Origin of the sequence: Massilia sp. DD77 (assembly GCF_036961685.1) — a bacterium.
Classification (GTDB): domain Bacteria; phylum Pseudomonadota; class Gammaproteobacteria; order Burkholderiales; family Burkholderiaceae_D; genus Telluria.
Map to the genome: position 1 here is coordinate 1 of NZ_JBAMDH010000018.1, position 57,671 is coordinate 57,671.

The 57,671-nt window shown below is 67.0% G+C and carries 40 protein-coding genes and 2 pseudogenes (1 of these 42 running past the window's edge); 22 read left to right on the plus strand and 20 right to left on the minus strand.

What is annotated here, in order from left to right; genetic code table 11:
* From V7778_RS12405 to V7778_RS12425, 5 genes and pseudogenes are all read right to left on the minus strand, one after another.
* On the minus strand, nt 1-2,829 hold a 2,829-nt coding region (locus V7778_RS12405), incomplete at its 3' end, for a hypothetical protein (protein WP_335555616.1).
* Complete coding sequence (locus tag V7778_RS12410; RefSeq protein WP_335555618.1) at nt 2,826-14,354, minus strand: hypothetical protein; 11,529 nt, start codon at nt 14,352-14,354, stop codon at nt 2,826-2,828. The genes V7778_RS12405 and V7778_RS12410, both read right to left, overlap by 4 nt.
* A gap of 64 nt (nt 14,355-14,418) precedes the next feature.
* A complete protein-coding gene (locus V7778_RS12415; protein WP_335555620.1) occupies nt 14,419-16,338 on the minus strand; it encodes a hypothetical protein in 1,920 nt (639 codons plus the stop codon).
* A gap of 104 nt (nt 16,339-16,442) precedes the next feature.
* On the minus strand, nt 16,443-16,739 hold the full coding sequence (locus V7778_RS12420; RefSeq protein ID WP_335555622.1) for a hypothetical protein: 297 nt from the start codon (nt 16,737-16,739) through the stop codon (nt 16,443-16,445).
* Between the two features lie 569 nt (nt 16,740-17,308).
* Nucleotides 17,309-17,683 (minus strand): annotated as a pseudogene (locus tag V7778_RS12425) (glucose-6-phosphate dehydrogenase); the annotation flags it as partial.
* A 68-nt stretch (nt 17,684-17,751) separates the two neighbouring features.
* Here V7778_RS12425 and V7778_RS12430 point away from each other — a divergent pair.
* The 10 genes and pseudogenes from V7778_RS12430 to V7778_RS12475 form a co-directional block, all read left to right on the plus strand.
* A pseudogene (locus V7778_RS12430) lies at nt 17,752-18,757 on the plus strand (transposase); the annotation flags it as partial.
* Between the two features lie 339 nt (nt 18,758-19,096).
* Nucleotides 19,097-19,678: a hypothetical protein gene (locus V7778_RS12435; RefSeq protein ID WP_335555623.1), complete on the plus strand. Its 582-nt coding sequence runs from the start codon at nt 19,097-19,099 to the stop codon at nt 19,676-19,678.
* Between the two features lie 11 nt (nt 19,679-19,689).
* On the plus strand, nt 19,690-19,854 hold the full coding sequence (locus V7778_RS12440) for a DUF2256 domain-containing protein (protein WP_335555625.1): 165 nt from the start codon (nt 19,690-19,692) through the stop codon (nt 19,852-19,854).
* A gap of 87 nt (nt 19,855-19,941) precedes the next feature.
* Entirely contained in the window at nt 19,942-20,805 is an 864-nt protein-coding gene (locus V7778_RS12445; RefSeq protein ID WP_335555627.1) for an ADP-polyphosphate phosphotransferase, read from the plus strand.
* A gap of 208 nt (nt 20,806-21,013) precedes the next feature.
* Entirely contained in the window at nt 21,014-22,909 is a 1,896-nt protein-coding gene (locus V7778_RS12450; RefSeq protein ID WP_335555629.1) for an MFS transporter, read from the plus strand.
* 39 nt (nt 22,910-22,948) lie between these two features.
* On the plus strand, nt 22,949-25,498 hold the full coding sequence (locus tag V7778_RS12455; protein WP_335555631.1) for a family 20 glycosylhydrolase: 2,550 nt from the start codon (nt 22,949-22,951) through the stop codon (nt 25,496-25,498).
* A 185-nt stretch (nt 25,499-25,683) separates the two neighbouring features.
* On the plus strand, nt 25,684-26,490 hold the full coding sequence (locus V7778_RS12460; protein WP_335555633.1) for a peptidoglycan-binding protein: 807 nt from the start codon (nt 25,684-25,686) through the stop codon (nt 26,488-26,490).
* Between the two features lie 36 nt (nt 26,491-26,526).
* Nucleotides 26,527-29,850: a patatin-like phospholipase family protein gene (locus tag V7778_RS12465; RefSeq protein ID WP_335555634.1), complete on the plus strand. Its 3,324-nt coding sequence runs from the start codon at nt 26,527-26,529 to the stop codon at nt 29,848-29,850.
* Between the two features lie 181 nt (nt 29,851-30,031).
* On the plus strand, nt 30,032-32,242 hold the full coding sequence (locus tag V7778_RS12470) for an OsmC domain/YcaO domain-containing protein (RefSeq protein ID WP_335555637.1): 2,211 nt from the start codon (nt 30,032-30,034) through the stop codon (nt 32,240-32,242).
* Between the two features lie 43 nt (nt 32,243-32,285).
* Nucleotides 32,286-33,653, plus strand: coding sequence for an MBL fold metallo-hydrolase (locus V7778_RS12475; RefSeq protein WP_335555639.1), 1,368 nt, complete (start codon nt 32,286-32,288; stop codon nt 33,651-33,653).
* Here the strand turns inward: V7778_RS12475 and V7778_RS12480 are convergent.
* Complete coding sequence (locus V7778_RS12480) at nt 33,633-34,352, minus strand: hypothetical protein (RefSeq protein ID WP_335555640.1); 720 nt, start codon at nt 34,350-34,352, stop codon at nt 33,633-33,635. The genes V7778_RS12475 and V7778_RS12480 overlap by 21 nt on opposite strands.
* A gap of 95 nt (nt 34,353-34,447) precedes the next feature.
* Nucleotides 34,448-34,660, minus strand: a complete 213-nt coding sequence (locus V7778_RS12485; protein ID WP_335555642.1) for a hypothetical protein — start codon at nt 34,658-34,660, stop codon at nt 34,448-34,450.
* A gap of 330 nt (nt 34,661-34,990) precedes the next feature.
* Between V7778_RS12485 and V7778_RS12490 the strand changes: the two genes are divergently transcribed.
* The 4 genes from V7778_RS12490 to V7778_RS12505 all read left to right on the plus strand — a co-directional run bounded on the left by V7778_RS12490 (nt 34,991) and on the right by V7778_RS12505 (nt 40,582).
* On the plus strand, nt 34,991-35,185 hold the full coding sequence (locus V7778_RS12490; RefSeq protein WP_335555643.1) for a hypothetical protein: 195 nt from the start codon (nt 34,991-34,993) through the stop codon (nt 35,183-35,185).
* A gap of 222 nt (nt 35,186-35,407) precedes the next feature.
* Nucleotides 35,408-36,169, plus strand: coding sequence for a peptidylprolyl isomerase (locus tag V7778_RS12495; protein ID WP_335555645.1), 762 nt, complete (start codon nt 35,408-35,410; stop codon nt 36,167-36,169).
* An 88-nt stretch (nt 36,170-36,257) separates the two neighbouring features.
* Nucleotides 36,258-39,320 carry a peptidase domain-containing ABC transporter gene (locus V7778_RS12500; protein ID WP_335555647.1) on the plus strand — a complete coding sequence of 1,021 codons (3,063 nt, stop codon included), beginning with the start codon at nt 36,258-36,260 and terminating at the stop codon, nt 39,318-39,320.
* The gene (locus V7778_RS12505) at nt 39,317-40,582 is read left to right on the plus strand and encodes a sigma-54 interaction domain-containing protein (protein ID WP_335555649.1); all 1,266 of its coding nucleotides are present in this window, start codon (nt 39,317-39,319) and stop codon (nt 40,580-40,582) included. Before V7778_RS12500 ends, V7778_RS12505 begins: the two co-directional genes overlap by 4 nt.
* 23 nt (nt 40,583-40,605) lie before the next feature.
* On the opposite strand, the gene V7778_RS12510 is transcribed toward V7778_RS12505, so the two are convergent.
* The 6 genes from V7778_RS12510 to V7778_RS12535 all read right to left on the minus strand — a co-directional run bounded on the left by V7778_RS12510 (nt 40,606) and on the right by V7778_RS12535 (nt 43,029).
* Nucleotides 40,606-41,364 (minus strand): PP2C family protein-serine/threonine phosphatase, encoded by a 759-nt coding sequence (locus V7778_RS12510; RefSeq protein WP_335555650.1) that lies wholly within the window; start codon nt 41,362-41,364, stop codon nt 40,606-40,608.
* A 29-nt stretch (nt 41,365-41,393) separates the two neighbouring features.
* Nucleotides 41,394-41,675: a hypothetical protein gene (locus V7778_RS12515; protein ID WP_335555652.1), complete on the minus strand. Its 282-nt coding sequence runs from the start codon at nt 41,673-41,675 to the stop codon at nt 41,394-41,396.
* 103 nt (nt 41,676-41,778) lie between these two features.
* Nucleotides 41,779-42,057, minus strand: a complete 279-nt coding sequence (locus tag V7778_RS12520; RefSeq protein ID WP_335555653.1) for a hypothetical protein — start codon at nt 42,055-42,057, stop codon at nt 41,779-41,781.
* A 39-nt stretch (nt 42,058-42,096) separates the two neighbouring features.
* Entirely contained in the window at nt 42,097-42,360 is a 264-nt protein-coding gene (locus V7778_RS12525; RefSeq protein WP_335555655.1) for a hypothetical protein, read from the minus strand.
* Nucleotides 42,361-42,426: 66 nt separating this feature from the next.
* On the minus strand, nt 42,427-42,702 hold the full coding sequence (locus tag V7778_RS12530; protein WP_335555656.1) for a hypothetical protein: 276 nt from the start codon (nt 42,700-42,702) through the stop codon (nt 42,427-42,429).
* Between the two features lie 48 nt (nt 42,703-42,750).
* The gene (locus tag V7778_RS12535) at nt 42,751-43,029 is read right to left on the minus strand and encodes a hypothetical protein (protein WP_335555658.1); all 279 of its coding nucleotides are present in this window, start codon (nt 43,027-43,029) and stop codon (nt 42,751-42,753) included.
* A 371-nt stretch (nt 43,030-43,400) separates the two neighbouring features.
* Between V7778_RS12535 and V7778_RS12540 the strand changes: the two genes are divergently transcribed.
* On the plus strand, nt 43,401-44,354 hold the full coding sequence (locus tag V7778_RS12540) for an IS1595 family transposase (protein WP_335555660.1): 954 nt from the start codon (nt 43,401-43,403) through the stop codon (nt 44,352-44,354).
* Nucleotides 44,355-44,419: 65 nt separating this feature from the next.
* On the opposite strand, the gene V7778_RS12545 is transcribed toward V7778_RS12540, so the two are convergent.
* From V7778_RS12545 to V7778_RS12565, 5 genes are all read right to left on the minus strand, one after another.
* Complete coding sequence (locus tag V7778_RS12545; RefSeq protein WP_335555661.1) at nt 44,420-44,611, minus strand: hypothetical protein; 192 nt, start codon at nt 44,609-44,611, stop codon at nt 44,420-44,422.
* Nucleotides 44,612-44,701: 90 nt separating this feature from the next.
* Nucleotides 44,702-44,962: a hypothetical protein gene (locus tag V7778_RS12550; protein WP_335555663.1), complete on the minus strand. Its 261-nt coding sequence runs from the start codon at nt 44,960-44,962 to the stop codon at nt 44,702-44,704.
* Between the two features lie 66 nt (nt 44,963-45,028).
* Complete coding sequence (locus tag V7778_RS12555; protein ID WP_335555665.1) at nt 45,029-45,307, minus strand: hypothetical protein; 279 nt, start codon at nt 45,305-45,307, stop codon at nt 45,029-45,031.
* A gap of 45 nt (nt 45,308-45,352) precedes the next feature.
* Complete coding sequence (locus tag V7778_RS12560; RefSeq protein ID WP_335555666.1) at nt 45,353-45,628, minus strand: hypothetical protein; 276 nt, start codon at nt 45,626-45,628, stop codon at nt 45,353-45,355.
* 48 nt (nt 45,629-45,676) lie between these two features.
* Complete coding sequence (locus V7778_RS12565; protein ID WP_335555668.1) at nt 45,677-45,955, minus strand: hypothetical protein; 279 nt, start codon at nt 45,953-45,955, stop codon at nt 45,677-45,679.
* A gap of 342 nt (nt 45,956-46,297) precedes the next feature.
* Here V7778_RS12565 and V7778_RS12570 point away from each other — a divergent pair, with 342 nt between their 5' ends.
* Nucleotides 46,298-48,373 carry a serine/threonine-protein kinase gene (locus V7778_RS12570; RefSeq protein ID WP_335555670.1) on the plus strand — a complete coding sequence of 692 codons (2,076 nt, stop codon included), beginning with the start codon at nt 46,298-46,300 and terminating at the stop codon, nt 48,371-48,373.
* A gap of 15 nt (nt 48,374-48,388) precedes the next feature.
* Here the strand turns inward: V7778_RS12570 and V7778_RS12575 are convergent, their stop codons facing one another.
* A complete protein-coding gene (locus V7778_RS12575; protein ID WP_335555672.1) occupies nt 48,389-49,528 on the minus strand; it encodes a formylglycine-generating enzyme family protein in 1,140 nt (379 codons plus the stop codon).
* Between the two features lie 281 nt (nt 49,529-49,809).
* On the opposite strand from V7778_RS12575, the gene V7778_RS12580 reads away from it, so the two are divergent.
* From V7778_RS12580 to V7778_RS12605, 6 genes are all read left to right on the plus strand, one after another.
* Nucleotides 49,810-50,301 (plus strand): DUF4399 domain-containing protein, encoded by a 492-nt coding sequence (locus V7778_RS12580; protein ID WP_335555674.1) that lies wholly within the window; start codon nt 49,810-49,812, stop codon nt 50,299-50,301.
* 48 nt (nt 50,302-50,349) lie between these two features.
* Nucleotides 50,350-50,787 (plus strand): DUF4399 domain-containing protein, encoded by a 438-nt coding sequence (locus V7778_RS12585; RefSeq protein WP_335555676.1) that lies wholly within the window; start codon nt 50,350-50,352, stop codon nt 50,785-50,787.
* A gap of 30 nt (nt 50,788-50,817) precedes the next feature.
* The gene (locus tag V7778_RS12590) at nt 50,818-52,761 is read left to right on the plus strand and encodes an HD domain-containing phosphohydrolase (protein ID WP_335555678.1); all 1,944 of its coding nucleotides are present in this window, start codon (nt 50,818-50,820) and stop codon (nt 52,759-52,761) included.
* Between the two features lie 16 nt (nt 52,762-52,777).
* Nucleotides 52,778-54,199: an efflux transporter outer membrane subunit gene (locus tag V7778_RS12595; RefSeq protein ID WP_335555680.1), complete on the plus strand. Its 1,422-nt coding sequence runs from the start codon at nt 52,778-52,780 to the stop codon at nt 54,197-54,199.
* 75 nt (nt 54,200-54,274) lie between these two features.
* A complete protein-coding gene (locus tag V7778_RS12600) occupies nt 54,275-55,831 on the plus strand; it encodes an FHA domain-containing protein (protein WP_335555682.1) in 1,557 nt (518 codons plus the stop codon).
* Nucleotides 55,828-57,198, plus strand: a complete 1,371-nt coding sequence (locus tag V7778_RS12605; RefSeq protein WP_335555684.1) for an HlyD family efflux transporter periplasmic adaptor subunit — start codon at nt 55,828-55,830, stop codon at nt 57,196-57,198. The genes V7778_RS12600 and V7778_RS12605 overlap by 4 nt, the downstream gene beginning before the upstream one ends.
* Before the next feature lie 78 nt (nt 57,199-57,276).
* Here the strand turns inward: V7778_RS12605 and V7778_RS12610 are convergent, their stop codons facing one another.
* Nucleotides 57,277-57,671: the final stretch of a hypothetical protein gene (locus V7778_RS12610; RefSeq protein WP_335555685.1), read on the minus strand. 1,147 nt of this gene lie beyond the right edge of the window; only the last 395 of its 1,542 coding nucleotides appear in the window; its start codon lies beyond the right edge, outside the window — the gene reads right to left on this strand; it ends in the stop codon at nt 57,277-57,279.

Here is a 57,671-nt window from a genome sequence, read left to right on the forward strand (position 1 = left end):
CGCGCCCGCGCCCGCTGCCGGAAGCAGCGCCGCATCCGTGGGCTCCAACGTAGCGCCATTGACCGTGAAGCTGGCGCTCAGGCCGGCCAGGGCCTGGTCGCCGGCAAGGCGGCTGCGCGCTTGCGGGTCGTCCGGCCCCAGTTCGTAGCTTCCTAGGCCGAGCGCGCCGGCGCCGGCATGCTCGCCGGTGTTCAGCGCGAAATGGGCGCGCCAGGAGGCCCCGGCGAACAGCTCGCGCAGCTCCAGCGTCGCCGCCGCCTGCCGCAGCCAGGCGGCGCCGGCGACCGCGTCCTGGGTCCGGCTCAGGAGAAGCACGTCGCGTGCGCGGCGCCAGGCCAGGCGCAGCGCGTCCAGGTCGAGCGAGGTGGCGACCGGCTCCGGCGGCGGCACCAGCGCTCCTTTGGCGTCGGGCCGCGATTCCGGCAGACGCGACGAGGCGAACAGCTCGTCCAGTGCCGGCAAGTCGTAGCGCAGGCGCGTGTCCAGTTCATGGAACGGCCGCAGAGCCGGATTCATCTCGATGCCGGGCAAGGTGACCGCCACCAGCGGCATGCCGGGCCAGCTTGCCGAACCGGCGCCGGGGCCGCTCCAGAGCGCCGCCTCGAGCAGCGGCAGCGGCAGCGCCGATCCGTCGCCGCTTTCGTGGGCGCCGTCGGCGCGACGCACGCCCAGCGCGGGGCACCAGGACGCGGCGCCGAACGAGAGCGAGACCGTCGTGGCATCGCCGATCACGCCGGGCAGCAGGTGGCGGGTCGAAGACGGCATCCCGACGCCTGGCGCAGTACGCGTCATGGGCATGGCGGTCACCGTGGGGATGCCGCGGATGCCCTGCCAGGCGATGGCGGGCACGGCGCCGCCGCCGGTGGGCTGCCCGAGCTCCAGCCGGAAGGGCGTGTCGGCGCCGGCGGGCCGGTAGTCGCCGCTGTCAAGGGTGCGCATGGCGGCGCGTGCGGCGGTGGCGCGTCCGAATTCGAACCAGGGCGTCGCCAGCGCCACCGGACCGGCCGCGAGGGAGGGCAGGATCTGCTCCGGCGTCGGGCTCGCGGTGGCATGCCATAGGATGCCGTTGGCCTTGCCGTCGGCGCCGTAGAAGTCGAGCGAGGCGGCGCGCAGGACCGGCGTCCCCGCCTGCTTGTCGACGCGCGCGCGGGCCACGATGAAGTCGGCCCCGAGCAGCATCAGCTGGCGGCGCGCCGGACGCTCGTCGAGCGGCTGTGCGCTTTGCCGGCCGCGCGGCGTGGTGAATTCGAGCTCACCGCCCAGCCTGGCCGAGGGGGCTTCAGCACCGGGGGGCGGCGTCCTGGGCGTGGACAGCTCGCGGGGCAGCGGCAGCGGCCATTGCAGCCAGCCGCCGCGCACCGGCAGGAAAGTCCAGGTGTAGGGCAAGCCGGCCGGGAGCACCTGCGCCTTGGCGTAGCGCCGCGCGCATTCCAGCGCCAGCGCGTGCTCGTCGAAGAACCAGCGCAGCGGCGCGTCCTTGGCCGGCGCGCCCGCTAGCGTCAGCGCCGGCAAGGCGGGATGCGCCGGGATGTCGATGTGCAGCCGCGGTCCGGGGATCGCATCGGGAGCGCCGATGCCGGCCGCGGCCGTGCGGCGGTCGGTGTGGATGTCGATCTGTATACCGCTGCCGTCGCCGCGCAGCGAGACCAGGTCGGGTCCGAACCTGACCGTGCTGTCCAGGCTTACTCCGCGCGCCTTGTCGCCGGCGATGCTCACGCTGCCGGCGCCGGCGTCGAGCAGGAGGTGCCAGGCCAGCGGATCGCCCTGGGCGCCGGGCGGGAGCGCCAGGCGGCCGTCGGCCTTGACCACCTGCAGCGGCCAGCGTACCGGCGGCACGGCCCGGGTATCGTCCAGGTCGACCGCCAGCGTGCGCTGCGACAGCGCGAGCACGCTGCGCATGCGCCGGATCATGCGGTTGACCTCGGCATAGGCCAGCGCGTAGGCCTGGGCATCGGCCGGCGCGGCATCTGTGGGGGCGACCAGTTTCAGGCTCCATTGGCCTGCCGAAGGCGACGCCGAAGCCGGGTCGAAGCCGTGTTCGAGGCACAGCCGTACCCGGATGCGGCTGGCGGCCCCGGCCAGGCTCGCATGCGGGTTCGCGATGCTGGCCTCGAAGGCGATTCCTTCCGGGACCAGCTCGAGGCGCACCAGGCGCTGCTTCTTGTTCTTCGAGGGCTGGACCTCCAGGCGCAGGTGCGGCAGCAGCTCGGATGCTTGACCACCGCCCTTGGCGGCGAAGGCGCGCACGACGCGGGCGTCGGCGTCTGGGCCCAGCCCGAGGAAGCCGAAGGGCGTGGAACCGGACTGCGCCGCCGCATCCACCAGCACCGGCAGGCTGCCCTGCACCAGCTGGAGCCAGGGCACTTCGATCTGCACACTGTCCTGCGGCATCGGCCATGCGACGGCGGGCCGCACGATGAGCGGCGCGATGCCGTTGTGCGGGGGCTGTTCCGAGGTGTCGGGCCGGAGCTCGTAGCTGCTGCGCACCGCCGGGACTCCGGGCGCCAGCGCGAAGTGCAATTCACGGTCGAAGTCGGCATGCGGTCCGGCGAGCAGACCGAGCAGCTGGGGCGACAGGTAGGGAACATTGTGCCGGCCGGCACCGTCCTGCCCGGCGCCGGGGCCGCGGTCGGGAACCGGCGACTGCAGCAGCACCCGGATGCCCTGGGTCGAATCGGCCACCGTCCCGTCCTTGTCGCCCCCACGGTAGGCCAGGGCCAGTTCGGCGGCCCAGGCATGCGCCGATTGCGGCGGCGTGCCGGAGGTAGTGCCGGCCAGGCGCGGGCCGACCAGCATCACTTTGCGCAATGGTGTGATCAAGATCGTCATGGCATGCTCCGTACTTCGTATTCGAGTGGTTTTTCCTGCCCCTGCAAGGCCTGGATGAGCAGCTTGCGCTTGGCCCCGAACAGCATGCGGCGCGAGATGTCGCCGGCCAGGGCCGGCAAGTCCGCATGCACGGCGCCGAGGGCGGCGATTTCGGCGGCCTCGAACGGAGCGCGCACGCGCATCGCCAGGCCCTGCACGGCGGGTTGCATCCCGCCACCCACTTGCGCCAGGATGTCCAGGACCGGCGCCACCGCGGCGCGCGCCGACCACCACATCGGCAGCTCGATGGCAGCGCTTGGGTCGCGGCGCATGCGGGCCAGGGCGGCCAGCGTCGGTGCGGCGCCCACCACCGTTTCGAGCGCATCGAAGGCGGAGTCGACGTCGGCCGCCGCGCGTGGGCCTGCGGGCATGGACAGCACTGCCAAGGCGTCGTGCGCGTCGGACGCCGGCCACTGCGCCAGGTCGCTGGCCGGCGGCAGCGGCTCGGACACGGCCTCGATGCCGGCGAAGGGCAGTTCGTCGCGGTGCCGGCGCTCATCGATGACGAATTGGCGCATGGCCTCGAGCACGGCATCCGCTGTGTCGCCCAGCGCGATCGTGGCCGGGGGACCGCCGGCATTGTTGGCGAAGGCCGCGAACAGCTGCGCGGCGGCGCCCCTGGCGGCGGCGTCCATGATGCCCATGTCGCCTGCGGGCCAGCGCCATTGCTGCGCTGGCTCCAGCGCCACGCCGGGTCCGTCCAGGGGCAGACCCAGCACCCAAGGGACGATCAAGCGCGCCGGCTGAGCCAGGCCGCCCGCGGCTGGTTCCGGCCAGTCCGCAACCTGGTGGACGGCGAAGGGCGCCAGTGCATCGGCTACCGTCGTGGCGATCGCCTGCAGGGTCGCGGGAAGACCGGCGTCCGCGTAAGTGCGCAGGCGTGCGATAAAGTCCCGCAGGCCCGCCTCGAAATCCAGCCATGCCTGCGGCGTCGGAAGCTGGGGCAGCGGAGGCGGAAGCTGCGGCGGGTCGGCCACGGCCGGAGGGCTCAGGATCAAGCCGATCGTCGCGCTCGCCAGCGTGCCGGCCGCGCCCGGCCACGGGACGATGCCGATCCATGCCTGCCACAGCGCCGCGTCCGTCGATGCCAGCCGGTAGCGCGCCGGGTCGGGCGGGCCTGCCAGGCGCGGGCTAAAGACGGGCGGCGGCGGCGCGCTTGACTGTCCCGCAACGCTCAGCCGCGCAGTCAGCTCGAAATGGGTGTCGCCCGCCTGCACGATCTCGAGCGTGGGGTCGACCGTGTAGCGGGTGCCGAGCGTCTCGACGAGATAGAGCGAGACGGCGGCGAGCCCCGTCGCGTCCGGGTCGGGCTCCGGCACCGGGGACAGCATCACTTCGGGTACGCTGAGCATGCCGTCGGCCGTGGCCACGCACAGCCGGTAGGCGACGGCGGGATCGGGAATGCGGAAGATATCGGGCGCGGCCGCGCCTTCGAACCATAGCCGGCGCGTGTCGGGCTGCATGCCGTCGATCAGGCGGACCAAGGGCCAGCGCACCAGCAGCTGCGCCTCCCCGGCCTGGCGCCGCACCGTATAGGAGGGGAAGCCCGCGATCGCGCGCTCCTGCCAGTGCGGGGCCGGCGCTGGAGCCGGCGCATCCGCCTGCGGCCACGGCAGGCTCAGCCGGCACGCCGGGCCCTCGACGCTGACCGCGTTCGGCGCAGACACCGCGACCCCGGCCGCCAGGTGCGCCGTCGCCAGCAGGCGGAAGCCGTAGGGCATGTTCAGCATGCGCAACACGTAGGCGCCAGTCCAGAGGTCGGGTAGCGTCTCCTGCAGCTCGCCCAGGTGCAGCGGCACATTGGTGCTGTCGTCGACCAGCAGGCCGGCCGGCTTGCCCAGGCGCGGGAATCCGTTCACCCGCGCGGGACCGAAGGGCGCCAGTTCGTTGATCAGCGCATTGGTGCTGCGCTCGAGGCGGCGTACCCAGGTCGGCGCCAGGAATTCGCGCCAGAAGCCGACCCCGACGTGGCGCATGGCGATGGCGGCGTCCGTCCCGATGTTGGCCTCGGCCAGGATTTCTTCCGGGTGGCGCGCCACCACGAATTCGAGGTAGCGGTCCTGCGCACCAATGCCTTCGCGGCGCGAGCGCGCGGCCAGGAAGACGGGCGGCGCCAGCGGTTCGCTGCGCTCCATCACCACGTCGGCGAAATGGGTGGCGAGCACGCCCGCCGCCGCCGTGCCGAACACGCCGGGGGACAACAGGTTGGGGCGTGCAGCGTCGGCCCATGCGGCGTGGCGCGCCCGCGCGAGGGCCTCAGACAGGCCAGGTTCGGCGGCCGCGGCGGCCAGCGTGGCGATCGCCAAGTTCTCGTAGCGTGCGAACGGCCGCACCGCATACTTGCGCGTCTTGCCGTAGCGGTCTTTCTCGAACACGAGCACGGACAGCCGGCCCTCGCTGTCGGGCGCCGCGCGCCAGGGCGTCGGCCGGGTCAGCATTGCAAAGGCGACCCCGGTCGCCGTGGGATCGGCCGGACCGGCCACGCGCCGGGCGGGTCCGTGGTCCATGAAACGCTGGGACCAGCGCGCCAGCTTCCCGGCCAGCACGCGATGCTCGGCGCGCGCCCGCTTTTGTTGCGCGGGGTCGTTCGGGTTGGCCGGGAGCGGTTTCTTGTCCAGGAGTTCGGCGCCGGGCCGGCCCGCATAGGGTTTCAGCGCCTCCATCACGGCTTCCAGCGTGTCGCCGCGGTCGGCCGCGGCGGTGCCCCGGGTGGGGAGGTCCTCGGGGAACTGCAGCACCGCTTGCCAGCGTTCGGGCAAGGGCATGAAGCGGCCCCAGGGAGACTGGACTTCGGCGCCGCGGTCGGGCGCGCCCGCGGAGTCGGCGCCGGGCGCGGAGGACAGCTGCAGTTGCAAGCGTCCGGGCAAGGGCGACGCGAACAGCGCCGGGTCTTCGAGCGGGACATTGCCGAAGAAGTTCACGAGGCGTACCCAGCCCAGGATCGCATCGCCGTTTTCGCGCACGATGCTGGACTGGCGCAGCACGATGCCGGCGTCGAGGATGTCTTCGCCGTCGACGGGGAAGACATCTCCCGTCCAGCCTTCCAGCAGCAGGCTGCGTCGTTTGGACGAGCCGTCCGTGACGGCCGCCAACTCGACCTCGGCCAGTACGCCGGGCGCGAAATGGGTCTTCTCGAGTGCGATGCCGTCAGCCGGGAAGGGCCGCGGTGGGCCAAACGGGTCCTGGGCGGTCCAGACCAGGGTGGCGTAGCGGACGGCCGGCGACGCCGGGGGAGCGCAGGCGAGCAGCTGGGCCACCGGGCGCAGTTCGAACTGGGCGAAGGCGAGCGAATCGGCCTTCACGCGCGTCCCGGAAAGCTGCTCGTTTGGTGCGGCGCCGCTGAACGAGACCAGCCGGGCCAGCCCCTCGCTGGTGGTCATGATGTCGGCAAACGGAGCCCCGATGCTTGCCTCGTCTGCGGCGTAGCGCGGCAGCACCACTTTCAGCACCGTGGCCAGGGCGTCGTGCAGCGCATCCGGCGCCAGGTAGGTCCCGGCGTCGAGGTCGTAGAGCCGGAAGGCCGCGGCCAGGCCGAGCGAGCGCAGGACGCCCCATCCGGTCGGATCGCGTTCGGCGTTGCTGTCGTCGAAGAACCCGGCCAGCGTGGTGGCCGTCACCGGCGGCGCCGCCTCGACCACGACTTCGCGGCCGCGGTAGAGCTTGGCTGCGTGATTGCCCAGCTGGGAATAGCGCAGCAGGTCGAGCACGTCCGCGACCACCGGATGCATGTCCGGCCGCTTGGCCGTCGCGATGCTGGTCTCGCCGGTGAACCAGGCACCGCTCTGGCTGGTGGCGCGCAGGCGCAGGTCGGGCGGCGGGGCCGGCGGGGTTCTTGACGGCGAGGCATCGACCAGGTCGAGCAGCAGCCTGCGCACCAGGTCGGGCGTGAACGCTGCGACCCCCGGCAGTGTGGCGGCCAAGCCGCCGGCGTGCGCCTGCGAGATGGCGCCGCTGCCTGTTGCCCCGTCGATCCCGATCGTCAAGACCGGGTCGCTGGTGATTTCCAGCTTGGTCGGCATGCCGTTGGCGAACAGGGCGGCGATCGCGACGTCGTCGATGGCCGTCACCAGCGAGCGGCGCCGCAGCGCGCGCGGCCAGCGCAGGAAGGATTCGGCGCCGGAATACCACGGCGTTTTCGCCATCGATCCTTCCGCGCCATGCTCGAGGCGGCGGGTCAGGCTCGGGTACAGGGCCTCGACGGTGGCCAGGTCGCCGGTCTCCAGCGGTTCCTGTCCGCGCTCGGCGGACGGCAGGCGCTGCACGCGGCCGATATGGGCGACGTGATCGAGCGCATCGCCGCCGGCCGGGACGGCCGCGGTGTCGAGCATGAAGAGGTCGAAGCCGCCCACCAGGGTCTGCAGGTCCTGGGCCACGATCTGGGGCGCCCCGATCGCGGCCAGCGAGTCCGGTTGCGCTTCCCAGGCGATGCGCACGGCGGTGCGGCGCGCCGCATCGGGCAGGGCCAGCGAAGCGCAGTTTGTATAGGTGGCGTCGGAATGCGGGTGCAGCACGAACAGCCGGCCGCTGCTTGGGTAGATCTCGCCGCGCAGCGCCTCGAAGCGCAGGTCGACCGGATGCTCGAAGCGCTCCACGGTGAGATCGACCGGGGCCGCCGGCAGCTCGTTGAAGGAATCGCCTTGTTTTCGGGCGGGCGGGGCGCCGATGCGCAACTGCATCTGCACCGGGACCCATTCCGGGGGGAGCTTGCCGGATTGCTGACCCGGTTGGGGGCGCAGGTAGAGCCGCGCGGCCCGGGTCCGGCGCACGTGGGTGTCGTCGGGCGGCAGGTCGAGCGCGGCGCGCATGCGTTGCCAGCCGGCGCCATCGAGCGCATAGTGCTCCAGTCTGCCGTCGCGCTCGGGCTCGGGCGCCCTGTAGCCCGCGATCCCCTGCGGGACGCGCTGGACCTGCACCAGCATGCCGCCGCTCGGCGGCGGCTGCTTATTGGCCAGCGGGCGCAGCACCAGGTCGGTCTCGTTCGGCGCTTCGGCTCGGTCGGCGCCAGGCAGGGGTGGCGTGGCGCGCGCCTGGGTCAGCGCGTCGGCGCCGAACACGCCGATGGCGATGGTGCGCTCGGTGCGCAGGCGCAGCATGATCGGCCCGGGTTCCGGGTTCGCGAACACCGGGGCCGCCGCCGGGTCTCCGCCATCCGGCGCCTGGCTGGCTTCCTCGAGGTACAAGGACAGGAACGCCTGCGGCACCTGGCCTGCCGGCGGCGCCGGCCAGCGGCCCAGCGCCGGCAGCGCGGCGTACTGGAAACGGGCCACCGGCCTGCTGAAGCTGGCCTGCTGCGGCTGCGGCACCGGCGGGGAGATCGGCCACGGCACCGGCTGGCCCGCAGTGCCGGCGCCGTCCACCGGCTGGATCAGGTATAGCAATTCGACCTTGTCGCTTGGCGCGGCGTCCTGGCGCTCGCGCGCCGTGGCGTCCGCGCCCAGGGCCGGAGGCAGGATCTGCGCCCGCATGGCGTCGGGCAGGTCGGCCAGGTCGTCGACCAGCACCAGGCTGGACCCCCATTCGCGCGCGTGCACCCCGCTCGGGTCGGACAGGAATTCCAGCGTGGCCGAGCGCTTCACGGTGAACGTCTTGCGTCCAAAGCCGGAGCCCATGATGCGCCGTTCGATACGGTAGTGCTTGAGGTGGCATTCCGGGTCGTCTTCCGGCGCGGCGCCGGGCGCCCACATTGGCTCGAGGTCCCAGTGCAGGTGGACGCCGCCGGCTTGCCGCCGGGCGCGCGGGTCCGCCAGGCGCGGCGCGCTGTCGCGGAACATCCGGTGCGGCGGGTTGAAGGTTACGACCGGGGTCGGCGCGCCCAGCACCGGCGCCGTTTGCGGGAGGCGGGTGCGGATCGAGACGCGGGGCAGCGGCGCGGGGCCCGCACCGGCATCGGGCAGGAGCAGCTCGGCGACACGCTCGCCCGACAGGATGAAGCTCAAGCCCAGCGCGCGCGGGTCGAGCTCGAGGCCGAGCTGGGCCAGTTCCGCCAGCGTGGGCGCTACCACCACACTGCCGCGCACGGCCAGGGCCTGGGCCAGGCGCCCCGCGGCCTGGCCCACGGTGGCGATGAAGACCGAGCGGGCCTCGCGTACCTGCTGGTGGCGCAGTTCCATGTCGCCGAGGTCGGTGCGCGAGCGCGCCGCGCGCGCCAGGATCTTGTTGCGTTCGGCCGCGTCCTCGGGCAGCTGGCAGCGAACCTGGCGCAGCGCCTTGCAGTTGCTCAGGTGGCGGGCCTGGTCGCCGGCCATGAAGCAGGCGCTCGTGAAGTACAGGCGCAAGCTGGGCGGGACATCGCGGCCGGCGCCGCCGCTTCCCGGTCTCCCGACCGTGACCTGCCAGTCGGTCGTGCAGGCCACGGCATTGCCGTTGATGACTTGCTGGCCGGCGGCGGCGGGCAGCAGTTCGCCGGGCGCGAACGCGCCTTGCGAAAGGCTGAGCTCGTATTCCGGAGGCAGCCCGGCGGCGGACGGCACCGGCGCGGCATAGAAGTTGTCGCCGCCCAGCGGATCCGGTGCGCCGGCCGGGATGAACTGGACCAGGAAGTAGGGCGCGCCGTCATCGCTGTCGACCGGATACAGCATGGCGGTGAATCCGGTGTCGCCGACATCGATGCCGGTGCAAGCGCGCACGGCCGCAGGCTCGCGCGGGGCGTCGGTGCGCCCCTGCTGCTCGCGGTGCTGCGCTGCCTCCTGCACGTCATTGTCGGCCGTCTCGGCATTGCGCGCCGGGGCCGGCTGGGGGAGCGGGGGACGGTTCAGCGGCACGCCTTGCTCGGGGTCGGGATAGTCGCTGCCCAGGCCCAGGCTCATGAAGCGTTCCGAGCGGCGCCGGGCGTCTTCGAGTTCGACCCGGCTGCCGATGTCGAAGCCGATGCCCAGGCTGAGCGAGCGCCCGAAGGCCCCGACCGAGACCGAGGCCTCGATGCGGCCCGACACACCGTCGCTGGTGATGGCCAGTTCGGCGGCGACGTGGATCGTGAAGCTGGCGGTGAAGTCGAGCGAGTCGCTGAAGAAATCGGTGTCGATCCAGACCGATACTGAAAAATCGATGGTGATGTCGAGGCTGACCGCGCCGTACAGCAAGGCCTTGCTGGTGTCGGCCGCAAGGTAGGCGATGAACTTGGCGGCGAGCGCGATGCTGGCGACGGCGGACACCGAGGCCCCGAAGTCGCCGCCGGTACTGGCTTCGAACTTGATATGGCCGCGCGCGCGGAAGGCCAGGCCGTACAGCAGCGCGGCGTCTTCGACGCGCAGCACGGTGCCGCCTTCCACCGACAGGAAGAACTTGTCTTCCGGTTTGTTGATGGCGAAACCGAGTTCGTAGGGCCAACCCAGCTCCTGGTGGAACAGTCCGGGCCGCACGTACAGCGTGGAACTCCAGCGCACCGCCTTCATGGCCTTGACCAGGGGCTCGTACAGTTTCGGGTGTTCGCCCACTTCGCAGTCCGGGTGCGAGACCATGCGCGCCAGGAATTCCTGCTTGCGCACCGACAGGTACATGTAGCCGGTCAGGGTCGGCTTGTTTTGCCACGGCGCCCCGCCGGCCAGGCGCGCCTTGCGCCAGTCGCTGTAGTTGAAGGCGATCCAGGCACGCAGGTTCATCAGGAAGGTGAGGTCGGTGCGCAGCGCGGCGACGATGTCGAACAGGACCGGGTTCGGCAGGGTTTCTTCTTCCTTGTTGTAGCTGCGCTCGGGCGACAGGCTGGTCATCGACACCAGGGCGCGCATGGCCAGGGTCAGCGCGCTGTTGTCGTAGGTGGGCGCCCAGGCGTGGAACTTCTGCAGGTCGCCCTGGTAGCGCGAGATCCCGTCCAGCAGCGCAACCAGCTCGCGCGGGGTCTCGGCCTGGTCGGCGGCGGCCAGGCCGGCCAGCGTATAGCGGTAGCCCAGGCCGTAACCAAGCTCGCGAATATAGAGTTCGCCCACCGGGGTGCGGATCGGGATCGCGATGTCGTTTTGCTGGATGTACAGGAAGAAGGCGTGGCGCTTTTCGGCTTCTCCCGGCTTTTCCAGCTCCAGGAAACCCATTGCGGCCGACATCGAAGCCCAACCCTTCAAGGTCAATGATCCGGATGCCAGGAAGCCCTTGGCCGTGACGCCTTGTTCCGGCGGCGCCGCGCCTTCCATGGTCGGCAGCTTGCCGTCGACCGCGATCGCCGTGGCCGACACTTCCGCCGCCGAGCCGATGCTCAGGCTGACCCCGAGGCCGTCGAAGCGGATCCGCGGCAGGCCCCTGCCGCCCTTGGGCGGGGCGATCCAGAGCTGGTGGAAGTCGAAGCGTGGATTGAAATTGTCGCCGAAATCAGTGAACTCGACCTGGCCCGACAGCGAGATCGCCGGCGCGCCGTCGAAGGCCGGCGAGGCCGGATGAAAGCCGATGCCCTTGAGCTTGAACACGAAGATGTCGAAGAAGCTGGTGCGGTCGGGCGGTTCGACCGGCACCTGGAACTCGATATGCTGCAGCAGGACGCTGGGGTCGCTCGCGAGCGGCACCTCCCGCAGCAGGATCTTCAGCTTCGACAGGTGCTTGAGCAGGCCATCGGCGAATTCGGCGCCGTTCGGGCGGAACTGGGCGTACCCCGTCAGGGTGAAATAGAACTGGTAGCCGGACTGCTCGACGACCTTGAGGCCGAGTTTCTCGATATTGAGCGTAAAGCGGGTGTTCTCGCAGCGCAGCGGATCGCCGCTCTTGTCGAGCACGGCGTCGCAGGTTTCCAGGGCGAGCCGGGCGCCGCGCTGGGCGAAATTCAGGACGATAGTGGCCTTGGCTTCTCCGACCAGCGCCGGCGGCAGGTTGCCGTGGCCGGTGAGCCCGAAGGCCTGGATGCGGCCGCCCTTGACCGAGAGCTTGCCCTGGTCGAAGCGGAACGGCATGTCGACGCCGGCCAGGGTCACCGGACTGTCCCTGGTGGCGGCTTCGAGGTCGATGCCGTCGCGCGCCACGGCGAAGGACGTGACCGTGAATTCGAGGCCGGCGCCGCCGCCGGAAAGCTGGTTCCAGGCCAGGTCCAGTGCGGCGCTCTGGTCATTCATCGCGATGCGCGGGTTGCCGCCGTTCAGGTCGAGCCGGAAGGGCGCGAAATCGGCCGGTACGGGCGGGGTACGGATATCGCGCACCCGGCCGTTCAGCCCCAGCAGGGAGAAGGTGGTGCCGTCGGCCATGGCGATGTCGACGCCGGCCCCGGACAGCTCGGCCGAGAGGGTGGCCAGGTCGAGCGCGATGATGAACTCGGCCGGAAGCGGCTGCGCCGACGGTCCCAGGCCGAGGCCGGACACCTTGATCTCGGCCTCGACCAGGATCTTGACGACGCCGCCGGCCGGCGGGCCGTCCACCTGCACCGACTTGATCTGGATGTACTGGGACCAGGAGCCGGCGTCATTCGGATTGCCCGGCTCGGCAGCCGGCAGCTTGAACAGGCTGAGGATGCGGTCGGTGTCGCAGGTTACCGCGATGTCGAATTGCGGATCGATGCGTTCACCGAGGGCGATCACCGCGCCCACCAGCCGGGTGCCGGCCGCCACGACCACCTTCCCGTTGCCGGCGACGATGTCCGCCCCGGTGACGCCGCTGGCGACTTCCTGGAAGAAGCGCGCCTTGCCGTCCTGCAGGACCACGAGCGCAACGGCCCGCGGAGCCTGCGCGGGCGTCGCGGTGATCGAGATCAGGGGCTCGTGCTGGCCGGCGTTCGAGGTGCCGCCGGCCGGGGTGGTGGGACCGTCCGCGTCGAGCCACAGGTCGGTGGATAGCCGGATGGCCGGCGCCGGCGCCGGGGGCGGCGCCGCATCGGTCGTGACCAGCAGGGCGATCCAGCCCTGCTCGAGGTCGCACACCACCGAAGGCGCAAACTTGTACGGCAGCTCGAGTTGCAGGCCGAATGCGGTAATGGGGTCCGGTGCGGCGACGCTGGAGGGCCGTACGGGAGAAATCACGACCTGCACCAGGCGCAGCGTCGACAGGTCGACCCTGAACTCGATGGCAAGCCCGTCGAACGCCGACGTGTCAGGCGCGCTGAGCGCGTCCATGAGGCGGCCCAGCATGGCCAGGGCCCCTTCAGCCAGGTCGGCGAGCACGCGCGCGGCCGCCAGCCCTTTTTGCGCCATCCAGCGCGCCGCTGCGACCAGCATGTCGCCGAGGCGCCGCAGCAGCTGGCGCATGCCCGCCAGCGAGGGCACGGCGGGCGAGGGAGGGGCGCCCGGCATCGGGATGGTCTGGACCCAGGCCCACAATGAACGGGCGCCATCGGCGATGATGTGGCTCGCCGCCGCGACCAGTTCGAGTGGATACGGTTCGATCAGCGCGAGCTTGTCGATCGCCGGCGTCAGCACGCCATTCTCGACCGTCCATGTGAGCGTTGCGGACAGGGCCAGCACCAGGGTGGGGTCGCTCCTTGCGCGGATGACGATGCTGCCGATCGCCAGTTCGATGCGCACGCCGATTGCCGGCGGCGCGGCTCGCACGATGCCCTGGCCGGTCGCGGTGATTCGTGAGAGGCGGATATCGAAAGGACCGGACAAGGCTTCGGGAATGGCAATGTCCGGCAAGTCCGCCGGTTGCCGGGCCGGCGTGTGGAAGTTCGCGCTCAGGGACTGGCCGGCCGGGGTGACGCTCAGTTCCAGCGTATCGAATTCGAGCAGCGGGGTGTTGCCATTGAGTAGGACGGTTCCGGCGCCGGGGGTGGTCGTGACAATCGTCAGTTCGCCACCGGCCACATTGAAAGCCAGAACCGGCGCGGGATGCAGTTCGACCGACAGCGCGGAGCTGGGCAGCGGGAATGCGAACAGGCCGTCGAGATCCATCTGCCCGAGCGCCGGAAACGCGCCAAAGCCGATGTCGCCGTTAAATGCGGGCAGCACGATGCGGGGCCACCTGATCGACAGCCCGGAAAACCGTGGCGCGGTGATGGCCGGCAGCAGGTGCAGGATGCTGTCCTTGCTCAGCACCAGACGGAAGGACAAGCGGGCAAGGAGCGCCGCGGCGCCGGCCGGGGCGCAGGCGAAGGCCGCGAGTTGCGCGCTCAGCTCGGCAGTAAAGACGGGGGACTGGTCGTCGCCCCCGAGCAAGGCGCCGATATCCACCGTGAGGACGCAAGTGGTAGCCGCCGCCCCGCCGACCGTCGAGGCGCCAAGGAAGCCCGCCGTCATTCCGCCGACCGCCGCGCCGCTCAGCCGCACCTGCCTTTCGCGCATGGCGGCGACGAAGTGCTGGACGGCGCGTTCGTTTTCGCGCGCTGCCTCCTGCACCCGCCCGAGCGCCTGTTCCCAGGTGGCGAGCTTGAAGCCGCCGCCATCCTCCGTGGCGAGCACCGGGGGGAAGGGCACGGGAACATCGAGGAGAAGATGGCCCCTGGCGGTATTACCGCTTGAGGCGAGACTGAAACCCAGGGCTTCGACCGCGGCGGTGCCGGACTTCGGATCGCTGCTGAGCTGCAGCCAGGCGCGCGATGCGGCACCCCCGGTGGTCCGGTCCCAGACGATGACCTCATTGGGCACGATGTTCTCCGGCAGTTAGCGGGTCAATGAACGGGTCAATGCGTCTGGCGGGGCTGTGCGCTCGTCATTTCGGCGGGGTGGCAGGATTGGCCGGGGTCGCCGGGGCGCCGGGCGGTGCGGCCGGCAAGACCGGCGGCACCGGTTTATCGACGCTCTTGGTGATCAGGTAGGCGGAATGGCTGATCGCCAGCAGGATCACGAAGGTCGCGCCCACCGGCGGCAGCGAGTTGAACAGGCTCGCTTCATTGCTGAAGGCCCGCGCGATCTTGGATACGTGGATGCTGTCGGCCTCGGTGAGAATCAGGCTCATGTAGGTGAACACCAGTCCGACGGTGATGACGAACATCTGCAGGCGCGAGATGTCGACCTCGCCCCGGTTGCCGCGCTCTTCGCCGAGCAGCAGGTCGCTGATCCTGGCGTCGGCCGGCGAAGGGTTTTTCGTCAGCCTGGTGGGGGCGTCGGCGTAGGTCGACACATTGGCGTTCTGGGCGCGGCCCGCACCGGCAATGACCTGCAGGGCGCCGACGCCTTCCTTGACACCGGTTTCTTTCGCGGTGAGGATGAGTGGCGACAGCATGGTGGAGACGACGGTGATGCCGAGGGCGGCAAGTATCTCCATCGGCATCACCGGGAACACGACCAGGTTCTTCGACGCCTTGTCGCTAAGGATGCCGAACTCGCCGGGCGTGGTGCTCAGCTGCAGGATGTCGCCGATCATGCCCGCATTGAAACAGGCATACGCGATGACGGTCGGCAGGATCAGCACGCTCCATGCGACGATCTGGAAGCGGGCCAGCGACATCCGGTAGACGTTGTTGATCAGGATGCCCGAAACGCGCCCCATGAGGGCAAGGCCGGCGGCCATTGCCAGGCCGATGACTGACAACATCATGAAGATCATCGGCACCTGGATCGACATCCAGCTCGCGGGCAGGACGTGCAGCCTGGTCTTTTCCGGCTGGTTGCCGGCCTGGGCCGACAGGGAATTCTTCGACACGATCGTCATGGCGGCGGTCCACAGCCTCAGGCATTCGTACCTGTTTTTCACCTCGGCCTCGGTTGCCGGGCCGGCGGCTTGCGTGCCCGGGCCCGCGAATTGGCTCATGCATGCGGCGCCATCGGGCATTTGCCTGTGTGCCGCGGGCGGGGCTGAGGTTTTGCCGGACCGGCCCTGCTGGTTCGCCCCCGGTGCTGCCTGGCCCGCCTGCGCGGAGCCGGCGCCGGCCCTGGCCGCATTGGCGGCGCCGGCTTTGTCCGGCGCCACTGCCTTGGATCCATTGGAATAAGGCGGCGATGCCGGCACCTCGTTGTAGGCCAGCTGGAGCAGATGCGTGTAGCCAGCGACCTTCCCGGTCATGAGGTCGATGCAGTCACCCGCGCGCTTGCCGGCCTCGTGGATATTCGCGGCGCAGACGCAGAAAACGGCAAGCGACAGCAGGCCGGCGGCCCAGGCCACGACGGTCTTGCGCCGGGATACCTGGATCGGGTGAAGCGTGCCGTCGATGAAGCCGGTGCGGGACAGGCTCGACACAAAGCCGGGCGGGCCGGAGAAACCATTGTCCGCAGGCGCGAACAGCATGAAACGGCGCGATGCGGCGGGACTTCCCGCCACGCCCTTGTAGACACCGAGCGCCTGGGCGCTGGAGTCCTTGATCCAGGCAGCTTCCGGCGGCACCGCTGTGGTGGATTCAAGTGGCCGCTTGTCCGCATCGATTTCCCACAGGACGGCGCGGCGCGGCAGCGTGCGTCCGCCGATGGCGCCGGATGCGGCTTCGCCGACGGCGCGCCGCACGAGATCGCTACGGGTGCGCTCGTCGCCTTCGGCGACCGGCAAGGGCGCCGCCTTGAATCCTGCCCCATTCGTGGCTGTGACGATGCCGGCGATGGTGCCGGCCAGAAGCGATAAATCGGAAAGATCTTCTTGTTTCAATTCGCGCAGCTCGTTCCAGGTGAGGGCGTGAATCTCCTGTTCCGACATCGGCATGGTGACCTCCATGTATGGTGGCGTCACATCAAGGAATGCGGGTTCGACTTTTAAGCGGTGAAGCGAATATGTTCGGGATGAGCCGGTGGACGGCTGCCAAGCATCTACAGTTTGCTTAGTTTTTCCCAGTCCATTTCACCATTCGGGAACGTGCCACCGCTGTCGTGGACCTCGCCTTTCCCGCTTGTCGGTTCATCCTCGTCGATGTCGAGGCCCTTGAGAATCCATGTGAGAGGGGTGGTCGGCACGACATTGTTGAACTGGTTGGTAAACGTGCCCTTGGCCGGGGTGAAAGCCTCTAAGTCGACGAAACGGAAATCGTTGAGGGGCCCGGCCGTGTCGATCAATTCGAGCTCGGTGGTGGTGTTCCCGTTGGTGAGGCGAATTCTCCAATTAGACATGGTATCTCCCAGGTTCGAGCTAGGCGAATCGGCGCCGGATGACGGCAACGCGCGGCAATGCGCGGTAATGCGCCGGCAATTCGACAGGCGAATAGCCGGAGCGTTGGCACAACCCTGATTCAGGCATATGCCGCGATTAACGATATAGACGATCGGATAGGATCGATTCAACCCGGCGGAAACCGGCGGATCGCGTGTCGCGTGAATATGAGCGGAAGGGCAATTGATCTTACGAGATAAGGCAGGGCATCCGCCTCCATCTTCTGGAAGACTCTAACTTAAAGAGGATAATGGTAGAAAGCTGCGGCTATCTATTTGCGCACGCTCTGCGAACGCAGTGGAACTAAAGGGGGCTCGATTACTCATGATTGAAGAAAGTGAATGCGTATATCTGCAATTCAATTTTGATTTCAATGGCGGAAGCACGTTTAAACGTATCCGACGCATCATGGTTTTGGAATGCGCGCGGCTTGCAGGTTCAGCCCGACCGGGGCGGGCAGGCATATCCGGGAGCACCGCCGGCGCGCGATGCGAGGCCCGCCGCAGCCGGCCGGGCTGCTCCTGGCGTCTTATTCGACCCAGGCAAACCCGTCGCGCGTCAGCAGCGTGAACGACTCCGCCGGCCCCCACGAGCCCGCCGCATACGGGTGCAGTTTCTCGCCCAGCGTGCCCCAGCCCTCGATGATCGGGTCGGCCCAGGCCCAAGCCGCTTCCAGTTCGTCGCGGCGCATGAAGTGGGTCAGGCGGCCGCGCACCATGTCGACCAGCAGGCGCTCGTAGGCTTCGGCGCGGCGCTGCTGGAATGCCGACTGCAGGTTGAGGTTGAGCGTGACCTGCTGCATCTGCATGCCGCTGCCCGGCTGCTTGGCCATGATCTGCAGCTTGATCGCTTCCTCGGGCTGCAGTTCGATGACCAGGCGGTTGGCCACGCCGCCCGGCGCGTCCCCCCCGGTGTCAGAATAGTTGTCGCCCGTTTGAATCTGAGAAAATGGGGCGATAACAGGAGTGAAGAGTGGCCCGGTACGGACAGGAATTCAAAGACAAGGCAGTGGCGAGGCTGCTGCCGCCCGAGAGTGCATCGATCAAGGACGTGGCCTTGTCGGTGGGTGTGAGCGAGTCGACACTTGAGCGCTGGCGTAGCGAAGCGCTGGCAAACCCGGTACAGCGGCGCGAGTGGACGCCGGCGGCCAAGTTCGAGGCAGTGTTGGCCACTGCGGCAATGGACGAGGCCAGCAAGAGCGCCTGGTGCCGCAGCAATGGCGTGTATCCGCACGAGCTGGCAGTGTGGCGCGAGAATGCGATCAATGGCCTGGCCCAGCCGGGCGAGAAGTGGCTGACGGCGGCCGAGGCCAAGTAGGAGAAGCGGCGCGTCAAGGAGCTCGAGCGCGAGATACGGCGCAAGGACAAGGCGCTGGCGGAAGCGGCTGCATTGCTGGTGCTGTCAAAAAAAGCCGAGGCGATCTTTAGCAAGTACCGGGCCGAGGACGAATGATCGGACTCGAAGATCGCCGCAAACTGGCCCAGGACATCGAGCAGGCGTGCAAGCAGGGCGCGCGCCTGAGCGAGGCATGCGCCGTCGTCGGGCTGAGCGAGCGCAGCCTGCAGCGCTGGCAAGCGCATGGCGGCCTGGACAAAGGGGATGGGCGTCCGACTGCCGCGCGGCCTGCCCCCGCCCATGCGCTCACGGTGCAGGAGGGCGAAGCGGTGCTGGCTGCCGCCAATGACCCGCGCTTTGCCGACATGCCGCCTGCGCGCATCGTGCCGATGCTGGCTGACGAAGGCGTCTACCTGGGAGCGAATCGACCTTCAGCCGGATCCTGCGCGCCAGCGGCCAGAGTCGCCATCGCGGCCGGGCCAGGGCGCCGCACAAGCAGCGCCCGCCGACAACCCATAATGCCACGGCGCCCGGCTAGGTCTGGTGCTGGGACATGACCTATCTGCCTGCGAATGTGGCCGGTCGCTGGTTCTACCTGTACCTGATCATGGACCTGTACAGCCGCAAGATCGGCTGTTATGAAGGTCGGTTGTTAGGTCCCGCCAGCAGCAGATCGTTCGCGATACCATGAACCTTGGGTTCGACGGCAGGGATGGCGGTTGCGGTAAGTGATGAAATCGAGGTAATGCCCGTTGTTGCCGGGTTAAAGATCGATGACTTTGGCATGGTATCGTGAATGGTACTAGGCCAAAAGTGCGATTAAAATACTTAGCCAATTCATAGGCTTACCTCAGCCATTGATCATCGAATGGGAGTGAACTGAGTAGAGCAGGGCACTTATTTTCACGAGCTCGAGCGAGCCGTCGATCGTCCGACCGGGATGATCGACGGCTCGCCTGTTTCTGGTGCACACTTCGTTCCTATGACTTCATTCACTTTCAACGACATCGAGGTAGGCGCGCGCCTGGTCGAGGCCCTGGTACGGCAGGCGAGCTCCCTGCGCGGCATGCCGATCACCTATGGCGACCTGCTCACGCTGGCGCGCTCCCTGCATCCCAAGGACGAGGTGCTCGGCCGTGCGGTAGCGGTGGGCATCGGTCCCAAGCTGCTGTTCGTGGAAGGCTTTTGCGCCTTGCACGGCTATCCCAATCTGGCCTGCCTCGCGGTAAACAAGGACAGCTTGCGTCCGCGCGCCGGGTACGAGGGCGACTGGGAAGCCGACAAGCGCGCGGTGGCCGGTTTCGACTGGCGTGCGGCCGATGCGCATCTGGCGGCCTATGTGGAGGCGATGCGCGCCAAGGTGCCGGCACGCTTCAAGCCGCGCAAGGAGCGGCCGGTGGACGTGGCCTGGTACGCCTATTTCTGCTCGCACCGTGCGGCTTGCGAAAAGCTCACGCCCGAGGACAAGCAGGAGATCATCAACCAGATGATGGCCGGACTGGATCCGGAGACGGCGCTCGGGCGCGTGCTGGCAGCGAAGATCGAGCTTGGCGGTGCTTCCTGAAGCTGGACCGCATGAAAACGCGCAAGAAATCGGATCTGCCGACGAAGGAGTGCCTGCACTGCGCGCGCCCATTCGCATGGCGCAAGAAGTGGGAGAGGGACTGGGACCAGGTCAAATATTGTTCCGAGCGCTGCCGCCGCGCCGCCCGCCCGTCCACCACCAGCCCGGCAGCCTGATGCCGGGCTCGGTGAATAGCCTAACAGACCGCAGCGCCTTCCATCGATACAGTCGATTGCACGCCACCTCTATCGGGCAGGATGCAGATGAAGATCGACGCACAGCGTTTTTGCGTAAGCGGAGAGCATAGGGTCAGCCTGGACAGCTGGCCGACCCAGATCGGCAAGGTCTACCGTTCGAAGCAGCACTACCGCGAACTCCTCGACAGGCATGTTGCCCGCCTCAGTGCGCGGCAGCAGGTCTTGTTTGCTTCGAACAGCCATGCCGTCCTGCTCATTTTCCAGGCGATGGACGCGGCTGGAAAAGACGGCGCGATCAAGCATGTGATGTCGGGCGTCAACCCCCAGGGCTGCCAGGTGCATAGCTACCAGCATCCGGCCCCCGTGGAATTGCGGCACGATTTCCTCTGGCGTACCACGCTCGACCTTCCGGAACGCGGGCAAATCGGCATTTTCAATCGCTCCTATTACGAAGAGGTCCTGATCGCGCGCGTGCATCCGGAGATCCTGCGCAGCGAAGGGCTGCCCCGGGCTGCCCGCGACGAGACGGTCTGGCGTGAGCGCTATCGCTCGATCAGGAACCTGGAACGGCACCTCTCCCTCAACGGAACCCGGATCATCAAGATCTTCCTGCATATCTCGCAGGAAGAACAGAGGAAGCGGCTCCTCAAGCGGATCGACGATCCGAGAAAGAACTGGAAATTCAGCCTGGCCGACGTCCAGGAGCGGGCATACTGGAGTGCCTACATGCGCGCCTACGAGGAATGCATCAACCGCACGAGCACGCCCGCATCACCATGGCATGTCGTGCCTGCCGACGACAAGAAGAATGCGAGGCTGATCGTTTCCCAGATCGTCCTCGATACCCTGTGCGAGCTCAAACTCAGGTATCCACGGGCCGACGCCCGGCAGCGCGAAGCACTGCTAGCGATCCGTCAGCACCTGGGATGAGCGGATCAAGCGGCGGCAAGGCTGCCGAGACTTCGCGCACCTCGCGATGAACCTTCTTTTGCGTGCTTCTCACGAAACTCAAGCCTGGATCAGGCAAAAGTACCTCGTCGACAAATATTGCGATTAAGATACGTTGCCGACGACTGCGCCAGTGCCGGCGGCCACCACTTCATTCGTCACGGTCCACGCACCGCTACCGAGGCAACCAATGTCGACACACACCAAGCAAGGCCTGCACCTGCTGTTCCTGACCGCGATCTGCGGCCTGGGCGGACTTCTCTACGGCATCGACATCGGCATCATCGACCCCGCCTTGCCCTACCTGCACCGGGCGACCAGCCTGACCGAAGGACAGCTGTCGCTGGTGGTGGCCGCCGTGATGGGCGGTTCGATCCTGGGCTCGGTGGTGGCCGGCATGCTGGCCGACTGGCTGGGACGGCGGCCGATGATGATCGTCAGCGCGCTGCTGTTCGTCGGCAGCGTCGCCGTGATCTACCTGTCGCAGTCCTTTGTTCCCCTGTTGCTGGGGCGCCTGCTGCAGGGGCTGAGCGGCGGGGTGATCGCGGTGGTCGTGCCGCTCTACCTGGCCGAGTGCCTGCCGGCCGGCCAGCGCGGACGCGGCCTGGCGCTGTTCCAGTTCGCGCTCACGGCCGGCATCGTGCTGGCCGCCTTCATCGGCAACCATTACCTGACCAATGCCGAACTCGCGATCCAGGCCGCCGGCAGCGATGTCGCGGCAAGCGCGGCTGCCGCCGACCGCGCCTGGCGCAGCATGTTCCTGGCGGTGCTGTATCCGGGCAGCCTGTTCCTGCTCGGCTGCCTGTTCGTGAGCGAGTCGCCGCGGTGGCTGATGCGGCGCGGGCGCGCCGCGCAGGCGGCCGCCGTGCTGGCGCGCCTGCGCCCGGCGGCGCAATGCGAGGCCGAGGTGGCCGAGATCGGCGCCGCGCTGGAGGAAGAAAGGGCGCGGCCCCAGCTTGGGCGCGGCGCCGCGCTGGCCGAAATGCTGACCGAGCGGCGCTACGTGCTGCCCTTCGTGCTGGCCTGCGTGATCCTCGGCTGCAACCAGGCCACGGGCATCAATTCCATCCTGCAGTTCATGTCGACCATCCTGCAGCACGCGGGCCTCGATCCGGTGAGCGCGGCCAGCTACGGCACGGCCATCAAGATCCTCAACATGGTGATGACCGTCTTCGCCATCATGCTGGTCGAGCGCAAGGGCAGGGTGTTCCTGCTCAAGATCGGCACCGCCGGAATCATGGTGTCGCTATGCCTGCTGGCGCTGCTCTTCCACCGCTTCGAATCGGCGCGCGTCGACGTGCGCGCCGAGGTGGCGGCGCTGGTGCGCGATAACGCGCTCGACTTGAATCTGCTGGACGCCAGGCTGGCGCAATCCGGGGCCGGCCCGACACAGCTCACCATCCTGTACCAGTACGGCGACAAGCAGCAGGTTGCCGGCGCGTATACGCCGACGCCCGACTCGCAGGCCGTGCTGGCGCGCGAGGAGGCACTGGTTCGCACGCTGCCGGAAGACCAACGCGCGCTGCTGGCCCGGGCGCGGTCGGCGTGGAGCGGGCGGGCCGAGCCTGCGGCCGCGGAGGCCGTACAGCCGCTGATCGCCAGCCTGCCGCCCGACGCCCGCGCCACGATCGACGCCGCCAGGCGTGTCCACATGGCCCAGCGCATCGACATCCGGCCTGTCGAGGGAGCCGGCGTGGCGCCGCTCCGGATCGTGCGCGCTACCATCGGCCCTATCCCGGACAAGAACAGCGGGCTGCTGGCGGCGCTCTGCATCGCCGGCTTCATCGCCGCGTTCTCGGTGGGGCCGGGCGTGTGCGTCTGGCTGGCGTTGTCCGAACTGATGCCGACCCGGATCCGTTCGGTGGGCATGGGCGTGGCGCTCTTGATCAACCAGGGCACCGGCACCTTGATCGCCGGCGCCTTCCTGCCGATCGTGGGCCATTTCGGCTTCCACATGATGTTCCTGTTCTGGGCCGGCTGCACGGCGGTGTACTTCATCACGGCGGCCTTCTTCCTGCCAGAGACCAAGGGCAAATCGCTGGAGGAGATCGAGCGGCTGTTCGCACGTCCGGGCGTGGCCAGCTGATACGGATAAGGGGAGAAAGAATTGGGCAAGACGACGACATTGAGCTGTTCCGCGCTGGCGCCGATCCTGGTGGCGGCCTTGCTGACCTTGGCGGGGCCCGGCGCGCAGGCTGGACCGGCCGGACAAGCCGCCGTGCAGGCCGGTGGTGTCGCCAATGGCGCCAAGCTGCAGCTGCGCTGGGAAATGCAGCGCAAGCCGGCCGGCGCCCAGCTCCCGCAAGGCGGCTCGCCGGCCCGCTTCCTCCTGACCAACGGCGACGGCCAAGCGCTGCCTGCCGCCGGCTGGTCGCTCTACTTCACCGGCATCGACCGCATGCCCGCCGGCGCCCGGTCGGCCGGCCTGGTGCTGGAACAGGTTGCGGGAGGCCTGTTCCGCCTGCGCCCCGGTCCGGATTTCACGGGCCTGGCGCCGGGCCAGACGCTGGAATTCGCCTACCGCCACAGCGATGCCGTGTTCATGCCCTCGCGTTCGCCGAGCGGTCCCTATCTCGTGTACGACGCGGCGCCCGACGCCGGCGTACCGCTTCGCTACGAGGTGGTTCCCCTGGCCGAACCGCCCCAGCGCGGCGTGGCCGGCAGCCCGCATTCTGCGGTGTCGCCCGAGGATACCTACTGGCGCAACGCGCGCGCCGACCTGCTGCCCCCGGCCGGCGTGCCGCCGGTCTTGCCGACCCCGCTGCGGCTCGACCCCGGCCAGGGCCGGCTGGCGCTGGCGGGACAGCCGCAGGTCAAGGCATCCGCGGGGCTGGCCAGCGAGGCCGCGCTGGCGCGCTCGCTGTTCCCGGCGTCGCTTCCCGCCACCGGCGGGCCTTCCTTGCAGCTGGGCGTAGGCAAGGTCGACGGACAAGCCTCGCCCGAAGCCTACCGGCTGACGATCGGCGCCGCGAAGGGCATCGATATCGTCGGCAACAGCGCTGCCGGCGTCGCCTACGGCCTGCAGACCCTGCGCGACCTGTTGCCCTTGCCCGGCGCTGCCGCGCCAGACTTGCCCGAGCTGAGCATCGTCGACGCGCCGCGCTTCGGCTACCGCGGCTTCATGCTGGACGTGGCGCGCAACTTCCACGACAAGCAGACCGTGTTCAAATGGCTCGACCTGATGGCGCGCTTCAAGCTGAACACCTTCCACTTCCACCTGACCGACGACGAGGGCTGGCGCATCGAGATCGCCGGCCTGCCGGAACTGACCGAGATCGGCGCCGTCCGCGGCCACAGCGCCAGGCCGGGTGTGCGCCTGCAGCCGGCCTACGGCTCCGGCCCCGATCCGCGCGACACCAGCGGCAGCGGCCATTACACCCGCGCCGACTACAAGGACATCCTGCGCTATGCGCATGCGCGCCATATCACGGTGATCCCCGAGATCGAGATGCCCGGCCATGCCCGCGCCGCCGTGCAGGCGATGGAGGCGCGCTACCAGCGCTTGAAGCGCGCCGGCGGCCGCGAGGCCGCGCGCTACCTGCTGAACGACTTCGACGACCGCTCGGAATACACGTCGGCCCAGTATTTCAAGGACAACGTGATCAATCCCGGGCTCGAGTCGAGCTACGCCTTCATCGACCACGTGGTCAGGGAGATGGCGGCGCTGCACCGCGAAGCCGGCGTGCCGCTCGAGACCATCCACATGGGCGGCGATGAACTGGCCAACGGGGCCTGGGAAAAGTCGCCCGCCAGCCATGCCATGATGCAAAAGCACGGGCTCGAAACCAGCGCCGACCTATGGGACTACTTCTATGAGAGAGTCGACGCCATCGTGCGCAAGCACGGCATGTTGACCTCCGGCTGGGAAGAGCTGGCCGCGCGCAAGACAAAGCTGGACGGTGCGCCGACGCTGATCCCCAATCCGCGCTTCACCCGCAAGGGCTTTACCGCCTACGTGTGGAACAACACCGCGGGCGCCGAAGACCTGGCCTACCGCCTGGCCAATGCCGGCTACGACATCGTGCTCACGCCGGTGACGCGCACCTACTTCGACATGGCGCACAACGCCAATCCGGAGGAGCACGGCGTCAACTGGGGCGCCTACGTCGAACTCGACACGGTGTACGACTTCATTCCCTTCGACATGATGAAGGATGCGCCGGTAGCGGTCCGCGCTGGTACAGACCGCCTGACCGACTATGGCAAGCGGCGCGTGCGCGGCATCCAGGCCAATCTGTTCTCGGAATCCGTGCGTGATCCAGCCCGCATCGACTACCTGGTGATGCCGCGCCTGGCGGCCTTGGCCGAGCGGGCCTGGGCCGCCGATCCGGGCTGGGCCACCGCGCTTGACGCCGACAAGGCCGCGGCGCTGCACCGCAGCGCCTGGTCGGGTTTCGTCAACGCGCTGGGCCAGCGCGTGCTGCCGCGTCTCGACCTGGAAGGGACCGGGCTGGCCTACCGCATCGCGCCGCCCGGACTGGTGCTCGACAAGGGGCGGGTGCTGGCCAATCACGTGTTGCCAGGCATGCTGCTGCGCTACACCAGCGACGGCAGCGAACCGACCGCGGCGAGCACACCGGTGACGGGGCCGATCGCCGAGCGCGGCACGATCCGCGTCGCCGCCTTCGATCGCAAGGGCCGGAGAGGGCCGGTCGCCAGCATCGAATCGCGCTGACCCGGTATGGCGATCACCGCTTATCGCGGCACCCATTCATCATTCGGTATGCCAACGGTCTTTTATTATCGGAATTAAAGATGAGTTAGCTACTTGTGGTATTTTTGGCGTTTTGCTAATTTGCCCGTTGATTTGCGCCTCGCGTCGGCGCAGCATCTACTCCAATAAGCTCTTGGAGGTGGATCATGGCTTATCAAGCTTATCCGGGCTACCTGATCAAGGAAAAAAGCAGCGACACCAAATCGGTAAAGCTGATTCAGCAGGCCTTGCGCGATTTTGGCTATGGCATCCACAAGACCGGCGTATTCGACAAGAATATGACGGCAGTCGTCAAGCTGTTCCAGGCGCAGCGCTCCGACGAAAACGGATTCCCGCTCGCCGTCGACGGCAAGGTCGGCAGCCATACCTGGGTCGCCATGTTCGGTCCGCCGCCCAAGCCCCTTGGCGCCACGATCACCTCATCCCCCCTGATGCTCCAGGCGCTGTCCACCGCCAGGACGCAGATCGGCCAAATGGAACAGCCGATCGGCGCGAATCGCGGTCCGATGGTGGACCAGTATCTCAAATCGGTCGGCCTTTCCCTCAAAGGCGCCAATCCGGACTCCAGGGCATGGTGCATGGCCTTTATTTATTGGACATTTGCGGAAGCCTGCCGCGCCCTGGCGCGCGCCACGCCATTACCGAAAACCGGGGGCGTCCTGACGCATTGGCGTGAAACGCAAAAGAACAAGGCGGTCAGGCGCATTTCCGCGCATGCGGCCTACGCCAATCCGGCCCTGGTCCAGCCCGGGTTTATTTTCATCCTGGATTTTGGCAGCGGGCTCGGGCATACCGGCCTGGTCGACAGAATCCTGCCTGATGGCCGGCTGGTCACGGTCGAGGGAAATACCAATAAGGACGGTTCGCGCACGGGTGTCGGGGTATTCGAGCTGGACCGGCGCAAGTTGAACGATAAGACACTGGTGGGCTTTGTGGATTATACGAATGCCTGACGAATCGTCCTGGCGCTGGAACAGGGGGAGAACACCATGGCAGAAGGCATGCAGGGGGAGAGCGACAGGCAGAGTACCGACGATGCGTCGCCTTTGGAAAAGCTGGTCCGGGAGCGGCGCGAACATCTTGGGGAGAACGGGACCAAGGAGGGCGGCCTCTGGGGCCTGGCCCTCTCCGGCGGCGGCGTGCGCAGCGCCACGTTCTGCTATGGACTCGTGACCGCGCTGGCGCGCAAGAAGAGGTTTGCGCGCTTCGACTTGATGTCGACCGTATCCGGAGGCGGCTACATCGGCTCGATGATCGGCCGGATGGCGCAGGACAGCAAGGACGCCGCGGAGCTTCAAACGAAGCTGAGCAAGCAGAACGATTCCGAGGAGCGCGAGTGGCTGCGGGCGAACAGCCGCTATCTCATCCCCCGCGGGAGCCGCGACTGGCTGTTCGGTGCGGCGACCTTTGTTCGCAACCTGCTGGGAATCCACCTGGAACTCGGCATGGTCTTCATCCTGCTGGGATGCGCCCTTGGCGCCATCGATCTCCTGGTGTGGTCGGTGATGGACAGCCTCGTTACGTCCGCGGATGAAGCGACCAGAACGACGGCCCTGCGGGTCTGGCGCCTGCTTTCCCCGTTTCCGACACTATGGCCGCTCGTACTTTTTCCCCTGGGCTACGCCGCGATCTATTCGGCCATGTACTGGCATATCCCGCCACGTGCCCGCAACCCGAGATATACGCCCGACAGCGTCAGCTACGCCCGGACCCAGCACATGGCAAACGGCTTGAGCTGCGCGACAGCCATCCTCGTGCTGGGAGCGGTCGACTGGATCGCCTGGCGTATCGCCAACCGCTGGGATGTGGTGGCGGCCCTCGCTGCGGTGTTCGCGATCGTCCTGCCGCTACTCAGGGCCCTCCTGCCGAAAGTCCAGCAAGGCGGCAGCGGCAGCCAGGTCGCCCGGATGCTCAGCATGTCGACGATGATCGATGTCACGGGACGTTTTGCGGTCTTTGCGCTGGCGATTTTCTGGACCACCGTGGTCCATACCGTGGCCACGCGCCATGCCGTCGGCGACCTGGGACGGACGGAATTCGCCTTTGCCGCGAGTTTGCTGGGCTTCCTCGCGCTCTTTGCGCTGTCGTGGATGGCCATGACCGCGCGCCGGCTCGACTTCCTCAATATGTCCTCGCTGCACCATTTCTACCGTTCGCGCCTGACCAGCACCTATCTCGGCGCCGCCAACGCTAAACGGCGCCAGGAAACCTCGGGCCAGGGAAGCTCGGTCAAGGGGACGCATCCCGACGACGACGCCGGATTCGGCCAGTACGCGCCGCACACCACCGGCGGCCCAGTGCACCTGCTCAATGTGTGCATCAACCAGACCTTTCAACGGCATGGCCTGTTCAATATCGACCGCCAAGGGGAACTGATGACGGTCGTGGGACCGGGACATGTCCGCATCGAGCGCCAGCGCTGGAAAATGCTGCCTGAGGAGGCGAAAGCATCGCTTGGCACCTGGATGGCCATATCGGGCGCGGCGGCGGCGCCGGGCATGGGGAGCGGCAGCCGGCCGGGCTGGGCGGCCTTGCTGACGACGCTCGGCATCCGGCTCGGCTACTGGTGGGATTCGAGGGAGACGGAGGGCCCAATGCCGCGCCTCGGACGCTGGGCGCCGAAGTACAGGTACCTGGTGCTGGAGCTGCTTGGCCAGCTTCCGGGCAGCAGCCAGCGCATCCAGTACTTGAGCGACGGTGGCCATTGCGAGAATACCGGCATTTATCCTTTGCTGCGCGAGCGCTGCAAGCTGATTGTCGCCGCGGATTGCGGCGCCGACCCGGAATACCGCTTCGACGATCTCGAAAACCTGCTGCGGCGCGCCCGTATCGACCTGGGTGTCACCATTTCGTTCGTCCGCCATGAGGACATTGCGGGCCTGCCATCCTCGATCGGCACGCTGGACGACATCGTCCTGAAGACCAGCAAGGCATGCATCGCGCCCGCCATCATCGACTATGGCGAGAGCCTGCCACCGACACAGCGCTACGGTGTGCTGGTGCTGGTGAAGCCGACGCTGACGGCGAATCTCCCTGAAGACATCTACAACTACTACCGCGATAATCGCAGCTTTCCCCAGCAGAGCACGGCGGACCAGTTCTTCTCGGAGGACCAGTGGGAAAGCTACTTCGCCCTGGGCGAGCACATCGGGCGCAATCTTGATGGCGTGACCCTGGCCAAGCTGGAGAAGCGATTCGCAGGCCCGGACGCCGGCGCCGCAATGGCGGCCGACCCGGAGCTGAGGAAACCCGCAACCCCGGGGAGCGCCAGGGAGCGCAGCCCGTTGCGGGTGGCCGCCGGAACCGCGGCCGGCGCAACGCTCGGCATCGGGACCCTGCTGACGATCGCGTCCAGCCTCGGCGTCGCTTTCTTCCAGAGCACGGGCGGCCAGGAAGAAAAGGGGCTTGATCCGGCGACGCTGCGGCCGCTGTTCGCCGCCCACGCCGCGCTACGCACGGACAAGCTAGGGCAAACCGGGCCGGAAGCGGCCAGACTGGCGGCCGATGTGGTCTACGTGTGGCGCGCCGCCAAGACCCTGGAAATGAAGGAGGACCTGCTGGCCAACCCGCAGGCGGTGGCGGTATTCAAGGATGCGGCCGAGCACTGCTACCCGATGAGGACGGTGTTTGCCGCCTGTGCATCCCTGTACGACCCGGAGGACAACTGTCCGCGGCCCTTGCGCAAGATGACCGACCTGGAGCGGCGCTATTTCTATTGGCTGCGTAGCGATGTGTCGCTACGGGACAGCCGGCCGGCCAGCTATTGCGAGCTGGCTGCGGACGCGGCGAGGAGCACATCCAGTACGATCGTGGGTCCGCCTGCCACCGCTGCCGGTACCGGCCGCCCGCCGCTCCAGGAACCGGGAGTGCCGTCCCCCGCTTCATCGGCCAGCAGCCCAAGCGCCGGCGCGCAGCAGCCCGTATGCACAGGCGTGACGATCTATATCCAAACCTACGGCAGCGAAGGACGCGAGCAGGTCCAGGCGATGCGCGACAAATGGCGTCAAGCAGGCGCCAAGGTCCCGCCGGTCGAGGATATGAATCTGACCGCCCAGCGTAGAGGGCGCAACCCGCCGCTGCAGGTGGGCGAGCCGACCGTCAGATACCACGGCGGAGCCGACCTTGCGGGCACCCGTGCCTGTGCGGCAGCCTTGGCGAGGCTGGTCGGGAGACCGCATTGGAAGGCCCCGGAGCCCTTGGCGCCCAGCCTCAAGCCGACCAACCGGACCGTCGAGGTCTGGCTGCCTTCGAGCGAACTGGAGCGCGATCCGGAAATGGGCACTGCGCCTGCTGCTGCGGCGGCGGCTTATTGAAACTACTGCGTGAAACAAATGCGCCGCCAAAGCAGGAAACTATGGCAAACTGTCCGGTTTTCCGGCCTGCCGTGATTGTCCGAGACCGGCGCAATCGTCACTGAAGGCCCATAAGGCCCTGTCCCGCAGGGCTTTATCTTTTAATGTGTTACCGTTTTGTACATCTCTTTGGAATTCCCTCATGGAAATTAAGGTCAACTTCCTCGACAAGCTGCGTCTCGAAGCCAAGTTCGACGACTTCACCGTGATCGCCGACCAGCCGATCCGCTACAAGGGCGACGGCTCGGCGCCGGGGCCCTTCGATTACTTCCTGGCGTCGTCGGCCTTGTGCGCGGCTTATTTCGTGAAGTTGTACTGCAACACGCGCGATATCCCGACCGAGAATATCCGCCTCTCGCAAAACAATATCGTCGATCCGGACAACCGCTACCAGCAGATCTTCAAGATCCAGGTCGAGCTCCCTGCGGATATTTCGGATAAAGACCGCCAGGGCATCCTGCGCTCGATCGAGCGCTGCACGGTGAAGAAAGTGGTGCAGGCGGGCCCTGAATTCGTGATCGAAGAGGTCGAGAACCTCGATGCCGACGCCCAGGCCCTGCTGACCCTGCAGCCCGACGCGAGCGCGGCCACGTATATCCCGGGCAAGGATCTGCCGCTGGAGCAGACCATCGCGAACATGTCGGGCATGCTGGCCTCCTGGGGCATCAAGATCGAAATCGCTTCATGGCGCAATATCGTGCCGAACGTGTGGTCGCTGCATATCCGCGATGCGCACTCGCCGATGTGCTTCACCAACGGCAAGGGCGCAACCAAGGAGAGCGCCCTGGCCTCCGCCCTGGGCGAGTACATCGAGCGCCTGAACTGCAATCACTTCTATGCCGGCGTGTTCTGGGGCGAAGACATCGCCAGGGCCGACTTCGTGCATTACCCGGACGAGCGCTGGTTCCAGCCCGGCCCGAACGACGCGCTGCCCTCGGAAATCCTCGATGAGTACTGCCTGGACATCTACGATCCCGACGGCGAGCTGCGCGGCTCGCACCTGATCGATACCAATTCCGGCAACGCAAAGCGCGGCATCGTGTCGCTGCCCTACGTGCGCCAGTCGGACGGCGAAACCGTGTATTTCCCATCCAACCTGATCGAAAACCTCTACGCCAGCAATGGCATGAGCGCCGGTAACACGCTTGCCGAAGCGCAGGTGCAATGCCTGTCCGAGATTTTCGAACGCGCGGTAAAGCGCGAGATCATCGAAGGCGAGCTCGCATTGCCCGATGTACCCTCGGCGGTGCTGGCGAAGTATCCGGGCATCCTGGCCGGCATCCAGGGTCTGGAAGAGCAGGGCTTCCCGGTATTGGTCAAGGATGCGTCCCTTGGCGGCGTCTACCCGGTGATGTGCGTGACCCTGATGAACCCGCGCACCGGCGGCGTTTTCGCCTCCTTCGGCGCGCACCCGAGTTTCGAGGTGGCGCTGGAGCGCAGCCTCACGGAATTGCTGCAGGGCCGCAGCTTCGAGGGCCTGAACGATCTGCCCCAGCCGACCTTCGCCAGCCACGCCGTGACCGAACCGAATAACTTCGTCGAGCACTTCATCGATTCCAGCGGCGTGGTGTCGTGGCGCTTCTTCAGCGCCAAGGCGGACTACGATTTCGTGGAATGGGATTTCTCCGGCGAGGGCCACAACTCCAACGCCGACGAAGCCGCGACCCTGCTCGCTATCCTCGCCGACATGGGCAAGGAGGTGTATATCGCCGAACACGACCACCTGGGCGCGGTGGCTTGCCGCATCCTGGTGCCGGGGTACTCCGAGATCTACCCGGTCGAAGACCTCATCTGGGACAACACCAACAAGGCGCTCCTGTTCCGCGAAGATATCCTGAACCTGCACCGCCTCGACGACGCCAGCCTTGCCGAGCTGCTCGACCGTTTGGAGAACAACGAGCTCGACGAATACTCGGACATCGCCACCCTGATCGGCATCGAGTTCGACGAGAATACGGACTGGGGACAGCTGACTGTCCTCGAGCTGAAACTCCTGATCCACCTCGCCTTGCGGCAACTGGAAGAAGCCCATGAACTGGTGGGCGCCTTCCTGCAATACAACGATAACACCGTCGAACGCCGGCTGTTCTATCAAGCCGTGAATGTGGTGCTCGAGGTGGTGCTCGACGACGAGCTGGAACTGGACGATTACGTGGCGAGCTTCCGCCGGATGTACGGCAATGAGCGCATGGACGCGGCGCTGGGTTCGGTGGACGGCAGCGTGCGCTTCCATGGCTTGAGCCCGACCAGCATGAAGCTCGAGGGCCTCGACCGCCATCACCGCCTGCTCGACAGCTACAAGAAGCTGCATGCGGTGCGGGCGGCCCTGGCCGCGAGTCGCGGGCCGAAATAAGTTCGCACAAACCCGCTTCGGCGGGTTTTTTAATGGAGAAAACATGGACAAGCCAGGACTGACGGTCTCGCGCATCCTGCACGCGGGTTATGTGCTCGAATGCGAGGGCACCCGCATCGCCTTCGATACGATTTTCGAAAACCCGTTCAGCCGCAACTGCCACGCTTTTCCGGACCTGCGCTTCGACACCGAACAGATCCGGCGCCAGCGCTTTGCCGCGGTGTTCATCTCGCACTTCCATGACGACCATTGCTCGCTCGAGAGCCTGGATCTGCTCGACCGCGATACGCCGCTCTATGTCTACTGTATCTTCGACGAACTGTTCGCGATGATCCGCGCGCTGGGCTTCACCCAGGTGCATGCCCTCAACCTGAACATTCCCGTGGCGGTTGGCCCCTTCAAGGTGACGCCGCGCGAAGCGATGGATGCCGACGTCGACTCCATGTTCCAGGTCCAGGCGGCCGGGCTGAACCTGCTGAACGTGGTCGACTCCTGGATCGACGAGGACACCCTGGCCCAGTTGGTGAAGCAGGGGCCGTGGGACATGGTGCTGTGGCCCTTCCAGACCATGCGCGAAATCGAGGTGCTGGCGCCGTCGCGTGCCGCCGCGGCGCCGCCCGCGCTGCCGGAAGAGTGGATACTGCAGCTCCAGGCGCTGGCGCCGCGTTTCGTGGTGCCGAGTTCCTGCCAGTTCCAGCAGGAACCGTGGTCCTGGTATAACCGCGCCTTTTTCCCGATCACCTATGCGCAGTTCGCCACGGAAGTGGGCGCGGCCCTGCCGCGGGCGCAGGTGGTGCGCATGAATCCATCGGTGTCGGTGCGCCTGGACGCGGACGGCCTGCATCCCGCCGCGCCGCTGGACTGGGTGCTGCCGCGCGGCGACCAGGACGTCGATTACGTCTACGAGGGCAATGCGGCGCCGCCTCCCACTGCGGAGATCGCGCGTCATTTCGCGCCGCTGAGCGCCGCGCAGGAGGCGGTGGTGATGCGTTACTGCCGCACGGGGCTGCTGGAGAAGTACGGCGAGGCCGAGGCATCCTCGGATTACTTCGACCAACCGCGCCTGTGGCAGCTCTCGGTCTACGGCAATGCCGGTGAAGTCAGCCATTTCCGTTACCTGCTGGAACCGGGGCGGGCATCGCATGCCGGCGCGCAGGCCGGTCCTCTGGCCTGGACCACCGAGATCCCGGCGGCGAAGCTGTACGCGGCGCTGGAGCTCGGCGAGTCCCTGACCTCGATGTACATGCGGATCAACGACACGGTATTCGATGCCGAGGTCGAGCGCGCATTGCTCGATGCGGACGTGGTCGACGATCCCCTGATCCGCTGCCTGTTCAGCGACAGCTTCGGCGCCTACCAGGCGGCCCAGCTGCGCCGCCTGATGGCGCGCTCACTTCCCGAGCAGCCGTAGCGACTGTTCCCAATCGCCTTGCCAGGCCTGCAGGAAGTCGTGGACCTGGAAGGCGCGCTTGAGCGGGCCGAGGGGAGCACGGTAGACATCGTGCAGCCCGAGCGCCAGCGTGACCGGGTTCCACACCGCGTTGCGCTTCGATTTCCTGGCGCTGGCTTTGACGCGCGCGCCGTCGTCGCCGAAGATGCCGATGGCCTCGTCGAGGGCCTTGTCCAGATCCAGCCTGACGATCCGCCCGAAGGCCTCGAGCACCTCGGGCTTGGTGATGCCGTATTGCGATTCGCGCGCCGTTCCCTCCGGCGATGCGGGCGAGGCGGCCGCCTCCCTGTCGTGCCTGAGCTTGGCCGCCAGGCGCTCCAGGTCCTTCTTCTGGAAGCGCAGCTCGTCGAGCCGGCGCCGAAAGCCGGGCTCGGGCAGGCGTGCGAACAGCTTGTGGGCGTCCTTGGTCATCGTGATGAGGACATCTTCGCTCCCGGCAGCCAGGCGCGCGATGTCGTCCTCGAAGAAGATGGGCGCGGCATAGCCGCCGTTGGCGTCGCCGAACAGTTCGGGATAGGCCGGGTCGTAGTCGAGCCAGACATAGGGCGTCAGCCCATGTTCGAGCAGGCGCGCCAGGGTCCAGGGCGCGGGAACGTGCTTCGCCAGCCAGGCGCAGGCTTCGTCGACGGTGGCGCGGAAGGGCAGGGGTGTGGTTGTCATTCCCCATTTTACTATCTGCGTGGCCGGGCCGAGCCTAGCCCGGGCACTCCAGCTGGCTGGGGCGGCGGCGCGCTTGCGCGGCCGCCCGATGCCACTCAATCCTGGCGCGGCAGCCGGGCTGCACGCACCACCACCACGGCCATGGTCCCCGCCGTCGCGATGTTGCGCTCCACCGGTGCCGCCGATTGCGCCCTGGCCTGCGGCAGCGTGGCCTTGGCCTCCGGTACGCTGTCGAGCGCGAAGCTTCCCGCGCCGAGGGCGGCGAGCGTGACGACGAAGATGGCTTCCATGTGCTTGTGGATGTTCATGATGTTCCCCTTCAGTGGCTGGTTTCGGAAAGTGTGGACATTCATTTGCCCACGACCTCCCTACAGCAGAAGCCGTGCCAGCACCCCTTGCCAGGCCGCGCCAGAGGGAAGCGTGCTCCGGACACGGGGAAGACCGTTGGGACTGGGAAAACACTCGGGTCCGAGGTGTCGGGGCCGGACCAACACCGGCCGCGGGATGGGCGAAGCGGTGACGGGCGACAGCAGGAGTAGCGCCGCAGGCCGCATGCGCTGGCACATTCCATGCATCGCCAGATCCGAGCGTCACTCCGGCGCTCACTACCCAACGCAAGCACCTCAAGGAGCATCATCATGAAAACCCTCGTCATCACCGACCTCGCCATCGAACAGGCGCTCACCGACACCCTCTCGCGCGAAGCGATGAAACTGGTTAACGGCGGACGCGCCATCGCCGTCCTGATCGACGGCCGCCCAGGCGGCGTGGTCGACGATTTTCAACTCAACATGGCCATCTTCAAGGGCGACATCGGCGTCAAGGTCGTCTAACCCGGTTGAGGCGGGCGGCCGCAAGCGCCCGTCGCATCGCTCATCCGAATGCAACACAGCGGCAGCGCCGGCATTGTATTTCGCCGACCGAGCTGCTAAAACTGAAAGGTGGCGGCGCCGATCGCTCCTTGCCGGGTCGCACTGCGCCGGGTGGAACGTTTGGCGATCGCTGCTGTCTGTCCGGGATGGACGGCGTAGGCGCAACCAGCGCGAGGAGAAGTCATGGCAGGCATAGTGCGCATCGACGACGAAGTCATCGATACCGATTACTTCATCAGGACCTTGAAGCTTACCGGCCAGTTCGAAGGGCTCGTCGAACAGCTGGTGCGTGAGAAACTCACCGTGCGCGCCGCGAAGCGGCAAGGGCTGCAGCTGGCGCCGGAAGACATCCAGGAGCGCGCCGACCAGTTCCGCCGCATCCAGGGCCTGCACCGCGCGGCCGACATGAACAACTACCTCGACGCCCTCGGCGTGAGCCTCGACGAATTCGAGGATTTCATTGTCGAGGGGCTTTATCACGAAAGAATGATGGCGCAGGTGTGCAGCGACAAGGCCGTCGAGGGCTATTTCAAGCTGAACTCGCCGCGCTTCGACAGCGTCGAAGTCAGCCACATCGTGCTCGACTCCGAAGGCAAGGCGAAGGAAATGATGTCGGTGCTGGAAGAAGATCCCGACAGTTTCGCCGAGATGGTGCGCGAATACTCGGTGGGCGACGCGCGCGAGCACGGCGGCGTGATCGGCAAGGTCTTGCGCGGCGCGCTGCCGGCCCATATCGAGGCGCGGGTCTTCAATGCCGCGCCCGGCGAACTGCTGGGGCCTTTCCCCTCCGAGGACAAGGCACTGTACGAGGTCTTCGTGGTCAACGCCAAGCACCCCGCGGCCCTGGACGAGGACACGTCGGTCGAGGTGCGCCGGCTGCTGCGCGAGGAATGGCTGGCGGCCAGGGCGCAGGAGCACATTATCGAAGCCTGTCCAGCGCGCTGAGCCGGACCTGGCCGGCCGGAGCGAGCGATGCACCGGGGTTGACGGCGAGTTGATGGTGAGTTGACGGCGAAGCGAGACAGGCACAGACATGGAATCGATCGCGCAGCAAGACCACTCCTCAACGGAATTCCTGTCGACCGTCGAGATCCTGTCCGTCTTCACGCCGGACGAGCTGGAGCAGCTCGCGGCCGCCGTCGAGACGCGCGCCTACGCCTTCGGCGACACCATCTGCAAGGCCGGCGAACCCGCCGAGGGCTTGTATATCATCAAGTCCGGCTCGGTGCGCGTGTTCAGCGAGGAACACGGCAAGGAAATCAGCATGGGCGTGCGCAAGAGCGGCGAAGTGTTCGCCGAGATCGCCATGCTGCGCCCTTACCGGCACGAAGTGTCCGCGCGCGCGGCGCTGAAGACGGAATTGTGGTTCATCCCGCGCAGCGCGATCGAGCCGGTGGTCGCGCGCAACCCGGGCGCCCTCGATTTCATCAACAAGGTGGTGGCGATCAGCTCGGCCGGTGGGCTGGTGGCGCGCCTGTTCGACCTGCGCGGCAAGGTGAGCAAGCCCGAGCTGGAGGAATTCGTGCACAGCGTCGGCGTCAAGCGCGTCGCCGAGGGTAAGGAAATCCTCAAGCAGGGGGCGCGCGACGAGCGCCGCCTGTATGTGGTGCGCCAGGGGCAGGTGCGGGTCGTGGTCCAGGATGGGACCGACGAGTATGTGCTGGCCACACTGGGCCCGGGCGAGATCTTCGGCGAGAAGGCCTGCCTGATGCGCCAGGAACAACCGGCCTCGGTGCTGGCCGGAACCGAGGCAACCGTGCTCGTCATTCCGGAAAAGTCGGCCCATTTCATCCTCGAACGCAATGCCAAGTTCCGCGAGGTGATCGAGGAGCGGGTGCGCTTCTTCGAGCGTGAACTGCAACGCCAGAAGAAACTGGCCGAGCGCCGCAAGCGGCCCGTGGTGCTCGACCTGGCGTCCCAGCCGAAGTCGGGCGAACGAGTCCTCAAGCGCTTCGCCTGGGTCGAGCAGGCCGAGGAAATGGATTGCGGCGCGGCTTGCCTGGCCATGCTGTGCCGTCATTACGGCATCAACATGACGCTCGGCAAGCTGCGCGAGCTGGCCAACGTCACCGCCCAGGGCGCCACCCTGGACAGCCTGGCGCGGGCCGGCGAGGCCCTGGGTTTCGGCACGCGCGGGGTGCAATGCACCTATGACGCGCTGCTCGGTTTCGAGCTGCCTTTCATCGTGCACTGGGAAGGCTATCACTACGTCGTGGTCTACGGCGTGTCGGCCGAGCAGGTCTGGGTGGCCGACCCGGCCGTCGGTTTCCGCAAGATGAGCGTGGAGGAGTTCGAGCGCGGCTGGAGCGGCACCTGCCTCGTGTTCACCCCTGGGCAGCAGCTGGTGCGGATGGAGGCGGCGCGCTCGCCCTGGCTGCGCTTCGTCGGCTATCTGCAGCCTTTCCGCAAGATCCTGCTGCAGCTCTTCGTCGCCACCTTCGTGATCCAGATGCTGGGCATCGTTCCGCCGATCATCATCCAGAACATCCTGGACGGGGTGCTGGTGCACCAGAATGTCGGGCTGCTGCATTTGCTCATCATGGGCCTGGTCATCGCCACGGTCTTCAGCCAGATCATGACGACGGTGCGCGCCTACCTGTCCAACTACATGGTGCGCAACCTCGACTTCTCGATGATGGCGCAGTTCTTCAAGCACACCATGTCGCTGCCGTTTTCCTTCTTTGCCAAGCGCAAGACGGGCGACATCCTGGCGCGCTTCGCCGAGAACCAGACCATCCGCGCCTTCCTCACCGAGTCCACCGTCACGACCCTGCTCAACCTGCTGATGGTCTTCATCTACTTCACGATCCTGTTCTTCTACAACGTGAAGCTGACCCTGCTCCTGATCGCCTTCGTGATCCCCATCATCGTCCTGACCGTGGTCGTGACGCCGAAGATCAAGGACTACGCGCGCGAGGTCTTCGCCGCCTCCACCGACGCCCAGTCCTTCCTGATGGAGGCCCTGGGCGGCATCGAGACCATCAAGGGCATGGGCAGCGAGCGTCCGGTGCGCCTGAAGTGGGAAAAGAAGTACGTGAAGGCGCTGGACATGCAGTACCGCTCGCAATCCTTCAACATCCTGGTCGGGCTGCTCAGCCAGCTGCTCAACTCCGCTACGACGATCGTGATCCTGTGGGTCGGCGCCAGCCTGGTGCTGAGTCGCGAGCTCACCATCGGCCAGCTGATGGCCTTCAATGCCCTGATGGGCAGCGTGCTGGGTCCCCTGATGGGACTGGTCGGCCTGTGGAGCCGGATGGCCGACGCCACGGTCGCCATGGAGCGCCTGGGCGACGTGCTCGACATCGAGCCCGAGCAGAAACCAGCCGACCTGGCCTCGCGCGTCGTACTGCCCGACCTGCAGGGCGAGCTCAAGCTCGACCGCCTGTACTTCCGCTACGGGTCCGACGACGCCCCCTATGTGCTGGAGGACATCAGCATCGACATCAAGCCGGGCGAGCTGGTGGCCATTGTCGGCCGCAGCGGCTCGGGCAAGACCACCCTGGCCAAGCTGCTGGTGGGTTTTTATCCGCCCAGCGAAGGCAAGATCGTGGTCGACGGCTACGACATGGCCGTGATCGACAAGGATTACTACCGGGCCCAGGTGGGCTATGTCATGCAGAGTAACCTGCTGTTCTCCGGCACCATTGCCGAGAACATCGCCAGCGGCGACGACAGCCCGGACCGGCGCCGCATCGAAGAGGTGGCGAAGATGGCCGATGCCCATGCCTTCATCGCCAAGATGCCACTCGGCTACGAGCAGGTGGTGGGCGAACGCGGGGTCGGCCTGTCCGGCGGGCAGGTGCAGCGGCTGTGCATCGCGCGCGCGCTCTACCACGACCCGCGCCTGCTGGTCTTCGACGAGGCCACGTCGGCTCTCGACACCCAGTCCGAAAGCAATATCATGGCCAACATGGAGGCGATCCTGGCGGGCCGCACGGCCGTCATCATCGCCCACCGGCTCAGCACCATCATGCGTGCCGACAAGATCGTCGTGCTCTACGAAGGCAAGGTGGTGGAGCAGGGCCGCCACGAGGAACTCCTGGCCCGGCGCGGCATGTACTACGAGCTGGTGCAGAAGCAGCTGGGTGCGGCATGAAACTCTTCAATCCCGGCGGCGAGCGCGGCTCCGCGATGTCGTATGCGGCCCTGCTCGAGAAAATCGAGATCATGCGCTCGACCCTGCGCTGGGCCACCCGGATCGAACGGCCCGACATCGAAAAGCTGCTGCGCCAGGCGAATACCCTGCGCGACGAAGTGATGCAGCTGTCGCACAAGGAGCGCTTCGTCCAGGCCGTCGGTGCAGGGGCGCTAGATGCCGCGCCCGCGCTGTCGACCGGCGAGCGGCGCCAGGCGCTGCTGGCGCGCAGCTTCGTGTTCGAGGGCACCTTCGGCGACAACCCGAAGCTGCTCGACGCGCTCGAGATCGCCGAAAAGGCGGCGCCCACCGACCTGCCGGTGCTGGTCGACGGTGAGAGCGGCACCGGCAAGGAGCTGATGGCCAAGGTGATCCACGCCAATGGCGCGCGCGCCGACAAACCCTATATTTCGGTGAACTGCGGCGCGATTCCCGACAGCCTGCTCGAATCCGAGCTGTTCGGTCACAAGAAAGGGGCCTTCACCGGCGCCGCCAATGACCGCAAGGGGAAGTTCGAAAGCGCCCACAAGGGCACCATCTTCCTCGACGAGATCGGCGAGCTGCCCCTGCCCGGCCAGGTCAAGCTGCTGCGCGTGCTGCAGTCGCACGAGATCCAGCGGGTCGGCTCGGACGAGACCATTGCCGTGGACGCGCGCATCGTGGCCGCCACCAACAAGAACCTGCGCCGCCTGATCGTGGAGGGCAGCTTCCGCGAGGACCTGTTCTACCGGCTCAGCGTGATCCACGTGACCCTGCCGCCGCTGCGCGAGCGCAAGGACGAGATCCCGCTCCTGATCGCCTATTACGGCGACGAGGCGGCCGAGGCGCTCAAGCGCCGCCCGGTGGCCTTGACGCCCCGTCTGCGCAGCTTCCTGCTGCGCTATGCCTATCCGGGCAACATCCGCGAACTGCGCAATATCCTGTACCGCCTGTCCTGCCTGGCGGGAGACACGGCCGACCTGGCCCATCTGCCGGAAGACATCCGCCCCAGCACGACCCGCTCCCCGGCGGCCCCGGCCGCACCAGGGGCCGGGGTGTCACTGGCCGACGCCAAGCGGGCCGCCAGCGACGAGGCCGAGCGCGACTGCCTGGAGCGCGGCCTGCAGGAGGTGGGCGGCACGGTGGCCGAACTGGCGCGCCGCTGGGACATGAACCGCTCGCACCTCCAGATCCTGCTCAAGAAGCACGGCTTGCATTCGAAGGACTTCCGCAAGGAGCATTGACAGGCTTGCGCCGGCCGGAAAGGCTATAGGGCGGGGTTGAGCATGGTCCTGTCGGCTGACAGGTCCTCGGCCCGCACCACCACGGCGGTGACGTTGTCGCGCCCGCCATTGGCGAGGGCCAGGGCAATCAGTTCCTGGGCCGCCTGGGTGCAGTCGCCGCCGGCCAGCACCCTGGTCATCGCGATCTCGTCCACCGGGTTGCTGAGGCCGTCGCTGCACAGCAGGAACACGTCGCCGTCGCGCGCCGCACAGGGGGCGACGTCGAACTCGATCATGTCGGCCGCGCCAACCGCGCGCGTGATCATGTTGGGACTGGCCACGGCCGCCGCCGCGTCGGCGCCGCGCGCCCTGAGTTCCTCGGCCTGGCTATGGTCGCGGGTGAGCTGCTGCAGACGTCCCTGGCGGTACAGGTAGATGCGGCTGTCGCCCGCCCACAGACAGGCGGTTTCACGGCCGCAGGCGAGCAAGGCGACCACGGTACTGCCCATCACCGGTACGTGGCGCGCGGCGGCGTCGGTGCGCAAGGTGGCGTTGACCTGGACCAGGCCTTCGCGTGCGGAGGCGATGAAGTCCGCCATGCCGGCGGGCGGCGGCAGGGCGGCGAGGGCATCCACGACGGCCCGGCTGGCCAGGTCGCCGAAGGCGTGGCCGCCCATGCCGTCGGCCACCGCCCACAGCCCGCGCCGGGGCAGGGCGAGCCAGGCGTCCTCGTTGCGGCTGCGGACCGGGCCGACATCGGTGCAGGCGGCGCTGGTCCAGTGGAACTCGTTATCGCAGCTCATCGTATCGCCGAGCGTCCTTCCTTCCGGAGCTAGCGCAGCCCGTTGTTGACGCTGCTTTCGTCCACGACGACATTCAGCGTGGCCCCTGCACCGGAATTGTTCACCGACACCGTCTGGTACTGGTTGATCATCTGGTCGGCGAAATTATTGATCTGGTAGAAATTGATGACAGGCGTCTGGGCCGGCGAGCCGCCGACGAAGGGCCTGATCCAGCCGAATACCCAGGGAGCACCGGCACCGCGGATGGCCGACATCGCCTTGCGGTCCAGCTCGGTGCTGCCGGGAAGGTCTTTGATGGTAATGCGAGCCATGGTGCATCTCCTGCGTGAAGGGGGAGACCGGAGGCCGGTCTCCCCAGTGTAGGACAAGTTTCGGCAGTCGTCCGTGCTTTTTGCTGCGTGGACGGCCTTCGGCTCAGCGCCGGACGATCTTGTTCTCGCCGTCCTGCGCCACATGGCTGTTGACGTGCACGCCCTTGACGAAGGCGGACTCGTTGGCCGTGGCGGTCAGGACCTCCTGCATCTGGCCCAGGTTCTGGGTCGCGTTGATCGACGAGTCGTGGGTGCCGCCGAAGTGCAGGTCGCCGAAGGAATACGAGGGCGAACCGAGTTTCCAGCCGCCGCGCACGGCGCTCATGGTCGGACGGTCGAGGTGTTCGGTGCGGGACAGGTCGCGGATGATCAGGGTTTTCATGATGTTTCTCCTCAGATGGATTGGGTGGGATACCTTGATTTAGAACACGGCTTCGTTACGGGCCCAGAGCTTGGCGTCCAGGTCGATGTGCGGTCCCTTGAAACCGGCGCCGATCACGCCGTTGTTGTTCAGGACATTGACGCCGATCTGCTGGAACTGGGTGATGTCCTGGTTCACGTTGACGTTGACATTGACGTCCTTGCCGAAGCCGCCAAAGCCGCCGAACCCGCCGCGGACGGTGGACAGGGCCTGGTTGTCGAGGGCGGCGCTGTGCGCCAGGTCGTGGATGCGGATGGATGACATGATCTTGCTCCTTGAGATTAATTTCGGGGGGGCGGGGGGCTGGTGCCGTCCGCGCAGCCGCGATGCTTAAGCGATGATCTTGTTCTGGCCGTTCTGGGCCACGTGGCTGCTCACGTGCACGCCTTTGACGAAGGCCGATTCGTTCGCCGTGGCGGTCAGGACGCTTTGTTGCTGCATCAGGTCCTGGACCGCATTGATCGAGGAATCGTGGCTGGGTGCGTAGCGCAGGTCGCCCAGCTTGTACGAGGGCGAGTACATGCTCCAGCCGCCGCGCACGGCGCTCATCGCAGTGCGGTCGAGTTGTTCGGTGCGGGCCAGGTCGGTGATGGTCAGGGTTTTCATGGTCATACTCCTTGGATGCTGTGAATGGATGGTTTGCTTGGTGGAGGATCAGCGACGAACGATCTTGTTCTCACCGTTCTGGGAGACATTGCTGTTCACGTGCACCCCCTCGACGAAGGCCGAGCCGTTGGCGGTCGCGGTCATGACTTCCTGGAACTGGCCCAGGTTCTGGCGGGCAGTGATCGAGGAGTCGTTGCTGGGTGCGTACGTGATGTCGCCGAACAGGTAGGACGGCGAAGCGAACTTCCAGCCGCCGCGCACGGCGCTCATGGCGCTGCGGTCGAGTTGTTCGGTGCGGGCCAGGTCGGTGATGGTCAAGGTTTTCATGCTGATTTCTCCTGAGTGCTAAGTGGGTGGGTTGGCGAGCATTTGGTTGGCGCTCAATAGACATTGAGCAGGATGCGTGCCAGGTACGGCGCATCTAGTCGATGGCTGCGCAAGCCATTGAATTCATTGGGCTTTTATTGATCCATGCCGATGTGCGCGGCGTTTGACGCAGGCGCCTGATCCGCTGCGCTGTTCGCCCGCGCCCAACACCCGGTCCCGACATGTTTGGCGCGGTACGACACCTGCCGCCTGCAGGGCTCCCGCGCGCGGCATCGCGGCGCAAGAAAAGGCGCTGTCACCGCTGTGTGTTGAATTTGAACTGTCGAGCTTTGTCGGAGTCCAACCCGATCTCACCGACCAGCGGAGCAGCGATGGAAACGAAACGCTTTGGCAGGTGGCTGCGGCAGCTTTCCCTACTGACCAGGCGCCAGCGTCTCCAACTGATGGATGCCTTGCGGCCGGCGGTCGGGTTGCACCAGGTGTGCGAGGCGATTGCATGCGCGGCGCCGGATCCTTGCTGTCCTTCATGTCAGGCGCGGCGTTCCTATCGGCACGGCCGCAGCCGGGGACTGCAGCGTTACCGTTGCCGCGCTTGCGGCAGGACCTTCACGGCCCTGAGCGGCACCCCCTTGTCCCGGCTACGCCACCGCGCCAAGTGGCTCGACTACCTCGGCAGCATGCTCGACGCCAAAAGCGTACGGACAAGCGCCAAGGCGCTCGACGTGCACCGCAACACCAGCTTCCGCTGGCGCCACCGCTTTCTCGCGCTCGTCAAACACGACCGCCCGGAGCGGCTGGCAGGCATTGCCGAAGCCGACGAGCTCTTCCTATTGGAGTCGCAGAAGGGCTCGCGCAAGCTCGACCGGCCGGCGCGGCGCCGGGGCGGCGTGGCTACGAGCCGCGGCATCTCCCGCGAGCACGTGTGCGTGCTGGTCGCGCGCGACCGCACCGGCGGCACCCACGACTTCATCACCGGACGCGGCGCCCTCACCAAGGATCAATTGCACCAGCACCTGTTGCCCGTGCTCGATCCCGATGTGCTGCTGGTGACCGATGGGCATCCGGCGTACCGCTGCTTTGCGCGCGAAGCGGACATTTCCCATGAGTTCGTCAACTTGCGCGCCGGCGAGCGCGTCCGTGGCGCCGTTCACGTGCAAAACGTGAATGCTTACCACCGGCGCTTCCGGCAATGGCTGGCGCGCTTTCATGGCATTGCTTCGCGTTACCTGCCGAATTACCTGGGCTGGCAATGGGCGCTGGACGGCGCGCGCATCGCCACGCCAGAGCGATTTCTGCGCTGTGCGATCGGCGTCTTCAACACGTAACGGGCACAGCGCCAAAAAAAACCGTCCAGCTTTCGGCTGGACGGTTTCAGGGGGGCGCGCTGCGCTTAGCGTGGCGGCGGCCTGCTCGCCGCAGGCTTGGCGGCGCGGTCCGTAGACAGGTCGTAGAGCCTGATACGCCGCGCGGCCGGACGCTGGTAGCGGCCCGCGCGCAGGCGCGCGCCGCCGGCGATCGCCAGCATGGCCTGGCGATCGAGTTCGGTGCTTTCCGGTAGATCCTTGATGACGATGATAGCCATATGGCCTCCTTGGATGCTGTCGCTAAATCGTGTCGTAAACGGACTCCATCCCATTGCTGGGAAGGAGTACGGGGCGGCGGCGCACCTGACTCAGAACACCGCCTTGTTGTCCGCCCACAGGGCGGCGGCCACATCGATATCCGGGCCGGTGAAGCCGGCGCCGATCACGCCGTTGTTGTTTAGAACATTGATGCCGATCTGCTGGAACTGGCCGATCTGCTGGTTCACGTTGACATTGACGTTGACGTCCTTGCCGAAGGCGCCGAAGCCGCTGCCGCCGCGTACGGACGACATGCTGTGGTGGTCGAGGGTGGCGCTGCGGGCCAGGTCCCGGATCGCAATGGATGACATGCTGTTCTCCTTGAATGGGCGGGGCGCTTCGCGGACGACCCGGAGGCTGTCCGCGAAGCCGCTGACTTAGCCGACGATCTTGTTCTTGCCGTCTTGCGACACATGGCTGTCGACGCTCACGCCGCGGCCGATGAAGGCGGACTCGTTGGCGGTGGCGGTCAGCACGCTTTGCTGCTGATCCAGGTTCTGCAGCGCGTTGATCGACGAATCGTAGCGCGGCGCGTAGCTCAGGTCGCCCATCTTGTAGCTGGGCGAGTACATGCTCCATCCGCCGCGCACGGCGCTCATGGCGCTGCGGTCGAGTTGTTCGGTGCGGGCCAGGTCGGCGATGTTCAGTTTGCTCATGGTGATTCTCCTAGAAAGTATAGTCAGTTTGCTGGGGATGCGTCATTAGCCGACGATCTTGTTCTGGCCGTTCTGGTCCACGTGGCTGCTCACGTGCACGCCCTTGACGAAGGCCGATTCGTTCGCGGTGGCGGTCAGGACGCTTTGTTGCTGCATCAGGTCCTGGACCGCATTGATCGAGGAATCGTGGCTGGGTGCGTAGCGCAGGTCGCCCAGCTTGTACGAGGGCGAGTACATGCTCCAGCCGCCGCGCACGGCGCTCATCGCAGTGCGGTCGAGTTGTTCGGTGCGGGCCAGGTCGGTGATGGTCAGGGTTTTCATGGTCATACTCCTTGGATGCTGTGAATGGATGGTTTGCTTGGTGGAGGATCAGCGGCGGACGATCTTGTTCTCACCGTTCTGGGAGACGTTGCTGTTCACGTGCACCCCCTCGACGAAGGCCGAGCCGTTGGCGGTCGCGGTCATGACTTCCTGGAACTGGCCCAGATTCTGGGTCGCATTGATCGAGGAATCCGAGCTGGGGGTGTAGCGGATGTCGCCGAACAGGTAGGATGGCGAAGCGAACTTCCAGCCGCCGCGCACGGCGCTCATGGCGTTGCGGTCGAGTTGTTCGGTGCGGGCCAGGTCGGTGATGGTCAAGGTTTTCATGCTGATTTCTCCTGAGGTTGAGTGCTTGGGTTGGTGAGCATGTTGTGTGGCGCTCGATGGACATTCAGCAGAATGCGTGCCAGCTCGATTCCGATTTCGCGTAACATGGTGTAAGTCATTGAATATCAGGGAATTTTCTTGCGAATGGCGTCGGCGCGAGGTGCGCGGCCGGGAGCGGGGAGAGCGGCGCCTGAATGGCTGGATCCAACATCTCGTGCGCGCGTGTTCGGCGCGCCCCAACACCCGCGCCGTGGCGGTCGTCCGATTCGGCGGCGAGGCTTGATCATCTGGCATTTCGTGCTAGTCTCAAACCTGGGCGCTCGGAATCGACGCGATCACATCATGGATAATTTCGCTCAAGCGATACATCAGTTGCAGAGCGGCGCCCTGCAGCGTCCGGAGTTTTTTGCCCAGCTCGATCGCGTACTCGCCAGCACCACCGACAGCGCCGGCCACCTGCTCGAAGTACTCAGTGTCGAACACGCCCGCAAGTCGCTGCCGTCCGAGGTCTATACCGAGGTACAGCACCGCATCGAACGGCTGATCGCGACGCGCCAGCGCAACGGCGGCGACGACACCTTTGTCCAGACCAAGCCCGGTGCGCATACGGTTCGCGATCCCTCCCCGCTGCCACCGTTCCCGCCGGGCGACGAGGAGGAGGGCGAACCCGAGCGCATGAAGGGGGTCGGCGAAACGCTCAACGGCCGTTTCGTGCTGGAAGAGTGTGTCGGCTTCGGCGGCATGGGCACCGTGTACAAGGCGCTCGACCTGCGCAAACTCGAGGCTTCCGACCGCAAGCCCTATATCGCCATCAAGGTGCTGAACGTCCAGTTCCGCGGCCATCCAAAATCCCTGATCGCGCTCCAGCGCGAAGCCCGCAAGGCCCAGGCGCTGGCCCACCCGAACATCGTGCAGGTCTACGACTTCGACCGCGACGGGCCGATGGTCTACCTGACCATGGAATTTTTGCAGGGTAAAGCGCTGAGCCAGATGCTGCGCGTCCAGGGTTTTACGGGCATGCCGTATGCGCAGGTGCTGCCCATCGTCACCGGCATGGGGAATGCGCTCGCGTATGCGCACGGGCGCGGCTTCGTCCACTGCGATTTCAAACCCGGCAACGTGATCGTCACGGATGCGGGCGTGGTCAAGGTGATCGACTTCGGGATCGCGCGCGTGTTCCAGAAAACCGAGGAAGACGCCGATGTCACCGTATTCGATCCCGGCAGCCTGGGCGCGCTGACGCCCGCCTATGCCAGCCCGGAAATGCTGGAACACCGCGACCCCGATCCGCGCGACGACATCTATGCGCTGGCCTGCATCACCTACGAGTTGCTGACCGGCCACCATCCCTACGACCGCGTGTCGGCCCTGCAGGCGCGCGGCGCGGGCATGAAGCCGAAGCGCCCGCCGAAACTGGGACGCGCGCAGTGGCACGCCTTGAAGTGCGGACTGGCGCTGGAACGCGAGGCGCGTACGCCGACGGTGGCGCGCTTCCTGGCCGGTTTCGGCAGCGGCGGCCTGGCCTCGCGGCCCGGCTTGCTCGCCGCGTCGGCGGCGGGGGCCCTGGCCCTCGCCGGCCTGGCCGCGGCCGGCTGGTACTACCTGGACCGGCCGCAGCAACAGCAGCAAGCGCAGCAGGCCGGGGGATCGGACGTGGCCGGGCAGGCGCCCGCGGCGGCCGTCATACCGGCCGCGCCGGAGGCGCCGCCGCCCCTGCCGCCTGCGCCATCGCCGCCCACGGCGAACGAGCTGGCGGCCGCCGTCAGCCGCATTCCATGCTCGGCGCTGGTTGGCAGCATCAAGGGCGATACGGTGACGCTGCGCGGTTTCCTGTCGAAGGCGGTGGGCGAGCGGGGCGCGCGGTCAGCCTTGCTGGCCATGCCGGGCGTGGCCAGCGTGGACCTGGATGTGCAGCAGGTCGATGCCGACAAGTGTCCCGTGATCTCGGCCTTCGCTCCTTACTGGAGCGCCTATCGCCAGGCCGGCGGCGGCGCCGCCTTGCGCCTGGCCGGCGCCGCGCCGAACGCGAAGGCCGACCTGGTGGAGGGCGACTCGCTGATGATCGATGTGACGACGACGGCCGCCGAGTCCTTCATTACCCTTGATTATTATTCGCTGCAGGGCAGCGTCACCCACCTGTTGCCGAATCCCCGTGCGCGCGACAGCCGGGCCCCGCCCAATTACACGGCGACCATCGGCAGCCTGGGCGAATGGGGCATCGGCGCGCCCTTCGGAACCGAACTGGTGGTGCTGGTGACGACCCCGGAGCCGCTGTTCGCGACGCCGCGCCCGGTGTCGGAGCCGGGCGCGGTTTATCTGGCCGACGCCGCCAAGCGCCTGGAGCAGATCCGCGCGCGCGCGGGCGCCGGACGGATCGCGGTCGAGTTCATGCAGATCAACACCCGGCCGCGCCGCTAGCGCGTCGCATGCGGCTCACTTCATGTTGCGCGCCACCCGGAATCCGTTCTGGGTATGGCGCACGCTGGCGTCGTAGCGGAAGCGCGTGGACGACACCATGTAGGGCGCGCCTTCGCGCCAGGAGCCGCCGCGGATCACCCTGACCCTGCAGTTCGCCTGGTCCCAGCTGCGGCCGTCCGCGGGGGCGTCCTTGAAGTTGTTGTGCCAGCAGTCGCTGACCCATTCCCACACGCTGCCGCTGGTGTCGTGCAGGCCATAGGGATTGGCGGCGAAGCTGCCGGTCTTGGCCGGCGCGTCGTTGGACCAGGGCTGGCCGCATTCCTTGCAGTTGGCTTTCCCGGTGGCCATCTGTTCGCCCCACCAGTAGCGGGTGGCAGTGCCGCCGCGCGCCGCGTATTCCCATTCGGCCTCGGTGGGCAGGCGGTAGGCCTTGCCTGTGCTGGTGCTCAGCCACTTCACGTACTGCTGGGCATCGTCCCAGCTGACGTCGCGCACCGGCGCATCCGGCGGCAGGTTGGCGGGCAAGGAGGTCTTCTGGCAGCCGCCGGCATTGACGCAGGCATTCCACTGCTGCAGGCTGATCTCGTGCTTCCCGATCGCAAATGGCGCGCCGATCGCGACCTGGTGGGCCGGCTTTTCGCTTGGATCGCTGTTGTTGCTGCCCATCGTGAAGGCGCCCGCGGGCAGGGGCACCATGATCGGACAGGCGGGGCAATCCTTGAACTCGGCGCCGGCCGGTCGCCTTGCCGCCGCCGCGGCTGCCGCCGGCGCCGGCGCGGGAGATGGTGCGGTGGGCGGTGCCGCCCGGGCAGGCGGCGGCTTCGCCGGCGCGGCAGCCGGAGGGCGCCCCGGAGCGGGCGCTGTCGCCGCAGCGCCTCCCGTACCCTGGGCCGCGCGCAGCCGGGCGATCCTGGCCTGCGCCAGCGCGGCGAACCGTCCCTTGGGATAGGCCTTCAGGTAGGCCTCGTAGTCGCTGACATGGGGGCTGTCCTTGATCGATTCCCAGAAGGCCAGCTCGAATTGCTCGGCGCTGTTCTTGGGAACCACACCCGCGAGCTGGAGGTCGTGCCCGCGGTCCTGCGCGCTTGCGGCGCCCGCCGTGCCTGCAAGGGCCGGGCCTGCCAGTACGCACACCATCGAAAGTTTGTGCCACATGAGCGGCTCCTTATTTCTCGCTGGGCGAGTGAGGAATTACCTTGCGATCTGAGTGAGAGTGTGCCAGATTTAAGGAAGCACTGAGTTATTCTGGCGCGCAGGAATCGGTCACGAAAAATGTGCCCGGCAAGGCGCAAAACGGAGCGATACCCTGTGGTATCGCGAGTATTTGCAACGCGGCAGGGCGCTTTTTCTCGTGGCCGAGGCCGCCGCCATGAATAATTCAGTGCTTCCTTAGAGTATAGATGCACACCTCAGTCTTTATTTGGCGGGAGGTTCCAATGATGCGCTCCATCCGCATTCTTCCGGTGCTGTGCGCGGCATGTTTGCTGTCGGGTCTGGCGCCGGCGCAGCAGGCCCAGCCCGCCAAGCCTGCCCAGCCCACCCAGGCCGTGCAGGCCGTTCCGGCCACTCAGCCCGCCGCGGCGCCCGCCAATGCCCACGTGTATTTCATCTGGCCCCAGGACGGCATGGTGATCGACGGCGGCAAGTTCTGGGTCAGGATGGGGCTGCGGAACATGGGGGTCGCGCCCAAGGGCACGGCGGTCGCCCACACCGGCCACCACCACCTGCTGATCGACACCGAGCTGCCGCCGATGACCGAGGCGATCCCCAACGACCGCAACCACCTGCATTTCGGCGCGGGCGAAACCGAGGCGCGGGTCGAGCTGCCGCCGGGTAAGCACACCCTGCAGCTGCTGCTGGGAGACAAGGACCACGTGCCGCACAAGCCGCCGATCCACTCGAAGAAAATCACCATTACGGTGCGCTAGGTCCCCCGCCGGGCGCGAAGGTCCATCGCAAGAATAACGGAGACAAGCATGCGCAAACTTTTCGCCGCCGCCACCTTGGCGGCCGGGGTCGCCGGTTTCGCCCTCCCCAGCGCGCCGCCGGCCGTCGCGGCCGACGCCCCCGCCAATGCCTACTGCTACATCGGATGGCCGCGCGACGGCGAGGTCCTTGCCGCGGGCAAACCCTTCCGCGTCTGGTTCGGGCTGCGCCACATGGGTGTGGCGCCAAAAGGCGTGGCTTTCAACAATACGGGCCACCACCACCTCTTGATCGATACGGAACTTCCGCCTGCCGGACAGGTCATTCCATCGGACCGCAACCATTTGCATTTCGGCGCCGGCGAGACCGAGACCATGATCGAGCTGCCTCCCGGGAAGCACACACTGCAGCTGCTGATGGGGGACGAAAACCACGTGCCCCACAAGCCACCCGTGCATTCCAGGAAGATCACGATCACCGTCCGGTGAGCCGGGCCGGCCGTGCGCGGGGAATCTTCCATGGAACCAAACACCACTTTCTCCGCCGCCACAGGACCTGTCAGCGCCTATATCGAATGGCTGGGCACGGAATCGGCCAAGCCCGCCGTGTTTCCGCTGCATGACGAAGCCGTGCTCGGGCGCGGGCCGCAGGACGCCCTGGCCGATGACAAGAACGTCTGCATTCCCGAGCAGACCATCAGCCGCCGCCACGCGCGCATCCGGCGCCGCGGCGCCACCTATTTCATCGAAGACCTGCACTCGCGCAACGGCACCTTCGTCGACGGCGAACGCCTGGCGCCCGGCAACTGGCACGCCTTGCGCGACGGCGAGGAGCTGGCGCTGGCGTCGGCGCAACTGGTGTTCCATTCCCTGATGCTGCCCGAGCGCGGCAGCACGCCCACGCTCATCACGCGCTCGGTCGACGCGACCCGTTTCGCGCCGGTGGTCGACACGCAGCATGCCGAACGCAGCGAGCTCGAAAATACCGTGCACCGGCTGCATGCGATGGCCCAGGTCAGCATCGCGCTCGGCGCCGTCACCGATCAGGACACCCTGATCGAGAAGATCATGAACCTGATCTTCGACCTGTTTCCGCTGGCCGAGCGCGCTTTCATCATGCTGCGCGGGACCGAGCGCGACCCGCCGCGGCCGGTCGCGGCGCGGCGCCGCGGCGGCGCCGTGGAAGACCCAGCCCAGGTGCGCATCTCGCACACGATCGTCGACGAAGTGCTGGTGCGCAAGCGCGCGATCCTGTCGGTCGATACCCTGGCCGACCGCCACTTCGCCGCCCAGGAGTCGATCGTGGCCCAGGCCATCCTGAGCGTCATGTGCGTGCCGCTGATCCTGGGCGAGGAAGTGCTCGGCCTGATCCAGGTCGACACCTCGTCCGATCCCTATGCCTTCCAGGACGCCGACCTCGAGATCCTGAGCGGCGTGTGCGCGGAAACCGCCGTGGCGCTGAAGAACTTCCAGCTGTATTCGGACATCAAGGGCTTGCTGGACGGCTTCGTGTGCGCCTCGGTGCAGGCGATCGAGGAGCGCGACCCGGTGACCGCCGGCCACTCGTTCCGGGTCGCCGGCTATGCCGAGGGGCTGGCGATGGCGATCGAGCATGCCGGCGACAGCAGCCTGCGCGCCGCCGCCTTCACGCCGGCCCAGTTGCGCGAAATCCGCTACGCCGCGCTGCTGCACGACTTCGGCAAGGTGGGCGTGCGCGAGCACGTGCTGCGCAAGGAAAAGAAACTGCACCATGCGGACATGCGCCTGCTCGAGCAGCGCTTCCAGTACGCCCGGGCCTGCCTGGAACGGCATGCCTGGCGCAGCCTGGCCGAACGCCACCTGCACGGCGAACTGAGCATGACCGAATTCCGCCGCGAGCGCGACCGCATCGAGGCGGAACTGCGCGATGAATGCGGGCGCCTGGACGAATTCCTGGAGCTGATCGTGCGCGCCAACGAGCCCTCGGTGTCGCACGCCGCGCCGCCGGCCGAGCTGGACGCCATCCGCTGCCATGCTTGCCCTGGCACCGACGATCCGGGCTTCCGCCTGCTCAGCGACGACGAGTACGCCGCGCTGAACATCGGCAAGGGCTGCCTCACGCCGGACGAGCGGCGCCAGATCGAGGCCCACGTGGCCGATTCGTATTCCTTCCTCATCCTGATTCCCTGGACCCGCGAGCTGGCCGGGGTGCCGGCGATCGCCCACGGCCACCACGAGAAGCTGGACGGTTCGGGCTATCCGATGGGCTTGCGCGGCGGGCAGATCAGCCTGCAGACCCGGATCCTGACGATCAGCGACATCTACGACGCGCTGACGGCGCGCGACCGTCCCTACAAGCAGGCGGTGCCGGCCGAGCGCGCGCTCGACCTGATGGCCGAGGAATGCCGCGCCGGCCACCTGGACGACCGGCTGTTCCAGGTATTCGTCGACTCGAAGGGCTGGGAAACGCGCGCGCACGTATAAAGGGCTGGAGGGAGCTATGAACGCTACAGCTTTTCGCAGGATCGGGCGCCGGGCGCTGGCGGGGGCCGTGCTCGCGCTGCTGTCCGGCTGCCCCGATGTCAGCATGAAGCCCTACCAGCGTCCGGAGACCCCGGTCAAGGCCGAATGGTCGAGCCAGGCGGGCTTGCCGGTCGCGCCCAGCGACATGATCGCCCCGGACTGGTGGAAGCAGTTCCGCGATCCCTACCTCGACGGGCTGGTGGAGCGGGCCGTAGGCGCCAACTTCGACCTCAAGATCCTGGCCGCGCGCATCCGCGTGGCCGGCGCGGAAATCGACGAGGCGCGGGCGGGGGCCCTGCCGACCCTGGATGCAGGCGCCGGCGCCAGCTTCGAGAAAAGCACTGGCCAGAAATTCAGCAAGCAGTTCAACCTCGGGACCCAGGTGAACTGGGAGATCGATGTCTGGGGCAAGGTGGCCAAGGGCGTGGAAGCCCAGAGCGCCGAGTTCAAGGCCACCGAGGCCGACTGGCGGGCCGGCTACCTGAGCCTGGTATCGGAAGTGTCGACGACCTATTTCCAGATCATGCAGTTCGACGAGCAGGGAGCCCAGCAGCAGCGCACCCTGGACAAGAACAAGGAAATCCTGGCCACCTACGAGGCCATGATGCAGCAGGGCCTGGTGCCGCAGACCCGCGTGATGCAGCAGCGCGCGGAGATCAACCGCATGAGCAATGACCTGATCGAACTCAAGCGCTTGAGGGCGCTGGCCGCGAATGCCCTCGCGACCCTGCTCGGCACGCCGGCCGGCCAGTTGCAGGTGCCGCCCGGCTCGCTCCAGCAGCGCGTGCAGCTGCCGACGGTGCCCGAGGGCCTGCCGTCCCAGCTCCTCAAGCGGCGCCCGGACATCGTGGCCGCCGAATACCGGGTGCTGGTTGCCTACGACCTGGTGGGCCAGGCCAAGCTGGCCCAGCTGCCGTCGATCAGCCTGACAGGACGCGGCGGCAGCTCCAGTTTCGCGCTCGGCTCGCTGCTCAAGTCCTTCACCTTCGGCCTGCTCCCCAGCATCAACTTCCCGATCTTCGACCCGAGCGTGAAGGCGCGCCTGAAAACCAGCGAGGCGCGCACCGAGGTCGCGGAGCAGCAGTACCGCAGCGTCGTCATGGCCGCCTTCGAGGAGGTCGAGAACGCGCTGGTCAACCTCGACGCCCACCGCCGCCAGCGGGTCGAACTGCAGCAGCAGTCCGAGCAGCTCGGCACGGTCGCCACCCAGGTCGAGGCCCAGCTCAAGGAAGGCATGGTCTCGCAGCTGGAAGTGTTCGAGGCCCAGCGCAGCCTGCTTGCGGCCCAGCTGGCGCTGCTGGCCAACCACCAGCAGATCCTGTCCGACACGGTCACCCTGTACAAGGCCCTGGGCGGAGGCTGGCCGGCGGTGGAGGTGCGCAATGTGGCGCGACAATGATGGCCGCGCCGGAAGGCGCGCCGTGTGGAGCGTCACGGGGAGGGCCCCCGGGGAGGCCACGGGGAGGGCGCCGCCATGGCTGCCGAAGTAATGGCCGCGCCCGCGCGCAGCCCACCCGGCGCCGCGTCGATGATCGTGCTCGAACCGGTCTCGCATCCGGAGCTGGCGCCGATCCGGATCGACGACAGCCTGTTCGCGATCGGCCGCAACGAGGCGCCTTTCGACGCCTATCCGCCCGAGCTTGCCGGGGACCTGTCGCGCCGCCACGCCCGCATCTTTTGCGAGCATGGCGCCGTCTACCTGGCGGACCTGGGCAGCAAGAACGGCACCACGGTCAACGGAGCAGCGGTGCGGCAGTCGATCACGGCCCTGCGCAGCGGCGACCTGGTCGGCTTCGGCAAGCGTCTCAGCTACCGGGTACAGCTGGAACGGGCCGCGCAGCCGGCGCCACGCGCACGTCTGGCCAGCCTGACGCTTCTGCCGGAAGGTGGCGGGGCGGGGCTGCAACCCATCGTCGTGAGCCAGTTTCCCTTCCTGGTCAGCAAGGCCGATGACACCTTCGCGCGCTACCGGGACGCCAGCGCGACCCAGCTGAACTACCTGTCGCGGCGCCACGCCCATCTCTTCCTCAAGGGCGGCGCGCTTTATGTGGAAGACCTGGGCAGCACCAACGGCAGCTTCGTCAACGGCGCCCGGCTCGACGAGCATGCGCGCGTCCTGCAGGACGGCGACGTGCTCGCCTTCGGCGGCCGCCATTTCGTCTACCGCGTCGCGCTGCAGTGGGAGCCGCTGGAGGCCGACCCGACCCTGACCCGGATCGGCATGGTCACGGCAGCGGCGCCGGTGGCCGACGCCGACCGGACCACCTTCGTTGGCGCCGCCGATTCCTTCCTCGAGATCTTCTGCGTCGACCCTGGCCCCGGTCAGGACGAGACGCCGGAGGCTGCCGCGGATCCCGACGCCGCGAGGGAATCCGCGCCGGCCGGCCCTGCCGGCAAGCTCGGCCTGATGGCGGCGGGGCTGTACAAGGCCTTTGGCGGCAAGCATCGCGTCGAGGCGCGCCAGCTGCGCACCTGGAGCCTGGCCGCCATCGTGCTGCTCGTGGTCCTGGTCTGGGCCTTGCGCAGCCTGGGCGGGCCTGAACGCGAGATCGAAGGCTTGCTGGCGGAGGGCGCCTATGCCCAGGCCGCCACGGCGGCCGGCGCCGCGCTCGCGCGCGATCCGGGCAATGAGCGGCTGGCCTCGCTCGGCACCGAAGCGCAACTCAAGGCCGGGGTGCCGGCCTGGATGAACGCATTGAAGGCGGGGCGCTACCGGAACGCGTCGGAACAGGTCGAGGCCATGCGGCGCCAGGCCGGCAATAACACCGAACTCGCACCGCTCCTGGCCGAGCTCGACTGGATCGTCGGCCTGAAAGCCTTCGTGGCAGCCAGGGGCGGGGCCCAGGCCCCCGTGCGCGATCCGGCCGACGGCGCAACGGTCGAGCGGGTGCTCAAGCAGTGGGAAGAGCAGAACGAAGCGCATCAGCGCGCCTTCGCCACCATCTCCGCCCACGTGCCGGCCTACCGCGACGCCTACGCCGATGCGCTCAGCGACTTGCGCAAGCTTTCCCTGGCGCGGGGCCAGCCATGAAACCGCAGACGCTCACGCCCCTGGCCGAAGCGCTGGAAGACCATAGCGCCGAGGGCATCGGCATCCTGACCGCCAATCCCTGGCGCTACACCCAGGCCCTGGTCTACGCGATGCTCGGCCTGGTGCTGGCGGCGCTGCTGTGGTCCTTCTTCGGCCACGCCGACGTGCTGGTGACGGCGAACGGCACCCTGGCGCCGGCCTCCGAGGTGCGCCGGCTGTACGCGCCCATCGATGGGGAGTTGAGCAACATCTACATCGCCGAGGGCCAGCCGGTCAACAAGGGAGACGTCGTGGCCCGGATCTATGCGCGCGGCGCGATCGAGGCGGCGCGTAACGCCCTCGAGGCGCGGCTGAAGCTGGAGGATGCGGAGCGCGAATGGCAGGAGTTCCCTGAGAAGAAAGCCTTGATGGAAAGACGCGCGGCCGCACTGAAGGAAGCGGTCGAGGTCGAGGAGCGCCAGCACCAGCGCCGCATCGGCGAGGGCAGCAGCAGCCTGTCGCTGGGTCAGCAGGCGCAGTTGCAGGAAGCGCGCACCAACTTCGACGATGCGCAGCGCGCACGCGCCGCGGCCAAGGACGAAGCCGACAAGTATGCCCGCCTGTTCGCCTTGCCCGGCGGCGGCGGCGTCTCGCAGCTGCAGGTCGAGAGCAAGAAGAACGCATTGCAGGCGGCGGAGAATGCGGTGCGGGTGGCGCAGTCGCGCATCAGCGAGCTGCGCGCACGCCAGAGCCTGGAATCGAGCCAGGCCAGGACCGAACTCGAGACCAGCGGCCAGGAAGTGACCAAGCTGCGGCTGCAATCCGAGGCGGCCGACCGCGAGGTGGCCAATGCCGAGGACAAGATGCGGCTGCAGGTCCAGACCGCGCGCCTGGTGGCCGACGCCGCGGCGCGCATCCAGTTCGAGAACATCGACAAGGAGAACTTCTTGCGCATCGTGGCCCCGGTGGACGGCGTGATCACCGAGGTGACCTCGACCCAGCCTGGCGACAAGATCCAGGCCAACGCGCCCCTGGGCGGCATCGCGCCCAAGAACGCCAAGCCCGTCCTCAAGATCGAGATCGCCGAGCATGACCGCGCCTTCGTGCGCGAAGGCCAGGCGGTCCAGCTCAAGTTCAATGCCTTCCCTTACCAGCGCTATGGGGTGACGCGCGGCACCCTGCAATTCATCTCGCCGGCGACCCGGCCCTCGCCGCAGACCAAGCAGCCCGTCTACGAAGGGCGCGTGACCCTGGAGCAGGACCATTACAAGATCGGCGAGGCCCGCTATCCGCTGCGCTACGGGATGACGGCCGTGGTCGAGATCGTGGTGCGCGAGCGGCGCCTGATCGACCTGGCGCTGGACCCGTTCCGAAACATCGGAGGTTGATGCCCTCTCCTTTGGAAGTCGGATTTCTCTGAAACGGCGTTAGGGCTGCGCGGGCAAGCCACAAGATATCTGTTAGGCTTATATTTTCCCGCTTCGCTCGATTCTGGCAGCAAAGCCGATCTGCTTCATCTCCGCGATTTCACGAGTTACTAATAGTCCATTTGCATTAATCCAAGTGGCAAAAATCAGGTTCTTCCGTACCGCGTGCTTTGCTGGCGTTGGAGTGGCGAATTCTTCGATTAATCCCGATTGGGCGCTTATTCGAAATTCTCCCGAGGGGACTTCTTTAAGTGTCAACGGCGTTCCATCCTTCAGGAGAATTGCAGAATTCGGTCTCAACAGGCCATAAATTCGGATTTCTCTGCCATGCCGATTCGTTCCTCCTCCTCCGAAAGCTGCGACATACTTTGCGAGCGGCTGGCTATTTTTCTGTATTAATTCTTTAAACAACTCATCGATCATTATCGACGACA

Bases quoted from the DNA above. Each gene is read 5' to 3' on its own strand.
- V7778_RS12465 (WP_335555634.1), top strand. From the start codon at position 26,527: ATGGCAGAAGGCATGCAGGGGGAGAGCGACAGGCAGAGTACCGACGAT.
- V7778_RS12480 (WP_335555640.1), bottom strand. From the start codon at position 34,352: ATGACAACCACACCCCTGCCCTTCCGCGCCACCGTCGACGAAGCCTGC.
- V7778_RS12575 (WP_335555672.1), bottom strand. From the start codon at position 49,528: ATGTGGCACAAACTTTCGATGGTGTGCGTACTGGCAGGCCCGGCCCTT.
- V7778_RS12435 (WP_335555623.1), top strand. From the start codon at position 19,097: ATGACTTCATTCACTTTCAACGACATCGAGGTAGGCGCGCGCCTGGTC.
- V7778_RS12475 (WP_335555639.1), top strand. From the start codon at position 32,286: ATGGACAAGCCAGGACTGACGGTCTCGCGCATCCTGCACGCGGGTTAT.
- V7778_RS12450 (WP_335555629.1), top strand. From the start codon at position 21,014: ATGTCGACACACACCAAGCAAGGCCTGCACCTGCTGTTCCTGACCGCG.
- V7778_RS12520 (WP_335555653.1), bottom strand. From the start codon at position 42,057: ATGAAAACCCTGATCATCCGCGACCTGTCCCGCACCGAACACCTCGAC.
- V7778_RS12485 (WP_335555642.1), bottom strand. From the start codon at position 34,660: ATGAACATCCACAAGCACATGGAAGCCATCTTCGTCGTCACGCTCGCC.
- V7778_RS12580 (WP_335555674.1), top strand. From the start codon at position 49,810: ATGATGCGCTCCATCCGCATTCTTCCGGTGCTGTGCGCGGCATGTTTG.
- V7778_RS12460 (WP_335555633.1), top strand. From the start codon at position 25,684: ATGGCTTATCAAGCTTATCCGGGCTACCTGATCAAGGAAAAAAGCAGC.
- V7778_RS12515 (WP_335555652.1), bottom strand. From the start codon at position 41,675: ATGGCTCGCATTACCATCAAAGACCTTCCCGGCAGCACCGAGCTGGAC.
- V7778_RS12605 (WP_335555684.1), top strand. From the start codon at position 55,828: ATGAAACCGCAGACGCTCACGCCCCTGGCCGAAGCGCTGGAAGACCAT.
- V7778_RS12500 (WP_335555647.1), top strand. From the start codon at position 36,258: ATGGAATCGATCGCGCAGCAAGACCACTCCTCAACGGAATTCCTGTCG.
- V7778_RS12470 (WP_335555637.1), top strand. From the start codon at position 30,032: ATGGAAATTAAGGTCAACTTCCTCGACAAGCTGCGTCTCGAAGCCAAG.
- V7778_RS12415 (WP_335555620.1), bottom strand. From the start codon at position 16,338: ATGCCGATGTCGGAACAGGAGATTCACGCCCTCACCTGGAACGAGCTG.
- V7778_RS12595 (WP_335555680.1), top strand. From the start codon at position 52,778: ATGAACGCTACAGCTTTTCGCAGGATCGGGCGCCGGGCGCTGGCGGGG.
- V7778_RS12505 (WP_335555649.1), top strand. From the start codon at position 39,317: ATGAAACTCTTCAATCCCGGCGGCGAGCGCGGCTCCGCGATGTCGTAT.
- V7778_RS12420 (WP_335555622.1), bottom strand. From the start codon at position 16,739: ATGTCTAATTGGAGAATTCGCCTCACCAACGGGAACACCACCACCGAG.
- V7778_RS12490 (WP_335555643.1), top strand. From the start codon at position 34,991: ATGAAAACCCTCGTCATCACCGACCTCGCCATCGAACAGGCGCTCACC.
- V7778_RS12545 (WP_335555661.1), bottom strand. From the start codon at position 44,611: ATGGCTATCATCGTCATCAAGGATCTACCGGAAAGCACCGAACTCGAT.
- V7778_RS12600 (WP_335555682.1), top strand. From the start codon at position 54,275: ATGGCTGCCGAAGTAATGGCCGCGCCCGCGCGCAGCCCACCCGGCGCC.
- V7778_RS12525 (WP_335555655.1), bottom strand. From the start codon at position 42,360: ATGTCATCCATCCGCATCCACGACCTGGCGCACAGCGCCGCCCTCGAC.
- V7778_RS12560 (WP_335555666.1), bottom strand. From the start codon at position 45,628: ATGAAAACCCTGACCATCACCGACCTGGCCCGCACCGAACAACTCGAC.
- V7778_RS12535 (WP_335555658.1), bottom strand. From the start codon at position 43,029: ATGAAAACCTTGACCATCACCGACCTGGCCCGCACCGAACAACTCGAC.
- V7778_RS12565 (WP_335555668.1), bottom strand. From the start codon at position 45,955: ATGAAAACCTTGACCATCACCGACCTGGCCCGCACCGAACAACTCGAC.
- V7778_RS12590 (WP_335555678.1), top strand. From the start codon at position 50,818: ATGGAACCAAACACCACTTTCTCCGCCGCCACAGGACCTGTCAGCGCC.
- V7778_RS12585 (WP_335555676.1), top strand. From the start codon at position 50,350: ATGCGCAAACTTTTCGCCGCCGCCACCTTGGCGGCCGGGGTCGCCGGT.
- V7778_RS12570 (WP_335555670.1), top strand. From the start codon at position 46,298: ATGGATAATTTCGCTCAAGCGATACATCAGTTGCAGAGCGGCGCCCTG.
- V7778_RS12440 (WP_335555625.1), top strand. From the start codon at position 19,690: ATGAAAACGCGCAAGAAATCGGATCTGCCGACGAAGGAGTGCCTGCAC.
- V7778_RS12510 (WP_335555650.1), bottom strand. From the start codon at position 41,364: ATGAGCTGCGATAACGAGTTCCACTGGACCAGCGCCGCCTGCACCGAT.
- V7778_RS12540 (WP_335555660.1), top strand. From the start codon at position 43,401: ATGGAAACGAAACGCTTTGGCAGGTGGCTGCGGCAGCTTTCCCTACTG.
- V7778_RS12550 (WP_335555663.1), bottom strand. From the start codon at position 44,962: ATGTCATCCATTGCGATCCGGGACCTGGCCCGCAGCGCCACCCTCGAC.
- V7778_RS12495 (WP_335555645.1), top strand. From the start codon at position 35,408: ATGGCAGGCATAGTGCGCATCGACGACGAAGTCATCGATACCGATTAC.
- V7778_RS12445 (WP_335555627.1), top strand. From the start codon at position 19,942: ATGAAGATCGACGCACAGCGTTTTTGCGTAAGCGGAGAGCATAGGGTC.
- V7778_RS12530 (WP_335555656.1), bottom strand. From the start codon at position 42,702: ATGAAAACCCTGACCATCACCGACCTGGCCCGCACCGAACAACTCGAC.
- V7778_RS12555 (WP_335555665.1), bottom strand. From the start codon at position 45,307: ATGAGCAAACTGAACATCGCCGACCTGGCCCGCACCGAACAACTCGAC.